This is a genomic window from Tenacibaculum sp. Bg11-29 (assembly GCF_002836595.1).
Taxonomy (GTDB): domain Bacteria; phylum Bacteroidota; class Bacteroidia; order Flavobacteriales; family Flavobacteriaceae; genus Polaribacter.
Genome location: NZ_PJBB01000003.1, coordinates 3,074,417 through 3,132,087, shown reverse-complemented (window position 1 = coordinate 3,132,087; position 57,671 = coordinate 3,074,417). Strand labels below are relative to the sequence as shown.

Below are 57,671 nucleotides of genomic sequence, written 5' to 3'. Positions count from 1 at the left end.
ATATATTAAATAATAGTGAGGGTTTAAATATAGTAAATTATACAAGTATACAGGTATTATAAACTCTTACACAATAATAAATAAGACTATTTGATAAAATAATTCCATGCTATACACATTACCTCTTCACTCCTATCATGGTTTTAGGTAAAGCGTATTACATTACATTTTTAAGAAGCTTGTAGAAAGAAAAAACAAATAACATTTATAGTATAATAGTACGCTTTTTTACAAAAAAAAAGTACAAATAAATTTCTATAGACTTACTTGAATTCTAATTTCAATAAAATATAATTTGCATATTTTAGCCATCAATATAGAAAGTATAAAAATATATGAAAATAACTTTAGAAATTGCTGGAACTATTTTTGGTTTTCTAGCCGTTTATTTAACGATTAAAGAAAACATTTGGTGTTGGTTTTTTGGTTTAATTCAAGTTGTTATTTTTGTGTTTATTTTTTATACAGCGAAGTTATATTCGGATATGATTTTACATATCATTTATGTTTTCTTGCAAATTTATGGCTGGTATCATTGGAAATATGGAGGTAAAAACGAAAATAATTTACAAATTACAAAAATCACCAATACAGTTTTATGGGTATTATTAACCTTAGTTTTGACCTTTGTTCTAGGATATTTAATGCAATTAAAAACAGATGCTTCCTTTCCTTATCCTGATGCTTTTACAACTACCGCTAGCTTAGTTGCGCAATACTTAATGATTAAGAAAAAATTAGGGTCTTGGTTATTTTGGATTGTTGTAGATATTGTGGCAATTGGAATTTATTTTAATAAAGAATTATATTATACAACTGGGTTATATGTTGCTTTTTTGATAATGGCTATTATTGGATATTTTCAATGGAAAAAAAGGTATAAGAAGGATCTAGACTATGCAAAATAACTTAAAAACAGGTCTCACTTTAGGTAAGTTTGCTCCTTTTCACAAGGGACATCAATTAATGATTGAAATGGCTATCCATGAAATGGATGAAGTTATTGTATTAATTTATGATGACCCTATTATCAATATTCCTTTAGCTGTTAGAGCTGGTTGGATTCGTAAAATATATCCAAGAATTACTGTTCTTGAAGGAGACAATTCTCCTAACGATACTGGTTATACATCTGAAATAATGAAAATTCAGGAAGATTATGTTTTAGAGATTCTAAATGGTAAACAAGTATCTCACTTTTATTCTAGTGAACCTTATGGCCAGCACATGAGCATTGCTTTAAATGCAATAGATAGGCAGGTTAATTTAAGTAGAAATAAAATTCCTATTTCTGCAACTAAAATTAGAGAAGACTCTTTCAAACATAAGAAATTTATTCACCCTGTTGTTTACAAAGATTTAATAACAAAAGTAGTATTACTCGGAGCTCCATCGACAGGTAAATCTACTTTGGCAGAAAAACTAGCAAAACATTTTAAGACGCAATGGATGCCAGAATACGGCAGAGAATATTGGGAGGAACATCAAGTTGATAATAGATTGACATTAGATGATTTGCTGGTAATTGCCGAAACTCATATCCAAAAAGAAGACGCATTTGTATTAGCATCTAATCAATACTTATTTTCAGATACGAATGCCATTACAACCTATTTATTCTCATTAGATTATCATGGAAAGGCTTTAAAAAAATTAGAGGATTTAGCAAAAAAAGCTGAAACTAGACATGATGTTATTTTCGTTTGCGATACAGATATTCCTTATGATGATACTTGGGATAGATCTGGTGATGTGAAAAGAAAAGAATTTCAACAACGAATTCTTGATGATTTAAAATTAAGAAACCTAAATTACCATATACTTCAAGGTTCAATTGAAGAAAGGGTTCTTAAAGTTGAGCAAACTTTAAAGAATTACAATAAATATTGATTTTCATTATATTAGAACTAAAATAAAAGGATGTCCGATTTAATAAATAAAACCATAGGATTTTTTAAGAAAGTCGCTGAATCTCCAACAAATCCTAAAGAGGATAATGGAATTGAAAAGTTTCAAATTGAAGATTTGTATGATAATGATGTTGAAGAAAACGAATCGACAGGTAATGCTTCTCTTGACGAAAAATTACGTCAGGCTTATTTTTGGATTACCAATACTGCTATTATCAGTCCATATTACGATATAGAATTTAATGATGGAGACCCTAAAAAATTCGTTTTCGGAGATAGTAAAGTCCCTTTACATTTACCTTCAGGACAAAGTTATTCAAGTTTCGTGTTAATGCCTTTGTTAAATTTAGCCGCAAAAGGTAAATGCTTAATTATTGGTGGTCCTGGACGTGGAAAAACAGCAACTTCTGTACTTATGGGCTTGTTAGCGGGCTACGATAAAAAGGATGTGATGAGAGCCATTCAACACGGGCAACCACAAATGACTATTTCTGATTTATTAGGGCATCCCCTACCTTCTGATATGATAAAAGCAGAAAAAACAGAAGATATTAGAATCGCATGGCGAAAATGGTTAGGCATGCGTGTGAAAATTATCGATGAGTATAATAGGATTCCTACCAGAACACAATCTGCCTTACTAACAGTTTTAGCCGATAATTATGCTGAAATTTTTGATCAAATTTATGAATGCCCAGATGCAGCATGGTACTTAACAGCTAACGATGATGCTGGTGGAGGAACTTATCAAGTTATTGATGCATTAAAAGATAGAATTGATATTGTAATTAGAGCGTTGCATTTTAACACACGCTTTATTGAAGATCTTTTAAAACGTATTGAACTTAATTTTAAGCCAGAAGCAATAATTCCCGAAGAGATTATTTTTACGGAAGATGAATTAAATACCATAAATAAACAAGTTAGAAAAATTCATATTGCACCAGAATTACGAAAACGTATTGAATTCTTTTGTCGTCAGTTTGAGTTTTTTGAACCTGCATCCAATCAATTAGAATACATGACTAAAGACACCGCAAAATTGTCGGGTATGGATATGCGTTCTCTTTTCAGAAAAGAAACAGGAAAAGACCCTATTAAAGATTTAGGTTCTCAATCGAATAACGGGTTATCAGTAAGAAAAATAATGACCTTATTGATGTTTTCAAAATCACTCGCCTATTTTAGAGGAAATAAAGAAGTAGAATTAGAAGATATTAGACAGATTTTACCTTTTGTACTACACGATAGTTTAACACCTCATTTAGAGTCTCCATTTTTCGATCAGGTAGGTAATAATGTTTACCGAGTGGATAAAATTGCATGGTTACGAAACTTATTTGATTTATCTTGTGATGAATATGTAAGTCAAGATTTAGATAGAAATGATCCGGTAGATCAATTTGAAGAAGAATTTAAAAAAGGACTTGAAAATGTATCTACAAAAGAAATTGATAAACGACTATTGAATATTGAAAAGCAATTACAGAAATGGTCTGAAGAGAAGAAATTATACGGTTACAGAGCTGATGATATTTTAACTTTAAAGTATCTACACCAACGTTACAACAATTATAAACGCTGGTTACAATGGAAAAAATAAGGTTTTTACCGCTTATTGAAGAGTTTAAACAAAACAGTGCATTGTACAACCAATGGTATAACGAAAGTGAAATGAAGTATGGCAATTTACCTGCACATTCTATTTATAGCTGGATGGTTGATGTTTTAGAACCTATTGTAAAATCTACCGTTGCACTAAATTCAACTCCAGAAAAAACCCATCAAATAGTTAAAAGATTATACATTGAATCTTTAAAATTAATTGGTAGTGGTTTGGCTATTAGTCATAAAAACGAGTATCAATCGGCTTGGTTGTTAATGGCTAAAAATCCTAATCTATTAATTAAATTTCCTACTAAAACTATTTCATTATTAAATGATGTTCTTAAAAGGCTTAATAAATACGCCCCTGAAAGAATACTTGATTGGTGTAATTTAATGGAAGCTACTAGTGGTAATTTTAAAACTATAGAAGACTTTAAAGTTGTAGGTCGTATTTATGCTTGGAAGTGCGGGTTAGCTCATTTAAGAGGGCTATTGAAATTAGATTTTGATTTGCTTTCAGAAGAATTACAATCCAAGGTTCTTTATAATTTAGAATTGGGTAATAATTCAGAAGAGGTTTATAATAAACCTTGGACAAATGGCATCACAAAATTTGAAGGTATTTATGGTGGTTTTGAAGGTTTTACTGGGTATTTTGAATACCCACCAAAATTGGCACTAGTAAACGGAACTATTTTAGTAACCGATACTAAAAAGAGTTACGCACTTTTTGCCGATCAATGTGGTAAAACACTATTACCTGCCAATATGATTACTGCTACTAATATTTTATCAAATTCTAAGAGAATAGTGTCTTTAGAAAAATGGATAGGACAAGAAAATTCGAAAATAGAACCAAATAACATTTCATCAATAGTTACAACTAAAGATACATTGGTTTACACCTTAAAGAACTCCTACTTTTTATATTTATACAGTCTTAAAAATGCATAATCCGTCTAACATAGAAAAAACACTTGGTTTATGGCAATCGTATTGGCATAAAGCAAAGTTAGTATGGAATCCTTTTCTTCGCTTACAAGAACCTATTTGGTGCCTTTCACATGAAGAGGCAAAAAAAGAAGGCCTCACAGGTAGTTTTGCTATGATTCGTTTAACAGATCATAGAATTATAATCAATCTTGAAGAAATTATTGAACGTAAAATTGATGACTATGCTCTTGAAATTTTAGCACATGAAATAGGACATCATATTTTTGTTCCAGCCAATTTGCACGATAATGCTATTTTATTAAATCGTATTCGTTTTGGATTGCCCAGTATAGAAAACAGAGCACCTATGGTTTCTAATTTATATTCTGATTTTTTAATTAATGATAAACTACAACGTGTTAATAAATTACGCATGTTAGATATTTATAAAGCTATTAATTCTGAGGATACTTTCACTGATTTATGGACGCTTATGATGCGTACCTATGAATATTTATGGCGATTAAACCGTGGAGAACTTGCTACAAATTTAGCTTTTCATAGTAAGAGAATAGATGCTGATGCTTCATTATTAGCTTCTTTAATAAGAAGTTATTCAAAAAACTGGATTCACGGTGGAGGTCGATTTGCAGTCTTATTGTATCCTTATTTAATGGATGACAAGGCTTATGAAGAAGCTCGAAAAAAAATACTTATTTTGTTAGATACCGAAAATGCTGGTGACGGAGCAGGTGACATTGCAGGAATGACTGCACTCGATTTAGAAGGCTTTGATGAGATTATAGATATGCGAAAAGAAGCATTAAGTATTGATGGTAATAAAGAAACAGAAAGCAGCAAAAGCAATCTTGGTATTGATGTAAATAAAATGGGTGGTCAAGGTCCTAGAAATGAATATATGGGGCCTGGTAATTATATTGATTTAATGAAACAAGTGAATCCAAAAGCGGATGAACAACAATTAATTAATGCGTATTATAAAGAAATTGCATTGCCACATTTAATTGATTTTCCAGTAGAAATTTCTAACAATATTTCCATGAACTTATTGGAAGGAGTCGAAACTTGGGATAGTAGTGATCCTATAGAAGAAATTGATTGGTTACAATCTGCTATTTCTTCACCTTTTATTTTACCTGGTTATACCACTAAAAAAAGAACTTATGGTTCAGATTCCGCTAATGATATCTCAGAAAAACCATTAGATGTTTATATTGGTATAGATTGCTCGGGGTCAATGGTAAACCCGAAGCAAAACTTTTCTTGGCCTGTATTGGCTGCAACTATTATTGGATTATCTGCTACAAGAGCTGGTGCATCTGTAATGGGATGTCTTTCTGGCGAACCTGGTAGCTATTTAGAAACAGATGGATTTATTAGAGATGAAACGGATTTATTAACCACATTAACGTCTTATTTAGGTACTGGTTATGCTTATGGTATAGAACGATTGAGGAAACCGTTCGAAGAAAAACCAAAAAAAAAATCACATATTGTAATTGTTACAGATAATGACATTTTTAGTATGTTGGAAGCTGAAACGAATACAAAACAAACACATTGGAAATTAGTTGATTTAGCATTAAAAAATGCTGGAGGACACGGTACAATGGTATTACATTCTCAACCTGACTACAATAAGGATCTCGTAATCCGATTAGAAAAATTGGGATGGAATGTTTATTATGTTAGAAACGAAGCAGAATTATTGAAATTTGCCTCAGAATTTTCACAACAAAACTATGCCTATGAAAAAATATGACGTTTTTGAATTGGTTACACACCTAAGAAAGTGTCCTGATGCTTTTTTAAAATCATCCATTTTTATAATTGAAAAAGGTATCAATTCTTCCGCTTTAATTTATGATACTTACCGACTTGTGAATAATGATTTTTTAAATAATGATTTCAATATTCCAGGTGATGGTGATTTAAAAGGTATAGATGATAATCATTGGAAAGCAATTCATATTTCAATTTGGTTGCTTAACCATCATTGTTTTGCCAATACCCCTAGTATTGTAGACAAATTATATGTTTTTTGGTTTGAAGAATTAAGTAATACTTCGGCTTATGTAAACTTCAAAAAATGGGTTAATGATGAAGAGCGTGCGGAAGAAATGGTTCGTTTATTATTGAAATGTTGTGAGGTTTTACCTAGTAATGAAAACTTAGAAGAAGCTGCTGATAAATTATCTTCACTAAGTAGCGTAGATCGTCATAAAGTTATAGAAGACTCTTATAATGCTCATGAAAGAGTTATGAAAATAAAAAAAGAAATGGCAGAAAAAAAAGCCCGTGAAGCGGCAAATGCTTATGGACGAGAATAGCAGCCCGCAAATAGCTTTAACTGATTTAGAGCGCTTTCCCTTACTCCATGATTTAAGTTTTCTTAATACACTTAGACAAGATGAATTTGCTCCCAAATTTAATTTTAAAAGTGGTGATAGATTAAATGAAAACGATCTTGAAAAGGTTACTAAATATAGTACAGAGCAATGTAAAGAAAAAATATTTTGGGAGGAAGGTAAAAAACCATTATGGTTAATGGAATATTTAACTTGGTGCTCCAAAACTGTACCTTTTTATAATAAAAAAGGCTGTAAATTAGAAGTATACCCTACAACATCTAGAGCAGATATTAGAGAATATCCACATTTTTTTGTGTCTAATGAAGCGGATCTAAATAAACTGTTAGTATACCATACTTCTGGTTCAACAGGACCAAAATTAGATGTACTTTTTGATGCTGTTTCTCAAGCCAATTGGATACCACAAATTGAATCTGTCTTAAAAGATTATAAAATTACAATAGATGCTGATAAAAACACCACCGCTATTGCATTAATATGTGCTCAAGCAAAAACATTAACTTTTGCTTCTTTATCGACCTATTTAAAAGGTGCGGGCATCTTAAAAATCAACTTAAATGCATCCGAATGGAATAAGCCCGAAGATTCAAATAAGTACTTGGAAAAATATAACCCTCAAATTCTTACGGGTGATCCTATTGCTTTTATGGCTTTATTAGATTTAAAACCAAATATAACACCACGAGCTTTAATTTCATCTGCAATGGAATTAACAGAAGGGACTAAAAAACAATTAGAAGATTATTTTAAATGTCCTGTTATAGATGTGTATTCTTTAACCGAATGTAGAAATATTGCCTATGCAACCAAAAGCGGTCATAAAGCGATTAGATCTGATTTATACTTAGAAATTTTTGATGCTAATAAAGATGAACTACTACCATACGGCCAAAGAGGAGAATTGGTGGTTACAGGAGGAAGTAATCCGTTTTTACCTTTAATTCGTTACAGAACGGGTGATTTTTGCAGTTTAAAAATTGAAAAAGGAGTTCCTTTTTTAGTAGACTTAGAAGCAAGGAATCCGATTGTTTTTTATTCAAAATCTGGTATAAAAATTAATACCATTGATATCTCAAATGGTGTGTCTCATTTACCTTTAGCAGGTTTCAAACTTCATCAAACTAAAGACAAAAGTATTACCTTAACCGGGTATTCTAATACTGAAATAACAAAAGAGATTACCAATGTATTAAATAGCATTTTTAATAATGATATCGAAATGAGTATTGCTATTAAAAAAATAGCTCAAAGTAATAACATTGGTAAATCTCAGTATTCCTCTGACTTTTTTTAGGTTATTAGCATTAACTATATGATTTTTCAATAAATAATCAGCTCGTTAAAACTATTAACCTGATTTTTTAATACCATTATTACTTAATAGGATCAATATTTATGGATTTCAGTAAACTATTAAAGATAATTAAGCATTCCATACACATATTACTGGGGGGGATTATAATTGGTGTTTTAGGCATTCATGAGAATTTAATATTCTGTACAATGGTTCATCATTTTTTAAATATGTAATTCTAAATAAATATTGTGACTTTAATATATTTTAGTTCATCAATCATATTTACTTAATTCAGGAATTGTGTTTGTAGATATTGTAATTTTTCAATTATATAAGCTTGGAACTAAACTCACTTTTTTATTTATAAAAATATTATTGTCTGATTGAGATAAGTCCTTAAATAAACTATGTTCTAGGAAAATAATTACTTCACTCCTAGATTGTTCAGTTCATGTGAAATAATTTTGTTTAATTATTAATCGAAAACGTTAAACATTTTATATATTTACATAAATCAATTGATATATACTTTTCTAAAATATACTATTATGTTTGGATTATTTAAAAAAAAATCACAAAAAGACAAGTTATACGACGAATATCAAAAGTTAACCAAAGAGGCACATAGTCTTTCTTCAACTAATAGAAAGTTAAGTGATCAAAAAGTTTATCAAGCTGAAGAAATTATGAAACAATTAGAGAAGCTAAAATAAAATGACAGAAGATAAGAAACCCGATAATGTTGTTTATAATACAGAGACTCAAAAGTATGATGCTTATTTAAAACCCTATGCAACAAGTGTTGGCGCTCCTGTTATTACTACTACAGATACTATTGCTTGGAAAAATAGAAGTGTTAATAAGCTAAACCATAAAGTTCAAACTAGGTTTAAAGAAATTAAAGAACAATATGACCTCTTGATACAAGAGTTTGAGGATAATAAATTAGTACACGATGCTAAATTATCTTTTGAGCCTATTATTGGTCAACATTATCATTTGTACGAACGTGAAAATGATGGTAATTTTTTGTCTATTATCGCACCAAACGAATGTAACTTTAATTCATTAGGAAGTTTTTATTTAAACGCAGATCAAATATGGGAAAAAGTAGTTTAGAAATTGTAGAAGAAAACAACTTTACATAAAGACAACTGACCGAATTATATAAATGGCTAGGAAAGATTGAATACTTTTTGAAGCCATAACATTTCAGTTTGGTATTCCCAAAAAAGAAGCTATTAAGTTAATGCATGGAAACCTTAAGTAGTCTAATTTTAAACGTTGGAGAAAACGTGTACATAGTGGTGTAAGCACAAAAATTTTAAAAAAAAGTCAAGATATAACTCGTTTTAAATGCACAAAGCAACGCGAAATTTTCGATAATAAAATTAGCAAACTTTAATACAAAATGACATAAAAACGTGTTTACCTTTAAAATAACAAGTGATAATGAAGTGAAAAGGGTATTTTCTATAAAAGACTACTCCCCTTCTTTTTCCTGTTAGGAAAAACTGTAAAAAAATTACATTTTTGAATATAAAACCCGTAAATATAGTTTGGTTAAAACGAGATCTTAGGCTACAAGATCACGAACCTTTGCATAAAGCAGAACAAAAAGGTATTCCCTATATTATAATTTACTTTTTTGAACCCAGTATTATTAAATATCCAGATACTAGCCCTAGACATTTACAGTTTGTATACCATTCCCTAAAATCACTTAATAAGGGTTTAGAAAACTATAATCGTAACGTGGATGTGTTTTATGGAGAAGCTATTGATATTTTTAATTTTCTTAATAAACATTACAGTATTCAACAACTTTTTAGTTATCAAGAAAGTGGTATAAGAAAAACTTGGCAACGTGATAAAAAAATCAACGAATTTTGTATTAAAAACAATATTTATTGGGAAGAAAGCCAACGTGATGGTATTATAAGAGGCCTTAAAAATAGAGACACTTGGAATAAGAGATGGCATGCTACAATGCACACACCTCTTCTAAAAAATAACTATTCAGTTTCAAAACTTAATAAATTAGAACATTCATATATATTACCTCAAAAATTAGTATCTAAGCTAGAAAATTATCCTAAACACTATCAACCTGCAGGCGAAGAAAACGCCTGGCGTTACCTTAAATCTTTCACTCAAAAAAGAGGATTTAATTACCATAGACATATATCTAAACCTACGGAAAGTAGAATAGCTTGTAGTCGATTATCTCCTTATTTCGCTTGGGGAAATATAAGCATCAAACAAGTCTTTCATTTTGTTGGTACGCACCCTAATGGAACAGCAAATAATCGTGCCTTTTCTGGAATGCTAACGCGTTTACATTGGCATTGTCATTTCATACAAAAATTTGAAGTAGAATGTACTTATGAAACACTTTGTGTAAACAAGGGCTATGAATTACTAGAACACAAAAAAAACGAGTTCTTTATTAAAGCTTGGAAAACAGGACAAACAGGATATCCACTTATAGATGCGTGTATGCGTGCTGTAGAACAAACAGGATGGATTAATTTTAGAATGCGCGCAATGGTCGTTTCTTTTTTAACCTTAAATTTAGATCAAGATTGGAGAGATGGTGTATACCATTTAGCTTGTCAATTTTTAGATTATGAACCAGGTATTCATTATCCTCAATTTCAAATGCAAGCAGGAACAACAGGTATTAATACAGTGCGCCTTTATAATCCTGTAAAAAATTCAGAAGAACATGATCCGAATGGTGTTTTTATAAAAAAATGGATTCCTGAATTAGCAAATGTTCCAGAAGCATATATACATGAACCTTGGACAATGAGCCTTATGGAGCAAACCTTTTGTGGTGTAACTATAGGAATAGATTACCCTGCTCCGATAGTAGATCTTAAAGCAAGTGCTAAGTTAGCAAGAGATAAAATTTGGGGGCATAAAAAACATCCAGCAGTTAGTGCTGAAAAAAATAGAATTTTAGCAACTCACGTAAATAAAAACCGATGAAGAAAGAGCATTTACCTCAAAAGATATGTTTGGTTTGCGGACGACCATTTACGTGGCGAAAAAAATGGAAAAAGAATTGGGAAGAAGTAAAGTATTGTAGTGAACGTTGTAGAAGAAATAAAGCATAAATGAAAACAATAAATATAATTTTCCCACATCAACTTTTTGAAATATCTCCTCTTTTAGAGAATGGTTATCCTATATATATTATTGAAGAATTTCTATTCTTCAAGCAAGTCAATTTTCATAAACAGAAAATTGCATATCATAGAGCCACAATGAAACATTATGAAGCTTTTTTAGCTTCTAAAACTATTGAAGTTAGTTATATAGAATCCATAGAGAATATTTCTGATGTTAGAAAATTAATTCCATTTTTAAAATCAAAAGGTATTACTAATCTTAACTATATAGACCCTGTAGATAATTGGCTTCAGAAACGAATTGAGAAAGGTTGTACTGTAAACACTATTGAAAGAACCGTTTTTGATTCTCCTTTATTTCTTAATAAGAAAGATGATTTACAACCTTTTTTTAGAAGTGATAAAAAGAAATACTATCAAACATCTTTCTATACAGACCAAAGGAATAAAAGAAATATTCTTATAGAACCTGACGGAAAGCCTACTGGAGGAAAATGGACTTTTGATACTGAAAATAGAAAAAAATATCCAGCAAAAAAAATACCACCCGCTATTCAGTTTCCAGACGTAGATTCATTTTTTAAAGAAGCACTGAGCTACGTAGCTAAGAACTTCACAGATAATATAGGGAAACTTTCAGAAAATTCTTTATACCCAACAAATTTTGAAACCAGCAAACAATGGTTTCAACAATTTTTAGAACAACGCTTCTTAGAGTTTGGTACTTATGAAGATGCCATTGTTGTAGAGAATTCTATATTAAATCATAGTGTTTTAACACCTATGCTAAACGTGGGTTTAATTACTCCAAAAAATATTATTGAACAAAGCATTACTTTCGCGAAAACTAATAATATTCCTATCAATTCACTGGAAGGTTTTATTCGTCAAATAATAGGTTGGCGAGAATTTATACGTGGTGTGTATGAAAGTCGAGGTAGTGATGAACGTACACGTAATTTTTGGGGATTTACTAAAAAAATTCCTAAATCATTTTATGATGGAACAACAGGAATTTATCCAATAGATGAAACCATTAAAAAAATACTAGAAACAGGATACTGTCATCACATAGAACGTTTAATGGTTTTAGGCAACTTTATGATGCTTTGCGAATTTGATCCAGACGAAGTATACCGATGGTTTATGGAACTCTTTATAGATAGTTACGATTGGGTTATGGTACCAAATGTATATGGAATGAGCCAGTTTGCTGATGGTGGATTAATGGCTACAAAGCCATATATAAGCGGTAGTAACTACTTAATGAAAATGAGTAATTATAAAAAAGGGGAATGGCAAGCAGTTTGGGATGGTCTTTTTTGGCGATTTATGGATACGCATCGCGGTTTCTTCAAGAAAAACCCTAGGTTAGGAATGTTGGTTTCTATGTTTGATAAAATGCCACAAGAAAAAAGGCAACAGCATATTAAAAATGCAGAAGATTATTTAATTAAACTTTAATAATTATCATTGTTTATTTTTTTATTAGAGTATAGAATTTTGATTAAATAGAATACCATTGCATACACATTGCCACTTCACTCCTATCGTCGTCTCGGGTAAAGCGTGTTTCATTACATTTTTAAAGAAATTTTAGGAAAGAAAATTTGAGAGTTTATAATTTCGCTTTTACCAAAGAAAATTACATAACGCAGAACATTATAGTACAAATAATATCATATTCAGTTTTACTATTGAAATCTAGCTTGTAAACTATAATTCTATATTATGTTAAACATCCCAGAATATTCTTATTTATATACAAACTCTATATTACTTGGGTTATTAAACTTGGCATTTGTGAGAATATTATATTCTGTACAATGGGTTCATCATTTTTTTAATAAACGATTGTTAATAAGTATTGTAACTATATATTTGTAGTCATATTATTAGACATTATGTAAAATTTCCTCTTGCCAAAATCATTCATATTGTATTTAAAAACGTTTGCAACCTCAAGTATGATGTCTTATTTAAACACCAATGTTAATTAAGTTATAATACTGAAAGACTCTAAAGTCTAAAAAACTATATTTAACTTAATCATTCATCGGGAATAAGAGTTTAATCCTCTTTGTCATCTCCCCTTCTAAAAACTTTATGTATTGAATCAAATCTTGATTGGTCAAAGAATAAAAAATTTAGGACTGGGTGTGAAGTATCTCTTAAAAAAAACTTTAATGCCAATGCATTAGATATATGATATGCCATATAATTTGAACCGCTTCCTATTTCCCAAAGAAAACCTTCTCTTTTATTGCCTAAAAAACTTAAGAGTTAAATTTATGATGTCTAGTTCTACTGGGGTATTTACAGCTTTCTTCTTTTAAATATTTTCGAATAGCGTTCTATTGATGATTGTTGTTCTTCTCCTAGAAGAATATCTTGATACATAATATTATTCTAAAAAAACTTGTAAACTTTCTAACTCTTGCTCATAAGTAGATTTTTGTTTTTTGTTTACAATTTTTAAAAGCATATCTCCAAAAGAATTGACTTCTAACACATAAACTTTTCCTTTTTTACTTAATAGAATATCGATACCAGCATAATGTAAACCAGGAAAACAAGTCATTGTTTTTATTGCTGCTTGTTCTATTTTATTTATAATTTCTTCCGAAAGGTTTAAATCTTCAATTTTAAGTTTTTGATTTCCTAAATGCAAATTTGTAATAGCTTGACGACTTCCTCTTGGTACAATAAATTCTACTTTTTTATTAATAACTAACACTCGAAAATCGACATTCATTTTATTGAACTGCCATTTAGGAATCCATCTTTCTATTTGCAGTGGATTGGTATTCATTTTATTGAAAAGTTCTCTAATTTCATTTGGTTTATTATAAACTTGAATTTTAAGGCTGTTATAATGCTTGTTGTTATTTTTTTTAATTGTACTATAAGCTATTTGTTTTTTTGTACCATTGCTACGCAAAGCTATAATTCCAGATGCCGAAGAACCTGCGCTTGGTTTTATAAATACTTGATGTATTTTTTTGGTTTTCATTTCTGCCAAAAGTTCATCATAATTAGAAGAATTTAAAACTTCTGGACAATTTATGTTATTTGCTATTAGTAAATTTTGAGTTAATTTTTTATCAAAAGTTAATGCAATGTCTTCAGGATTATTAATAAAATTTAAATGGAAATCATTTTCAAAACTTTTAATTTTCATTAAAAGTTTTTCCCAACCGATATGCCAATTTTTAAAATTTGAAATCAAACCAAAATCTTCTTCTATTAGTTTGAACTTTTCTTTAGTACTTGAAAACGACAATATAGCTTTGTAAGTTTCAAAATCTTCACCTGCAGATTCTAACCTTACAACATAATTTATTTCGCTATCTAAAGTGAAATTGTCTTGAATAATATCTAAATAAGAAATATGAAGGTATCTTAAATTATTTTGCTCCAAAACTTTCTTCCAGAACATAGCTCTACGTGAAAGTTTTGGAGCAATTATAAGGTGAATAATATCCATAAAATTATTCTCCTACTTCTACATAATAATATCTATCTTCCTCGTCTTCATCTTCATCGTGCTCTGCCCAAGATCTATCAAAATCTCCATTTTTAAATTTAACAGTCAATTTTTCTATCATTTCATCAGTCATAAAATTAAACACACATCTTAAAGATTTTAATGTTGAAAGCTTATCATTTGCCAATAAAGATTCGCCACCTTTATTCGTTAAAACACCCATAGAAAAATCTAATGTTTCTATTTTATCAATAATTGGATGATTTTTAAATAATTTTACTATTTGATCTTGAATATCAGAATTCATTAAGCCTAAGAACTTTAATTTAGGCAAATCCATTCCTGAGATTAATTTTTCTACAGTTTCTGCTTTTACAGTCCCTTCATAATCTTCAGTACCTAACCATAATTCTAAATGCGTTAAGTTTGGTGAATTTTGTACTGAAGCAATTATTTCTTCTAATAACTCATTACTCATACCACCAGTTTCAATTCTTAATTGCTTCAAATTAGGTAAATTAAATTTACCTAATTCTAAACCATTTCCACCTCTAAGTTCAAGCGTTTCAATATTAGAAAATTCCTTTAAAAATTTTTCATAACCTGTTTGGATTATCCAAGACATTTCATTTTCTTCCGATTCTATGTCTCCTATATAAAAATGCTTTACCGCTTTAAATTTTTCTTTATTGGCAATAATAAAATCTAATGCATTATCTGGACCAGAATCATGCTCTCCCCACATTCCGATAACTATTTTAGTAACTTTATCACAGTTTTCTTGTGTTATAAAACTTGCTAATTGCTCTAAAACTGTTCCATCGGTTACATCATAATCTTGAAAAAATTTATACCCTTTTGAAGCATTTACCTTAGCACCAACTTTATATTCTGTAGCTGAAGGTTCTAACTTTCTTTGATAACCTTTATTAATTTTCTGGACAACTAATTTTTGAGCTTCTTTTAAAGCTTTTTCTTCGCTATCAAAGGTCTTTACCTGTTCTCTTCCATCAGTTCCTATTTTACCGTATAGCACAGTAAATTGATTTCCGACAACTTGAATTTGCCAAAATTTTTGCGATTCATAATCTTTGTATTCTAAATACTCTTTCATATATTTTTGTTTTTAATGTTTTTTATTTTTGGAATGCGCACCATCAAATTTTCAGTATATATCTCTTCTAATTTTAATTCATTAAAATTAATATAACCTATATAACACCTACATCCTGTATTCGTACAGTTTTCTTCTTTTTTTATATCATTTAAATCATCTTCATAGATGTTTCCAATTTTATTTTTTATAAAGTGACATCTAAAGACGTCTCCATTTCCGTTTATAGAAAAGCTGGAATAACCTGCTTTACATTTCTTTCCTAAGGTGTCATATACTTTATTATTAATAGGAAACAGATGATCTTTATCTGTTAACCATTTTTTTTCTGATGCTGTATAATAATTTTTTTCTCTTTTGTAAGCATTTACCCAAATATACCTTTCTGAAACAGCTTTTTTCAAATTTTCTATGGCTTCAAAATGATCTTTTACGCCTACTACACCTATACTAAAATCTATATTCATAGCAATCAATTTTTTACATTTTGCTACAAATTTTTCAAAGGAAACTTCATTTGGATGATAGGTAATCCATAAAGCAAATTTTTCTTTATTTACGTTTTCTACCCATTTCAAATTGCAAGCCAAATTGGTTTGAATAGCTATTTTTTCTACATTTTCAATATGACTTAAAGCTACCATAGTTTCTTGGTAGTATTTTCTAATTAAGCCTTCGCCCCAAGGTGTAATAAGTATAGAAAGTTTCTCTTTCCTTTTAGAAACCCAATTTGTAAATTTTTCTAAAGCAATTTTATCTTTCAGTAATTCTTCTTTAGTGTTTTTCTTTTTGGCAAACGGACAGTAAGGGCAATCATAGTTGCAACTATCTAAAAAACCTCTGTATAGAATATTCCATTTTACTTCCATGAATACTGGTTAATTAAATTTATCGTTTTTGAAGAATACAAAGCAGGACCTATTACATCTTCATAACACATTCCTTTTAAAGTCAGGCGAAAAATGTTGTTTTTTACTTCCTTCATCAATTCATTTTCTATTAAATAATTCAGAATTTCAAACTCATTAAAAGCATTAGACTTAAAGGTTTTTTCATAAATACTTACATCAAAAATTCCACCATCTGTAATAGATTTTATTAAGAACCTTCTTTTCTGTTCATCTTCATCTAAATTGATTCCATGTACTATTTTTTCATAACTTTCTTTTTGGCTATAGGTATCTATAATGGTTTTAATTTCTTTTTTTGCTACGGCATAATCTGTGCTATAATGAAAATCAGAAGTATAAGAACGTGCACCTGCTCCAATACCTATCATTCCATCTAAAATATTGTTATATCCTTCATTATTTTTGGTATAATCTGTTCCTGTCTTTCTAAAACATCTCATGCTTGTTTGCTCATAGCCTGAAGACAAAAGTTTATCTCGAGCTGCCAAATATAGTTGCTGTCTGTTTGTATTATCTTTTACACCTTTTTTTCCTAAGCCTGTTAGCTGACGCAAATAAAGTGGATATAAAAATATTTCAGTTGGTGCAAAACTGATTGTTTTTTCTACTGAATACAGAAAACTTTCAACCGTTTGCTCTTTTACACCATAAATTAAATCTAAATTAAATTCAGGAATTTTAGATTGAGCCAATAAATTTACGGCCTTTTCGGTGTCTATAATATTTTGTGGTCTTCCCAAAGCTTTTACTTCTTCTTCTTTCCAAGATTGAATTCCCAAACTTAGTCTTGCGACACCAAAACTTTCTATGAGTTCTATTTTTTCTTGATTCAATGTTTTTGGGGAAGCTTCTATAGAACCATAATATTTTGAAGTATTTACACCAAACTTGTTCATTCCATCTAATAGAAAATTTAATTCTTCTACATTCAAAAAAGTAGGTGTACCACCGCCAATAGCAAAATTTTTAAAATTTAAACTGGGTACTTCATTTCTATAAGTTTGCATTTCTTTATGAATACTTTCTAAATATAATTTCACACCTTCTTTTGGATTGGCAACAGTAAATAAGTTACAAAAACCACAACGCATTTCACAAAAAGGGATATGCACATAATAAAACAAACTATCTTGTTTTTGAGTTGACCATATTTCAGATAAACTTTTTTCTACAACTGTCCTATAAGCCAGTTTGTGAGGATATGAATACGTATATCCTTGGTAAAAGTCTTCTGTTTCAAATATTTCTTTAATTTTCATTTCCTTTTATTAATTCTAAATATGGTACTTTCATTACATTTTGATGTCCGTTTCTATGTCCCCAGTGTTCATCTTCTCCATAGGAAGTACCATGGTCGCTACAAACGATTATTATAGTTTCTCGTTTTCTATTTTGCAGTGCTTTTTGTAAAATTTCTAACTGAGAATCTACATATTCTAATGCTGCTTTTTGAGAACAAAGATCATCTTCTTTGCTTGGATCTAAATAAATATTGGTAGGCTGATGTGTAGCAGATACATTTACAAATAAAAAAACTAGTTTATCAGTTTTTAAATGTTTTACTGCTGCATTTAGTTGATTTTCTGTTGAATTTTGCTCTGTAACGCTAAATGATCTATTCCACTCACTAAATTCGAACATGGAAGGAAAAACATTACTAATAGCTGATTGCTTATTGAAAAAACCTACACCACCAATACAAACTGTATTATAATTTCGGTTTTTTAATGCTTCTACAATCGTAGCTTCATCAAAAACAAAAGTATTTTCTACCGTAGATTCACTTCCATGAAAAGCCGCAGAAAATAATCTTGGAGTAATTTTTTGTTTGATTTTGGTTGGTAAAAACCCAGCAAAAAATGCTTGATGCGCTGGAAAAGTAAAACTTGCAGGACTATATCTTTCTTCCCATCCGTTTTTTGGTAACCATTTAGCAAAATTCGGCAATTTACCTTCTAAAAATAATTGTTGCGCGACATCATACCTTAACGAATCAAGGGTAATAAATACTATATCAGTATTTGGTATGGCGGTTTTTACATTCATCTTTTAAATATAAACAAATATTGTAATTTTAGGTTTTTAAATATATATATTTACAATTATAGCCATATAATTTATATATATAACAGACTTTCTAATTCATTTATATTTTGAATTTCAAAATCTGTATTTACTTCTAATTCTCTGTTGAATTTCAACCAAATAGTTTCCCAATTATTTTGTTTAGCTCCTAAAACATCATTAATTGGATCATCTCCTATCATTACTGTTTTTTGAGTATTTGAAATACATTTTTCAATCATGTCAAAAAATTGTTTGTTTGGTTTTTTACATTTCATTTTTTCAGAAATAAATATATTTTTACTATTAATTATTTCCAATAAACCACTTTTTTTAAGCTTATTCATTTGATTTTTTTCTCCACCATTGGTAGCAATAAATAACTGATGGTTTTTTGACAATTTTTTAAGTAGCTGAATTGTTTTAGGGTCTTTATCTATATGAAAATGTAACTCATTTGCACATTTATTTATTAATAAATCAGGCGTGAAATCTAAAGAAAAATTATTGATTAACCATTTATAAAAAAATTCTCTTGGTGTATAACCCCAATTATCTTTTTCTAAAATAATTTTCCAATCAAAAAAATTATCATTTTCAATTTTTAAAAATGAAGCCAACCATTTTTGATATGCTTTATTTCTATTTATTAAGGTATTATCTAAATCAAAAACTAAATTCATAGGTGTAAATATAGCCCATTCCATACACATTGCCACTTCACTTCTATCGTCGTTTCGGGCAAAAAATATTCCATTACATTTTTAAATAAAATTTTTGAGAAGAAAAAAGTAGTAGTTGATAACTTAGCTTTTACCTAAGTAAAGTTATATAACGCAGAACATTATAGTACAATTATATAATATTTAGTTTTGCTATTGAAATCAAGTTTGTAAGCTGTAATATTAGGTTAAATTCCCTATAGTATTTACGTTTCTATAAAATCTTTATTACTGGAATTATTTAACAATGGTTTTAGGTATTCGTGAGGATTAATATTCTTACAATTATTCATGATTAGAATAATTAGATTGTTTTATAAAGCCAAATGGTTCTAATATTTTTTTTACACACAATTATCCATCACTTACCCAACGCTAAAAATAATTATAACTCTCAACAATAGAATCATAATTCTATTGTTGAGAGTTATTCGAATAAATTAAGATTATTTTTTTTTGATAATTACTATTTATTATCATCTAAAAGAAACTCCATTTACAATTGGTTTAAATCTAAATATATAAAACGGTTTTGTAGATAAATCTTTGCCATTATTAAAAATGGCGCCTTTGTTTACTTGTGCTGCAGAAACGTACATATAACCATCTACATGATTATAACTTACACCATCTGGCCAAACCATATTTTTATCTTTAGTCACAGTTTTCACTCTTTTATCTTTTGCTAAAATTACGACTACACTTTTAGTTTCTAAAGCAGTGAGGTAAATGTTTCCTGCTGTATCTATACTCATTCCACCATTGTTTGGTTTTTCAGAATAGGTTTCAATTTTACTATCTAATTCAGCTTCAGTAAAAACTTCGTTTACTAAATCTACTGTTTTAATTCTGTAAATTTTTGTTCCGTTTAGTGGGCCATAATAAATGTATTCAAAATTAGCATCGGCAGTAATACCATCATTACCAACTAATAAATCTTTACCATTTACCGCTAAATGCTTTCCTTCAATTATTGTAGGTGCGTGTTCTGGTAATGTACTACGTGTACCTTCTAACAAACGACGCGTTTTGCCAGTTTTCATATCTACAATAATAAAAGCAGCATTAGTACCATCTCCTCCATTACCAATACCTTCATCAGCTATAATAAAATAACCATTTTTGGTATCTACAACCATATCGTTTGGTTGTGATTCCTTTGGTACTGATGATTTTGGTAAATAATAGATGCGTTCCAATGTATTGGTATGTGTATTCCAACCCACAATTTTTGGTGTTACATTATTGCGTTGTGCCATATCTAACATCCATACAATTCCGTTTTTATCATTTCTAATTCCGAGAACATTACTTAAATAATTATCGTCTGTATCTCTTGGTGTATTCCATGCTTTATTAGGAAACGGTTTGCTTTCCTTGGTTTTAGCATCCATAATCATTACTCTATTTTCTGGTGCAAAAAAAGGATGATGACTATATACTAAATTACCAGAGTTTGTAAATGTAATATTACCAACTGCCTGATTTGTTGTCGCAAATATTTCAGCTTCAGTTATATAAGTTTGTGCATTTGTATTATTTATATAAAATAACACAATGGTTACAGCTACGAATACTTTTTGTATGCTCATTATATACGTGTTAAGATTAGAATAAAATAACTGTTTTACCTATAGATTTACTTGACTCTTGTAGCTCATGCGCCTTTTTCAAATTTTCAACAGAAAACCCTTCAAGAGTTGTTGATAAAGTAGATTTTAAAGTACCATTGTCTAATAAATTTGCAACATTATTTAAAATTTCATGTTGTCTATCCATATCATCGGTGTTAAACATAGAACGTGTGTACATTAATTCCCAAGAAAAAGTAACACTCTTAGATTTCATAATATTTAAATCTAAAGGCTTAATACTACCTGTAATAGAAACAATATGTCCTTGTGGTTTGATAATTTCTGCAGCTGTTTCCCAATAGCCTTCTAAATCTACAAAATCTAAAATGTAATTAACCTGAGGATGCCCTATTTTTTCTAATTCTTCTTTTAAATGATGATGATTCACTACAAAATCAGCACCTAAATCTTTACACCACTGTATAGAATCTGGTCTAGAAGCTGTTGCTATTACTGTTAGATTTCCAAGCTTTTTGGCTAATTGAATAGCAATTGAACCTACTCCACCTGCACCAGCTAATACTAATATAGATTTTCTTTGGTCATTTTCTGGATTAACTCTTATTCTATCAAATATCGCTTCGTAAGCAGTTAAGCTTGTTAATGGCATTGCAGCTGCTTCTGCTATTGTTAGATTTTTGGGTTTATGACCAACAATGCGTTCGTCAACTAATTGAAATTCTGCATTACTACCACTTCTAGTAATATCACCAGCATAATATACAGCGTCTCCTACTTTAAATCTAGAGGTTTTTTCTCCTACTGCTTCCACAATTCCAACAGCATCCCATCCAATAACCTTTGGCGTGTCTAATACTTTATCTTTAGCAGCAGTTTGTCTTATTTTAAAATCTACTGGGTTAATAGAGTTCGCTTGTACTTTTACTAATAAATCAAATCCTTTAGGAGTTGGTTTTTCAGTTTCAAATACTATAAAACTGTTTTGTTCTTTTATTGGTAATGATTGTTTAAATCCTATTGCTTTCATTGTATTCTATATTTTTAATTGCGGTTATTTAACCATTTTTTTGTTACTTCATCTATATTTTTACCTTCACGAGACACTTTGTAATCTAATTCTGCTATGATATCGTTGGTAAATTGTAAACTATTCAATTTTTCTAACTGTGCTATTGTAAATAAATTTTCTTTGTCTTTACGTAATAATAAAACCGCCTTATCTACAATGCCTAAAAGTTCTTTTGGTTCTTTAAGTTCTCTAATGTTATATTTATAATGTAAAAATTGAGGTTTCCAAAGCGGAACAATCACCCATTCTTTATTTGCAACAGCATTCTCAAAAGCACTAAAACAATTTTCTTCTGTACCTATATGAAATCTATAGCCTGCATGACTAAGTTTGTAATCGTTCATCATCTGAATAGAAAAACGAGTGATTCCTGCTCCTTGATTTATCCCTTGAATATTTTTATTCATTTTGGAAATTACACTTGGTTTTAGTAAATCTACAATTTCTGAAACCTCTTCTTCTGGTACATAATCTGGAACGCCCCAAAGCGCATAGGGTTTGTAATGCAAGCCCAACTCTAACAAAGGAACTTTTTCCTCAACATTACTTTTATATATTCCGTGACTAGAAGGCAACCAAGCGGAAGCTAGCATAACTATTTCACCTGTATTTAAACGCTCAAAATTTTCTTGGTGTGGTGCATAAGAACGTTCTACCTCAAAACCCATTTTTACTAATGTATAAGCAACTAAAGACGCTGCAACACGATGAAAAGATAAATTAGTTACACCAAGAGTGATTTTTTTATTTGATTTCATGACTATTTATTATTGAAAAGAATAGCGTATTCAAAAATGAATGTACTATTCCAGTTATTAACCAATTACAGTCATTTCGTTTAATACAAATTCTTCAACAGCTCCATCAGTAACTTTTAAGTATTCTGCTAAATGCACGTTATTCATGTGTACTTGCCACAACTCTTTACTTTCCCAGTTTTCATGGAATAAAAAAAGATTAGGGTTTTTATTATCTTGGTGTAAATCGTAGTTAATACACCCTTTTTCTGCTCGAGTAATAGGAATTAATTTTAGTAATTCGGCTTTTACAAATTCTCTTTTTTCTTCTTTTGCTACTATTTTCGCTACTATTGTTAATCTGTTCATATATTATTTATTTTTAAAATTTTGTTTTTATAACTAAATAAAGTTCTATAACTACATTTTCACTTTCTTTGTTTAATTCAAAAACTTTAATAATAGCTAAAAACAAGGATTCATTGTAATAAATAGAGTTGTTTTTTAATTACACTACAAAGTTACAAGTACAATACAGTACTTGTTAGGTATAAAAAAAGGATAGTCATGTACATTTAAAGGTTTATGGTAGAATATTTGCTAAAACAATTCATTTTTATCTAAATTTGTATTGTTATATTTATAAAAAACACAATAATGCAAGTATTAGAAGCCTATAAACCTTTTAAAATACAAGAAATAGAATTAACAGAATGGAAGCAACGACCTGTTAAGAATAATTTTTTTGAATTGGTTCTAATTAAAAGTGGTGAAGGTACACAGTGTATAAATTATAATGATTATACCTATGACAAAGACAGTATGTTCTTATTACCTCCATTAAAATGTCATTCGTTTAATCTAAAAAAGCCTACAAAATTTGTGTTTTTAAAGTTTACAGATTCGTTTTTTAAAAACATAAATAATGTTTCAATAGATAGAAACGAATGGTTTAAAGAAGCTTCTTATATTTTATCCAACTACAATCAATTACCGGGAGATATTATTAAGAATGATATAGATCGAAATTATCTTAAGAGTCTAATAGAGATGATCTTACAAGAATCTAGAAATTACGGAAATGAATCTATTTCCTTAATCACTAGCTTAATGACAAGTATTTTAGAACTATTAATTAGAAATATTAAAAAAGGAGCTTATTTTGAAGTCCCTAAAAATAATTCAGATGATAGAATTACAAGAATCCTAACATACATTAATGAAAATATCAATAAAACTGAATTACTGAAGATTGAAAACTTAGCTGATGTTTTTATGATGTCACCAACTTATGTAAGTGAGTTTTTTAAGAAGCAAATTAGTATGTCATTACGTGAATATATTATTAAAGCAAAGTTGAAATTGGTAGAAATACGTTTGTTAAATTCTGATTATACATTAACACAAATTGCAGACGATTTAGGTTTTACAGATGTGAGTCACCTTTCAAAAACCTTTAAACGTTATACAGGAGTAACTATACGTGAGTTTAAAAATAATGGAGAGTATATGCTTTTAAAACGTAGTGTATGTGTAGGCTAATTAAAATTCACACTCCTATCTTATCATCTTAATCTAATAATTAAAATATATACAAATTATACTTCATCATTATATTAATAAAGTCTTATTTTAGTAATACAATCTAAAATCAAGTAGTTTACATATTTTGTAATATTTTTGATGTAACTCTTCTACAACTTCTAACATATTTTCATCTTCTTTAAATAAGTTAAAGAAAGCGATATCTAAATTTGAACTAGTAACTCCATTAAACTCATTACCATAGCCAGAAATAGCCTTTGCACCCGTAATATCCAAAAAATACTGCGCTTCTTCTTCGTCTAAATCTAAAACTTTTGCATTTGAAAAATGTAAAATCTTTCCACTTAATCTTCCTTCAAAAATTTCTGCAATTTCTTGTAAACTATAATAGTAGTCATTTAAACAAATACTGTTTGCTTCACCTGTTATAACCATGTATATTATTTCATAATCATTAAAATTATGATCATCTAAAAGCAATGCATTTAAGCTAGTTTCTAGACCTTCAATAGTGTCGCATGTTTTATAAATACTGGCTACCCCATATTGCATGGTCAATTGTTCTAATTTTTTTTGTGTTTCGGTAACATCGTCCGTTTCTATATCATGAACCGCTTCTAAACAGTAGATAAAATAATCTGTATCTATAAATTGTTCTTGGGGTAATTGCTGTCTTTTTTTAAACAAATTTCAGGATTTATGTAAAATATATAAATCACAAAAATAAGATAAGTCTTTTATTATTTAACAAATAATATATTTATTAGTGCTTCACTCCTATTGTTCTTATGAAACAATTATAAACTTAAATTGGGACCCGAAGGTCCCAATTATTTATACTAAAATTAATAGATTACTATTCCACTTCAGATAACATATGCTTAAGTACAGTTTGTTCCCATTCTAAAAAATAATCTGAAGGAATCCAACTAGGACGTTGTAAATTATAACGATGAAGCATTACTTTTTCTGCTTCACAAAAAGCTCCTTCAACCCAACCTTGTTGATCTGAATAAGCTTCTCCTACAATAAAAACACGTTCATTGGCTTGTGGTTGTCTTATTTCAGGCATTTTATCTGCTACTACAAATCCTGATTTCCAAGCATGATATCCACCTCCATAAGGGTCGTGGCTCCAATCTTTATAAGCTGAAGTATAAGGTGCTGGTATGTTTTCATTTCCATGCATTTCTTTTACTTCTTTCATTACTTCTGCAACCATACTTTGTGTTGCAGCTGGCACTTCTTTTTCTAAATATTCTTGAAGTCGTTTTCTTCGTGTAGCAGTAGCTAATAAATAACCAGTAGGTTTCGTTTCAAACAACGCATCATTTTCCATTGCTTTCCAAAAAGAAACAGTTCTCATATCATTATAGCTCGCTAAGAATAAAGAATGATTATTAGCGTCTGTTCCGAAATAGTAACATTGCCTCATTGGTAAATCTGTTACTGATGGCGATTGATATTCAGCTGGATCTATTGGCCACCAAGGATTTTCGAAACCTAATAGTATTTTCAAAGCAGGTTCATTCATTACCGATTTAACATTATGATGTAATGCCTTACTTTCAGTTTCATAAGGATTAAACAAAAAGTTACTTTGGTCTAGTAATTCTAATGACCTACGTGGCATTCCTAAAATAATATCATCTGCGTACGCAACCCATTGATTGGCTTCATTACGTACTTGATAATTATGTTTTTCTCCTGTTGCTACATTCTCAAAAATAAGCTTGTATTTTCTGGTTGTAGGATCACTTGCTGTCGTTTTTTCGAAATTCACCAATACATTATTTGGTTTTATAGTTCCACCAGCATTTACAAAGTTACTAGCGGTAACTTTTAACACTTTATCAAAACCACCTTCAATGGTATTATAAGTTACATCATCATCTGAAAAATCACCTACCATATACGGAAAAGCTTCAGCAGCATTCCAGTTTATAGTATTCGAATAATATCCTCCAGCATTTGCTAAAAACTCATAACATTCTTGAGAACTTCTATCTTTTAATAAGTTCCAAAAACCTATTTCATAAACATGTTTATTAAAAAAAGGCCCCTCAAATTTATAAATTAAATCTCGTTTTACACGTCTCCATTCCGCTTGTGGATCTGGACTAGCTTGTATTGCAGCAATACTTTCTCCATCGGCTATTAAAACGCTATCTATAATATCATTAAATATATCATTGGCAGATTTACCTGTGTACTTCGGATCTACATCATACCTTGTTTCAAACCCTGGAACATCGTAATCTTTTGCATGATAACGTTGTTTTCTTAAATAAATCAACTGATTTCCAGAATCTCCCATTTCAAAAGGAATAGCATTTAATAACCCTTCTGTTTGGTATTTATCTATAAGTCCTGTGATAATTTTTTGAGTATCCATATAACGCATTCCACCTAATTCTGCGGTAACTTCCATTCCTGGTAATTCTACAGAATCTAAACGGCCACAAATTCGATCACTAGCTTCAAAAATATTTACCTTTAAGTTTAAAGGATCTCCATTTGAATCTACGCCAGTTCTTAATCGATAACCTGAATACAATCCTGAAGCTCCTGCTCCAACAATTGCTACGTCTAAATCTAATCCTGGTTCTGGAGTGCTTGTAAACTTTTTATGCCCCTTACGGATTGGTTTTGTAGTTTTTGCTGCTGAATTTTTTAGTAATTGTTTTTTAAGGTTTTTTTTATGCAAATGTGGAGCATAAGTATCAAAAGGAAACTTCCAATCAATTGTCATGTATTCTAAAAAATAACGATCTTCTTCAGAAACAGTACCCAATAACATTTTAGAAATTAAGTCTCCAAGTGTAGGGATAAATTTGGCAGCCCACCCAGCAGTATATACTACTATATTTTTATTATTACTGATGGTATTTGGCAAGTAATCTAATAATATTTCATTTTTAGATTGTGATATCGCAACCATACAAGTTGAAAGTAGTGAAGGTTTTGGCTCAAGACCTGGCATATGATTCTTCACCCAATCTGTAGTATATCCAATATTCTTTAAATCTGGTTCATGTGTACTTTCAGATGGGTGATCTATAATTTCATCGGCTACAGCATTTGCCACACGCACATATCCTGGGTTCGACCAAGGAACTTCATTAAAACCATAGTACAATCCTGTTTCATTATTTTCATACACATAATAGGTCGTTCCTATTTCTGCGACTACTGGATCTAAGATTTTATAGTATGCTGAAGACATCGTCCAAATATCGATTCCTACTTTTAATCCAAAATGGCTTACCAAGTCATTTACGTACGGTCCAGGAGTTAACGCTAATTTTTCAGCCTTATAACTAATTATTTCATCAGGATTCTGTGTGCTGTTAGTGGTAACAATAATGTCGTCATTTGGTAAAGATTCAATATCTGTTACCGCTGTAAATTCTTTTAAGACTACATTATTGTTTTTTCTTAATTCAGCTAGCATAAACTCTTGCGTCGCATCAATATCTAAGATTCCGCCATCTGCTTGAAAGAATCCCTCATAATCACTTGGTAGATCCTTAAAGTTAAAACGATCCATAATCTGCTCTCCACTAGTAAATTGATCGTATGGAATACCCAATTCATCCATTACTTTTATCGCATCATTAATACCTCCTTCTGAAGAGTTTAATTCTGGATCACCAAACCATAGCGCCCCTATTTGTTCTAACAATTCTTTGTTAGCTGCATCATTAAAAGCCAACCATTGGTCTTTTGCCCTTAATGCTAGTTGTGCCATAGGAACAGTATCGTACTGTACTCTAAATTGGCGCGATTTTCCTGAAGAACTAACTTCTTCGTTTACAAATTTAAACTGTTCTAGTACAAGTATACGTTTTGTATTGTCTTGTTTACTTATGTGATAGGCTGAAGATAATCCTATTGGACCTCCACCAACTACGATAACATCAAATAATTGTTCTTTTGTTTGGTTTTTCATTTGTTTTTGGTTGTTTATAAATATATTATGTGCCGTAACACCTAGAGTTTAGTTATTTCTCTATTCTTAAATTTAATACTTCAAAATTCATTTTTTTATTAATTATCTCTCTCTTTTATGGGCTCATTAGTTTTTAAATTGAGTTAATATTTTTAAAGGGTATTACCAGGTTTGATAGCTGTAAAATAGGTAGCTGAGTTTCTGTTAAACCTGAGAATATTGATAAATCAAACGAGAAATATGCTTCCGTTGTAATTGGCATATTTTCACTGTACCAAAGCTCCATTGCAGCCGCCATCTGGCAAACAAAAGGTGTTGTCTCTGTAACTACTACTGGGCAGCCACCTTCTTCAATGGTATAATCCGTAGGTATTTCAAAAGAAAATGGTGTATATAACAGAATTGGTAATTGTATTGAAGGCAATATATCACCTGCATTGGCTATTAATTTATAATTCCAAGAAGCACTTATTTTAATTGTTTGTTGCGGTAAATGATCATCAAAAAACAATGTATTAAATAGGTTTGCTAAATGATTTACGAGTGTTGTATCAACTCCAGATTCATTTTCTAGTTTTGCAATATCTATTGCTACATCAGTATTCAATAAAGGAATTAATTTATTAGAGAATCTAATTAATGGTGTACGGTAAATAAAGTCGCTACTCGTTTGGTTGCCATCCACAAGGTCTTCATTTCTTATTATTGAAATTCCTGCCCAAGCATCCTGATATTCTAGCACATTAAGTCCGTTTACCTTTATTAATCTTTCCACTATATCAAAAGAGCAAGCATATGCTAAATAGGTAGGTTTTTTAGCCGTTGGGTCTGGTGAATACCAATATGAATTCGGAATTATACTACCATCAAGTTCTGTTGCTTCTACACGTGTATAGCCGCTTATTTCAACAACAGGTGTTTCAGGTAATACGGCATCCGTTAAGGTGTTCGTATTAAATAAAAATAAATCAAAAGTCGAAATATTTGCAGGAGGTACAATAGTTAAAATTAAGCGTCCGCAAGGTGTTTCATCTGTACAAGTATCACATTCAGCAAGGAAGTTAAGATCATTGTTTTGTTCAATCACAAAATCATAAGAATTTGTTGTTTCAACCATACTCTTAGCTTGTACGCCTGATCCATTATAACCTTCCCAGGCCAATGCTAAATTATTGGTTGTTTCTACCAAGGTTTGCATAGCAAAATATGCTGGGTTTACGTTAGGGTCATTGACATCAGAAGAAGGCTTAATTTTAGTTAAATAAGTGGTTAAATCACTTAATACTTGTGGCCAAACAGCAATCATTTGTGCCATATCATTAAATAAGTTTCTTTGAACGCTAAATAATGAAATATCACTTGCCTGCAAAGCGGCATTAAATGAAATATTCGAGAAAATTTTATCCTGTGCTACCTGAGATTCATTGTAATTATAATCATAACCCCATTCTGTAGATTGTTCAAGAATTTTCTTTGTTGTTTCACCTTCCATAGGTGTTACAGCAACAGCTTCTTGTTTTGTTAGCGTAGGTGGTTCTGGGTAATTTCTTAATACAATTGGAATATCCACTTGTCCTAATTGCTGTACTAATGCAGATTCTTGGGCTGTATCTTCTAAATTCGCTGGAATAATAAACGTTAACCATTTTGAAGCTTGATACCCTTCAACATTTGGAACATTCTCAATCTCAAACTCAACATGTGTAATTTGAAATGACATATTCAATGAAACGGTTTTGGTGGTATCTGCATTCTTTGTCGAAAATATAAATGAAATTTCAGAAGAATCATTTTGTGCATCTTCAAAATTCAATTGCACCTTTGCATTCGAAATTGAATATAGTTTTTCTTCTAAATTTTCTTCAGATTCTTCTACTACAGTTGGTGTACCATATAATCTTGGTGCAATAGAATTATCATTTGTCTTTGGCATATTAGATTCGCCAGTAGCCTTCATTTGTACAATCGCATTAATTGAATATGTATTACCCAATTTCATTAAAAGTTGTTGTTTAAACTTTTCTTGCGCATTTAATAAATTACCAGTGCTTTGTACAGGGTTTTGAAGTATTGGTTCCACCGTAAGTGAAATAGTATTAGCCAAACTACTTTTTGCGTTGGTAATGGCTTCTAAGAATGAATCAGCTTCAATATTATTAGCATTTAAATATGTTTTTTCGTCAGCATTTTTAAGCTCATCTACTAAGAATGCAGGGACTGAATATTCTGAACCTAAAAATTGATCAATTGCCTCTAAGCATTGTTTTCCCCAAATATCAAGGTCAATACCTGTGTAGTTTTTTGTATTATTAGCACTACAATCAAGTCCACCACCTGTTGTATAAGGGCAAATTGGAACATTTGATTTAGATTGTAAACTTGTTGATGTTGGTGTTGGTGCGTAAAACGAAGGATTTAAATTACCACTTAAAGCCGCTTCATAAACAGACCAATAAATACCGTTTTCTTCTTTGAAGCCCATTCGTACAACGTAAATAGCTTGACTCTTCTTACCTCCTGCTACTGCTTCATTTACACCAGTTGCTATTTTTAATACATATTGGTCAGCCGTATAAAAAGTATTTTCGAAATTCTCTGAAAATTCTGTTAATGAATGATTTTCATTCGTATTAACGCTATCCGTATTATCTTTACTACCGGCAATTAATTGCGTATTCGGTTCTACGATTGTATCTGCATTTGTAACCGATGGGCTATCTTTAAAATCATTGTTTACAAAAGATAAGTCTCTTTCAATATTTAAATTAACGGTTAACATAAATATTGGATCTAATGTAATGTCAGCATCGTTAATTGGTTGACTTATTGGTTCCATTCCTGGAGCCATAGGAACCTTTTTACAGTGTGCAATCGTATACAAGTACTGGTACACGTCTTGAACATATTGTTTAATTTTCCTATATTGTGTAGCACTCAATTTCGTATTAACACCGGGAATTAAAGAAGAAACCAACATAAACGTTACCGTGTTTTCTCCATTTTCAGGATTCAGTTGGGTTATCTGATTATAAATAGTAGTGTAATTGGTTAAATCATGCAATGCATTTTTTTGCCAATCCCCCATGTTATCAGTATCATTTATGTCTGCAATGCAAGCTTCATCATTTGTGTTTTCATAACGTGTAATGTTAAAAATAAAATTAAGAAGTAATTCAGGGCTTTCCTTTCCTCCCGAAATATCGTAGGTAATAAAAGTACTTGGCCATTGAGATAATCCTTTTAACTCATCCATATACCCCACTTGAATTGGTGGATTATTTAATGGAGAGGAAGCGTTAAGACTAGGATCACTTAATGGAGTAATTGTTTGATTACCGTAATAATCTACCCAGTTAAAATGAACCTGAAGCGTGTTTCCTATTCCTCTATATGCGTTATCAATAGCGCTTGGTCTTAAAGCATCATCTGTCTCTTCAGGTACAGGCAATGCAAACTGAGCAACATTAATTACTTGATTATATTGCCAAATAGCAAGGTCGGTACCAGTGGATTCATTTACTGTTTCAGTATCTTCATTTGAGCTTGTAGGACCAGATGGCAATCCAACAACACTTTTACTAAAGAATTTATTTTCAACCACTTGATAATTTAGTAAATTAAATAAATTATTTAAATATTGATCTGCATATCCTGGGTCATTTGGACTTAATACTCCTGAAACATCGGGATCTTTACGAGTTACATCGAATCCTGCAGAACCTTGTGACACTGATGATATTTTTTGGACAATTTGATCTATAATTTCAAAAGTTGTATTACTTGCAAATAATGGATTATCTTTAATTAAGAACGACAGTGTAGATATATCAATAAAATAATAATTTGCAATGGTTTCAAATGTATTTCCCTGAACTCCAATAGGTGATTCAATTTCATAGGATACATTTGGAATAATTACCAATTGCCAAACATCAAGATTGTCCCATGCGGTAATGTTTTTATTTAGTTCTTTAATATTATCAGCCAACACATTGTAGTATGCTGCAATCGCTGTTAAATTATTAGAAGGAGTTGCTGTTGAAAGACCTACTTCAAAAACCAATCCTGTAAGAATAATTGGATTATCAAAAGTTGTTGTTAACGCAACCGAAGTTTTATTTAGTTCAGCCAATTCACTTAATAAAATATTATACTGTTCTGCTATAGTTGTTAAGGTTTCTGTTGTCGTTTTTGTAGCATAAGTTAAGCTTGTTTGTGCTTTTGATTCGGCATAAACAATTGATGAATTTGTATCAATTTTATCACCTGTTACAGCACAATTCATGTAACTTTTTAAAACATTAGGATTACTACCTTCTTTATAAGTTGTGAATAATCTAATAGAAGCAATTCCCGAATTATCAAAAATTGAATCTGGGAAACCTGTATCACCTTCAATTTCGTTATACAATAGATAATAACCACCAGAACGCGTAATACTACATTCCCATAGTAATTTAACAAAATTATACAAGCTATTCATAATACCATTAGGTGCAACCGCAACCGCTGTATTAAAACTAAGTAAGCTTACATCTGCTACATCAGGATTCGTTTCAGTAGAAAGATTAGACTGAATAATGTATGATTTCATATTAATATTACCAACCGACAGTAAGCCATTATCTCCCATGTACAACCATTGCATATCATCAATAAAACTCTGATTATTATCACTTGAATTCGGATCAAGTGCTAAAAGTAAACGTTCTAATATTTGAGTTCCTGCTTCATCTGCGCCAATTAATTCATAAGTAAATGCACTTGTACCCACTGCATTATTGTTAGCTATTTTCTTAATGTCTATAGTTAATTGAGTTGACCACCCATAATAATCAGAAGGCTTGTACTCCATTGTTCCTTTAGCCGAATCGTATGTACCAATTTGTATATCAAAAGCAGAACCATTAATTTTAGGTTTTGCAATTTGCGTTAGTAAATTTGTTGGAAACTCCCATATTACTAATGATGGATCATTCTGACTGCCCAAACTACCGTATGGTAAATTGGTGATACCCGAAGTACTCCATAAAGTCATTGACTTAAATGAATATTGTACAGGCATAAGCTCATAAGGTAAAATTGCACCTAGTGTATAAACATCTGGTTGAAGACCTGTATTTGTTGCGTAATCGGTAATTTCATTAATCTGTTTAATATCATCCTCAACTAGCACTATGCTTAACGTAGCTGTTTTGTCATCATCAGATTCTCCAACAGAAGGTAGTTTACCATTAAACTCAATCCAATCTAATGTATTATTAATAAGGTTAATATTAAACTCAACTGCCACATCTGATGGTACTTCAAATTGCTGCCCTGTAAGACGATACAATGCGCAATCTGAATAATTAGTTTCACTATCATCAACTTGTGGTGTAACCACACAAGGAGAATCAGTATTTAATGTTAAACCAGGTAATGATGTTGGTAACCTCATACCATAAAGAGAATACCTCGAAGCCATTCCTGCTAATTGAGTATAAGAATCTTTTGAGGTAAAATAATTTAATACAGCAGCTACATCTATACAATTAAGATCAGGAATATTGGCAGTGTTTGTATTTTCTGGATCATAAAATAAGTCAGACAATATTTGATTTTCATAATTAGTTCCAAGTATTTCAGCAGTCGTGCTATATTTTTGTGCGATTGCGCCAAAAGTATCGGTGTTATCGGACGTCTTATGAATAAAAGGTTGAATAAGTACAACAGCCAATGGTTGTACCTTTAAACTTTGTACTTCTGTATCATTCGCTAAGTCAGATACACTAACTACCGAATTAGTTGTTTCACTTAAACTTACTGCTATTGATTGTAAGGTGTCTCCTGAAAGAATTACATACGTTTCTCCAAAATAAACGAAAGAGTTTCCAACAATAAAAATCCCTGGTGTTAATTGATTTTGAATCAATACATTTGAAACATCAATTCCTTCGTAAGTTACTGTTGCTATTGAAGTAAATGTATCTTCACTTTTTGCAGTGTATTTAGCTGCTACAATACTAAGATTTTCATTAACAGTTAGTATCGAAGTTGTTTGAAATACAATGTTATTAGCTAGTTCATTTAAAGTTACTGCTGCTCCTGCTTCAACCAAACCTGCTACCACCAAATTAATCGTATCATTGGTTTTAACGATATACTCAGTTGTATCGTAAGTAATAGTTTGACCTACTACTAAAATTGAAGGTGTTGTTGCGTTTTGAATTATCAATACCCCCGTATTCATGGCATATACTCTTGCAATCGATTCAAAATTATCATTATCTATAATAGTATAATTTATACCTGAAATAGTAATGGCAAGTCCTTTATTTAAAGCTAATGATTGATTTGCCTTAGCTATAGAACCAGAATTGGCTTCATTCTTCGTAGTACCAACAGATATACTGTTTGCCCAAGTAACCATAGCTAACAGGCTATTACCACTGCTAAGTGAATACGTGTAATTTTTTAAAGCGTCTTGTGCATAACCAATAAGCTGTTTACCTATTAAAACAAAATAATCTTCAAAAACAAAGGTAGATAATGAATGTTCTACCGGGGTTACACTTCTTGCCGTACTATTGGTGCTTGTATCATCTGAAACTTTTACGGCTAATTGAGCAAACCATTCTTTTACTTCTTTTAGATATTCATCTGTTGCCATGTTGTAAGTGCTGAAATTTCTATCAACTCCTGTACCTGATTTCGGAACCGATAATTCAAAATCATAGAACATTGGAAAAATTGCTGCGGTTTCTAAACCACCAACTGGAGGTTCTGATTGAATATTAATGGTTTCAAACGTATTTTGTAAAAATGCCATAAGATCTTCCAAAGCAATTGGAAATGGTGTGTCTGGGTCTGATAATTTTAAATAAATAGCATCTAATTCTATTAATGAAATTGCAAATGTATCAGCTTCTGAGCGAGTAGATTCACCACCAGGCTCATTCATATATGATTGTACTAACCACCTGAAAAAATCTTTATTTAAAGTTTCAAAAGAACTTAGTTCATTCGGATTTTCAGGGTTTGGAGAATCAATCCATAAATTAGTAACATATTGTGCTGTTTGTGTATTAAGGTTATTTGATTCAGCTCCTGAAATGGTTAAATGTGGTATTAAATAAATATTTAATGTAGGCGCCGTTTCTGTTTGTGTTGTTATAAGTTTGGTGTTAAAATTAACTTCACGTGTAGTAGGAATAGCCATACGAGGCGAAGTCATACTAAATGTGCTTACATTGGCTGCTGCTGATAAATCGTGATTCCAAGGTGCAAGTGCTGTATCGTCAGTTCCAATAGTAAGATCGGTTCTAATATCTGCATTAAAACTAAAGTGAATCTTAATAGAGAATAGGCCAAGATTTAATTTTGCTGTTACCCTTACATCAACCGATGCTACTATAGCAAGCGGAATTTTGTTATAGGCTTCAAAAGTTGCTTGCGCGTATACTTTAACGGTTATATTTACATCTGCTGATATTATTCCAAAATCAAGGGAACCATATAATTTACCAATAATACCAAATGTACCTTGTAAAAAGTAGTAATATGAAGTTTCTACTACTGTTGTATTGCTTTGGTCTACAACTCCTGTATACGGATGATACGTTGCAATGATTCCTTCAATGATTCCAAAAACAGTAATACTAAATCCTGCCTTTAATACACCATATTGAATATCATACCCTACTCCTACTTGCATTCCTAGACCAAATGCTAATACTGGATTAAAGTTACCGTAATTGGTTTGAGGCACACTCGTAGATGTTGCTCCGCTTAATTTACCAAAGTAAAAACCACCCGATCCCATTGCTGGAATTCCAGGAGGTACAATGGCATAAAGAGAAAATGAACGTGAAAAATCTAAATCATAAGGAAATCCTATATCAATCATAAAATCACCATTTGTGTATATTTCTACACCAATGTTTGGTAATGTTACGCTTACAGCTCCAAATTGTAAATACCTTAAAGAATCAGGCAAGGTTAATGCCATTTGGTAAACACCTACTGAATCTGATATTTTTTTATACATGATTTCAAACTCCAAACCAGCAAAAACTTTTGCTTTAACACCTGCCATGGCTATTTTAATACCATATAAACTAGGATCATTAAAAACTGCTTGAAGATCTACAGTCCATTCTGGTGAATCTTTTGTTCCTGTATTTAGAATTCCAAAATCAGCGGCAAAAAGCCAATTAGAGTTTTCATTAAAAGAAATTAGTCCGTCTGGTGTAATTGGTATTGTACCTGGTTCCGGTTCGGTAAAGGCTTTTTTCATAGCGTCCGTAGCTTCTTGAATCGATTTAAAGTCTTCAAACCCATTGATGGTAACATGTTGTCCCATCGCCAATAGTCGTAAATCGAAATATTCAGAACCTTGACCTGGAACACTAGGCATATCGTTAACGTCCTGTCCGTTTTCCTTATCAAACAAACTACTATCATTTATAGAAGGTACCAATGAACTTCCATCAAACGAAATCTGAACTTTTTTATTAACTCTCTTAAGTATTAAACTCTCAATTTTTATAAAAATAAGGTCTAGCGTTTTTGGTAATTTGTACTCAACAATAATTTCTTTAGTTTCAAGATTGTAAGTAACCTTAAAACCATTTAAACTTATTTCGTTAAGAACATTCCAAGGAGAAACTAATTCGAAATTAGGTTGTCCGAGCATTTTCATGAAAGACTCAACTAAGCTTCCAACACTCCAATTCGCTATTTCAAATGTAATTGTTGAACTTTCACCATCAGTAGCATATTTGGCCGTAAATCCCTCCCACTCAATATACATTTCTTTTTTACCTGTATCATCAAAGGAATAGCCTAGATTAACTTCTGCACCAAATGGTTCAAGTTTAAATGTTCCAGAAATACCAGCTGAAAAAACATCTTTATCAGGAGTTTCTCCTGCTTTCATTTCAATTGCCAAATTGGCGCTAATATCTACATTTTGCTCAATGAAAGGGAATGTAAATTTCCAATCAACACTTGTTTTAACTTTATAAGACCCTGATTTATCTCCATTAGGAATGTTTGATGAAAGTGAAAATGCCGATATAACTAGATTATCAGGAATAAATACTTTTATTAGGTTAAAGTCAACTTCACCAAAAAGATCATCCATCAATTCTTTGATATTTAATGATTTATTAGATGGCATTACTAATGATAAATCCCAACCACCGTCATCAACGGAACTGTAATTAACTTCGGTTTGTAATTGTAGTATACTAATGGTAAATAACCCTGATATATTGGCTGTATAAACACTTTTATCTGAACCGTCATTCGCTGTAGACGACGTCATCGTCATACTAGCATTGGTTAGTGAAATATTAGTAATTATATTGAAGCTTACATCTCCGTTTGAAAAAAAAGAATAATATTTTTGGTTGATATCCATGTCAATACCAAACCCAGTAAGATTGATTTCTGCTAAACTTTTTGGGACTGCTATCACATTATTAGTAACTGCGGCAATTAGATTATTTATATTAACATTTCCATCAAAAGCAGCTGATAGGGTTAAATCTGAAGTTATTTCAACATCAAATCCACCAACAAAAATGGTAGGAAAAAAATTTACTGTGGCTGAAAAATAAAGAGTTTGGCTAACCTTTGCTGTGTCTAATGGTTGCATAACAACCCAAACAACATCGAATTCTTCTATTTCAAAATTAGCAAACAGCGTCCAAGGTGACGTAGATCCAGCACTTGCAGAAACACTATGTATTGTTGGAATTTTATCTTCTATAATTAAGGATGTTTGAAATCCTTCAAACTTAATTTTATTGATATATTGTTGAAGCGTTGAAGGCACTTTATCATACCAATTCTTCCCAGCCATTAAGGAGAATAAATTAAGTGGTGTTATAGTAACATTTTCTGGCGGAGTGGCTGAAATATTAAATAAAGAACCGTTAGTATTAATGTTTGTTCTAAAATCTAATTCTACACCAGACCCAGCGTTAAGTTGTAATTGAAAAAACAAAAATGGCGTTTGTACAACTGATTCTTCTTCATCTCCTTCAGCAGTATCAATAAATGATTCTATTGAGAAACCTAATGCAGGGCTACTAACATCTAAGAATAATAACGATATAGGTGCTACATTTATAGGTACAAATAAATCCATTTCTGGATAAATGTATTGTTCATTATCAACTTTCGAAGGATCAAGACTACCTACAAAAGTTAGTTTTGTTGAAGCTACCCACGATGAAAGAAATTCTATTACAGGTTTAAGAATTCCAGTTAATGTTATTAATGAAGCAAAATTCTGACCAGCTTTTAAAGTAATTGCTTCTTTTTCCCAAACAAATCCATCCGTATCTTCTGAACTAAAAATAAAAGCAGGAGTACTATAAGGTAATGAATCAAATACGCCTCCAGTCATGTATTGCCAACTGGTTGAAAATGACCAATCTTTTAAACTAATAACAATAGAAATCTGTATGTTATTACCTGTTGCAGTAATAGTTAATAAAACTGAAGTATTTGGTTTGTCTACATTTAATATTGCAGTATTTCCATTTGAAATTGTTAATATATCTTCTACAGGATCTGGAATTGTTGTATAGGAAGTATCAATCAACAGACTTACACCCTCTTCAAGGCTGTATCCTTTGGTTAATAATACATCTAAATCCACTGGAGACATTAACCCTGCATCGGTAAATGTTTTTTCATTAATAGTGATATTTCCTGAATTGTCAGCTGCTTGTTTCTTAAATACTTCTGTAAGATTCGATAAACTCATTTTAATCTGCTTGAATTTTAAATATCTATTATTAATGCTAAATGATCACTTGTACTGCGAATATGACCGTAATTACTCCAACCTTTAAAACTACTTAAACCGCCGACGGTACCAGGAGCAATTCCACCAACGCCTGTTGGTCCATTTGGTGGTAACGGAAGTGCTGACGGAAGTCCCGCTAAAGCACCGCCTACAATTTGGGTCATACCAGTAGGGTAAACATAATTTCCAGTAGGTACTCCTGCTGGGATGGGTGCTATATTATATGGTGAACCAGTTACTCTATTTACAATGGTAATATTGGTGGCAGGTCCTCCTGCCGCTCCACCTCCGTAACGGGTTAAAATATTATCAATGCTATCGTAACCAGCAAAGTTTGCACTACTTCCTGCATATTCATAGCCTGGATATCCGTTGGTATACCAAGGCTTTGCTTGGTTACCACGTTTAATATGAGTTGCTATATATCCTTTTTCTGGCCATGTATTTACTGTTGGGTTAATTTGACGAGTATAATCTGCACCACCAACGTTTATCAGATTAGCATAGGCTGGTGTAGCTGCCGCTGGATTTAGAAGATTTACATTAAAATCTCCAACAATAACCCCAACTTCATTTGCCCCTAGGTTTACGGTCATTTCTTGAATATTTGATATTTGATCTGTTCCATCAATTGCCGCTTGGTAATGTGGGGAAGCATGAAATGACAGTAGTTTAATATGTCTTGCATTAGCAGCATCCCAAAATGTAGTTAGAAACGGTGAACGGTTTCCTACACCTGGGAAATTAATTCTATTTGGTGCAGCTGGCAATGCTGGTACTGTATACATCCATTGCCCAGAAAGCACATTACTTGCCACTCCTGCGTTTGGTGCTCCTAGAGGAACTAAAGTTGCAGGTAAACAACCTGCCCAGGTACCACCATAAGCAATACCTGCAATTGCGGCGGCAGAAGGAAGTGCAGCACCTTGGTTTCCCCAAGGTCCTGTAAAATTTAGATTAGCACTATTATAGTAAACAGATATTCCTTCTTGCACTCCTCCTGCTCCTAATCGCAGTGCTGGTACTAACATCCAGTTAGCACCTAATGCTGTTCGAATTTTAACCAATAAATCTTGCGATCCTGATTCGCCGCCAGCAGTAATTAATGCACCTTCGGCACCAGCACCAGTAGAAGTTTCTACTACTACAAAAATGTCTGGAACCTGTGTGGTTAGGGTATCAATAATATATTGGGCTCTTTCTGCCGAAGCCTGGGCTAAATTAATTGAACTTCCTCTTTGTCGCTTACGGCTTGGATTATTAATCTTATTAAGTCCAAATTGCTGAATATTCCAATACAGTACTCGTGCCATTTATGTTGTTTTATTATATGATGCATACCAACCCAAACTTTTTGATGTTGCGCCTTTCTTCGGATTTCCGAAGAGTAAAAAATTAGTAGAACCTCCTGGCGGAAGTTGTGCTATTCCTAAGAATTTTAAGGCGATATTACCCAAGGTCATCATAAAAGACCCCAATTCTGGAGTAGCATTATCTTCAGGAATAAATTCCATTTTTAATGTATCTATTGATAATTTTAAGATCCCTTGTAAGCTTAGTAGTTTTGCATCACTACTTGTTCCTGGAAGCTTAATTCCAAAGAAAACATTATAACTATCATCAACTGATGTTGCTCCAGGACTCCATGCCATTAATAAACTAGCATTAAAATCCATTGAAGCAGCCAATTCACCTGGAGACCCCATGTTTAAAGTCATTTCTAAACCATACCAATTATTGGAAACTCCTGATATATCTAAAGCTGGAACGGATAAGTTTAAATAACCAAAACTAGCTGGTAATACATCTGCATTACCACTTACAAGATTGTTTATTTGAAGCGCAAAATTTGGATATAAACTTCCCGAACGAGAAATACTTGAATTGGAATTAAAGACAATTTGAGTTGCATCAAAACCATAGGTAACTACCGAAGGAATTGTTATATCGAAAGACATGGAAATAAACAAATTGTTATAATTTAAGCCTTTTTGAATATTAGTTTCATTATCTACCCCACCATCACTGTTTCCGAATGAAAAGGCATCAAAATAAGATGTCATAGGATCATCACCGCTATCATCATCAGGATAAATTAAGCCAGTCATTACAGCATAATTTAAATATCCCCACATTGTAAATCGAGAATCAATTATAACAGCATCGGGGTCTGTAGTGAGTGTATTAAACTGAATTTTTGTTATTTCTACATTTTTCAACAAGTTACTATCAAAATAGTATAAATTATCATCGGTGTTTTCAAATATATAAACTGGTGTACCATCATGGTCTTGATAGGTACCGTTTAAAACTACAGAATTATTTCCTGTTGTAGCGTACGGGTTATTTGTACCAACAACAGTGTCTGAAAACAGCTTGTTCATTGTTAATTGAACTTTACTTTGAAAAAACTTAATTGCCGTATTCTCAAACAACACTTGAAGCTGTAATACTTTAAATTCATAGTCTACACCAGGTGTAGACATAATAGGCGCATCTACATTTAATCCCTGTGTTATCTGCTGTGTATATGCAGGATCTAAATAGTTAATTAAAGAAAATATTGAACTATTTTTTTCCATTTCAATTTCTCCACTTGCATTTACTTTATTTACTTCTATACCAATATGATGTCCGTAAAAATTATCTAAATTAATTCCTGAAATTAAACCTTTTAATTGTTGTGGAAATTCTTGTAAATCAATATCAACTTTAAGCGCAAGAATTCCATTCCAATTGGGGTTATTTATTGTATCAATAAACTTTTGATATAAGACTACTTGATTGGATTCGGGATATTTTTCTCCGTAAGCATATGCAGCTTCTGCTTCAGCAATATAATTTTGTATCCAAGAAGAAATAGCCACTGTTTGTTGATAAGCTTCTGCAGGATCAGATATTCCTTCAGTATTAAAAGTATTTGGTTGTGTCCATATTTTAGGATCTTGTGCCCAGTCTTTTAATGTTCCTTTACAGAATTTAAAAATTAAAATATTATTATAGTCTGCAAAAGTATTCGTTGTGCCAACATTCACATTAAAAGGCCAATCTTCTATTGACATTTTATTGTTAAAATACGCCTCAATAGTTCCTGTTATGGGTACATTACCCTTAAATTCAGAGAATAGTTTACCTAAATAATTATTTTGAGTGACTACCAAAAATTGTTGGTTGGTCATAAACCCTTGTTGTAATGTATCCGATAAGTTAATAAAACTCATCTGATATTGTGAAGGATCTGTAGGTACTTGACCTTCTGGAGAGATATATTGTGTATGTGCTGGTGGTTGTGCTAAATTATTTTGTGCAAGATTTAACAATCCCCAAGATCCACTATTATTTACGTGAGCAATTACCCCTTGTGGTGTTGTAGAACTCGTAAAACTAGTTTCTCCTTCACTTAACATTGTGTTTAGTTTACGTGTACTTTTTGAAGCCCTTGCAGTTGGTTTTACTTTGGTTATTTGTTCTTTTCTTTCTTTACTTAATACTTCTGATTCGAATTTAGAGTATTGTTTTACTGGAATATTTTCATCTAATATAGATATACCTAAATAAGGAACCATTGGAACATGAATAGTTGATGGCATGTCTACACTCGGTTCATAAAAGCCAAGTAAATTTGGTTTTCCATAAATTTTATTTGTTATTCCATGCCCTTTAGCAAACAGCGCCGCCCCCTCTGCTTGTGCACAATATTGTACTGCTTCACCTGTAATAGAAATTAAATTTGCCCAAAATGTACAGTATTCAGGACTAAGGGTTAATGCATAACTACCCGGATTATCTAATGTGGTAGATGTTGATGGGAAATTTGCAGCAAATGCAGGTTGAAGACTTTTAAATTGAAGGATATCTCCCATATTATTCTCTAAAGAATAAGGGGTAAATAATAATGTTTCTGTTCCCGACAATCCTAGAAGAAAATCGAACTTCCCATTTTCATCGGCATCTCCACCTTGTGGTGTTAGAAAAAAATTTCCGTCGATTTGCATAAAATATCTAAGACTTCCATCCTTGTCTTGGGGAGCAATTACAAACCTAGGTGTAATGTCTGAGGGGATTAAGTTATTTTGATCATTATCATCCTTCCAGCTTGCTGATGGCAATAAATTTATTGGATATCCAGCATTCGTAGCGTAATAACTTGAAACGTTTGTTTGTGTGTTTAATTTTGATGTATTATTAAATGTTACCCCTGTTAAAGCAAAATAAGTATTAATTCCCTTTGAATTAGTAATATCTAAAGGATCAATAGCTGTTTGACTCATTAGATATTCATTAGGGACTTCAGAAGGTTGTAAAATGGGATATACATTACTTAAAATAGCATCGCTTTCGGTGTCTTTGTAATAGAATGTATTTTGAAGCATAAAAGCCTCGTAAAATGTTTCTGAATTAAGTCCTAATTTAAACTTAAGTGCTCCGTTGCCCTCTGTAGAGAAAGGAAGAAATATATCTTGGTTAAATAGACTTTGTGTACCAATTTCTGTTGAGGTGAAAAAGAAATTTGAAATACTTGAATCGTAGGCAAACTTCATTTGTGTTGGTGCATCTTCTGGTACAAATGAAATTACAGTATTATTAGCAATACTTAATTGAGCAAAATCATTTCCAACTTTATATGTAAACGGCTGCATTACGATCAATCCTGGTTCCTTGTTAAATAAGTCCATTTTAATGACGTTTGAAATACTGAAATTTGATTCAATTTCTAATATCCATATCAAAGTCAAATTTTCACCAATATAAGTACGTATTTTACGAATAAAATTAGATGGATCGATTGGTGCTCCGTTAGCGAATATATAATAGCCATTTTGAGTTGAAACTTCTGATAAAGAAATTATTTCGTTATCGAAAGAGGATGTTGAAGGTAACAACACAGCCGACCATGCTTCTATTTTTTGTGTGGTGTTCGTATAAAGATTTTTACACTCTTCAGAAGAATCTTTATTGCTAAAGGTTGTGCCTTCAAAAGTTTCACTAATCTGTTCTTGCATCTTGTGTTCAGCTTTTAATCAATAATATGGTATAGTAATAGTTAGTAGGCCTAAGCGAAAATCAAATAAATAATGGCTTCTTTTTTTTAACAACTTATTCTGTACAATAGAAATAGATAAGAATACGAATAGCATATTGCGTTAAATTTGCAATAGTCAATTTTTGCCCTTTAAAATCGTTCAGTGCTATTATTTGTTCCTTAACAGCCAAAGTATGAATACCGTTAAATAGCGAGTTATTATCAAATAGAACGCCTTCAGGAGCACCCATAGCAGTAATAATTGCATTTTGTGCACTACTTGGGTTATTTATTAAGCAAATACAATCACTACCGTTGTTAGTTTGTAAAACTACATTCTCGAATCGGTTAAGTGACAAGGTGTCAACCTTAATAGATTTTAATTCTTGACTGTATAAGCAATTAACAACCAGAAAAAGGATAAAAAAAAGGGTGGCACACTTTAAAACATGCAACCCTCTTGTTTTTTTTAACCTTGTACTACGCATACAATTTGTGCAGTGGTATCAGTTCCTCCATCAGATCCAGTTGGCGTAAGATTCTGAATACTTACCGTTTGACCTTTAAAATCACCAAATCCAATCACTGTATATGTTGGTGTATTTGGTGGAATAAAAAATAGTGAATTTAAATTATCTACAGGTTGACCTTGAACAAAGGTTTGAATACCATCAGGAGCTCCTGCAATAGTTAATTGCAATGTATTTGAACCCGTGTTACTAATAGTTATTGTTGAAGATGAACCATTTTTCGTATTCCATGAGCATACTCCTCCTCCAGTAATGTTCGCGGTACCTGATTGGCTAATAACTGGATTTTGTGTTGTTGTTGCTGTTAATGTAGCTGTTGCTGTTGACATAATTGGTTAGTTTAAAATGTGTCTACTCTATTTAGGCTTTTCGACTTCCACCTTGTGATTGTTAATTAATCACTAATTGGTATTACCAATTTAAGTAGATAAAAATCAATATGTTAAAAAAAAACCATAAAAAAAGTAGGGTAAAACCATACTTTTAAATATGTAACTTTTTGTATACCAATTACTTAATTCTAGTGCGAAATTACTCTAATTTATACAGTAGAATGATCATTAAATAGTAATAATAAATTTTAAAATAGTGAATTAAAGAAGCAAATAACTTATTTCTTATGCTACATTTAGTTAGTTATTCAATATAGCGTTTGTATTAGTTGTGTTTGCTTACTATTAGCAGTTTTGTTCTTGTTTATAAAAAAAATACTATTGAAAAACACCCTATGCCCTATTAATGTTTTTTTTATGAGAGTAAAATTTATATAAATGAATATATTACACCGATAAGAAAAATGTATGAAATAATTACTCAAATAACTCAAATTTATTTTTTCACTTGGTATTACTTCTTTAATAACTATTTAACTTTTCTATGATTATATTCTATGTTAGATGCAATCATAATGCAAAATCTTAGGAGTACATTTGCACAATGCGAAAAAAGAATTCAAAATTAGAATTTATAGCTTTAATGGCAGCTTTAATGTCGTTAGTAGCTTTATCTATAGATGCACTATTACCAGCTATAAAACAAATTGGTATCAGTCTTAATATTCAACAAAGTTCGAGCGATAGTCAATTATTAATAACAATGATTTTTTTAGGTTTGGGCTTTGGTCAGCTTATTTCTGGACCAATCTCTGATAGTTTAGGTAGAAAACCTGTGATTTACTTTGGTTTTATTGTTTTTATTATCGCTAGTTTTATATGTATCAATGCAACTAGTATAGAAATGATGGTTTTTGGTAGAATATTACAAGGAATTGGTTTGTCTGCTCCAAGAACTATAAGTATTGCCATGGTAAGAGATAGTTTTGAGGGGAATTATATGGCAAAAATAATGTCTTTTATTGTTGTTATTTTCATATTAGTTCCTGTTGTAGCACCAGCTATAGGTAAATTAATGTTAGATGCCTATGGATGGAAATTTATATTTTACAGTCAGCTAATATTTGGGGTTTTTGTGATGCTATGGTTATGGAAACGTCAACCAGAAACTTTAAAAAAAGAAAAGAGAACAAAACTATCTATCCGTCTTTTTGTAGAAGGAACAAAAGAATTTATAAAACATAAACAAGCTGTTATATTTACATTGATATCTGGTTTTATTACAGGCTCTTTTATGGTATATTTAAGTGCGTCTCAACAGATTTTTCAGGTACAGTATGATTTAGTAGAAGAATTTCCTTACATTTTTGCAGGTTTAGCAATTTCAGTTGGGTTTGCTACTTTTTTAAATGGAACATTTGTTATGAAATATGGAATGTTAAAATTAATTTCTACTTTTTTAATTGTCTTTACCATTATTCCTCTTGTATACATTGTTTTATTTTATGGAAAAGAAAATCCAGGTATAAACATACTTTTATTATTTTTTGGTTTACAATTTTTTGCAATCGGTTTTCTATTCGGAAACTTACGAGCTTTAGCAATGCAACCAGTTGGTCATATTGCCGGGGTTGGAGCTGCAATAAATGGTTTTGTATCTACAATTATGGCAGTTCCTATTGCTACATTTATAGGTAAATATGTTGTTACCACTACGCTACCACTTTTTGTTGGATTTTTAGTTTGTGGAATATTATCTTTAATATTACTTAATTTCACTAAAGTTAAAGTAGTTAAAAATTAAATTATATGAGCCTTACTATCCTTTTTGAAGATGAATATATAATTTGTGTCTCTAAACCCAATAATGTTGTTGTACACCATGCACACCATTCACGAAATGTTTCAGATGAAGACTCATTATTGCAGTTATTATTTAAACAATTTGAGCATAAATTTTATCCAATACATCGTTTAGATAGAAAAACATCTGGAATTATGCTGTTAGCTAAAGAAACCAAGCATGTATCTAAGTTTCAAGAATTATTTACTAATAATGAGATTCAAAAAACATATTATGGAATTGTAAGAGGGCATTCTCCAGAAGCTGAAATTATAAACTCTCCTGTAAAAGGAAGAGATGCTAATGTTTACAAAGAGGCTGAAACTCATTTAAAAACAGTTCATAAGGTTATTTTAGATATTCCAGTAAAGCCTTACGAAACATCTAGATATAGTTTAGTAGAAATGAAACCGACAACAGGAAGGTTACATCAGCTACGTATTCATATGAACAAAATAAGTCATCCTCTTATAGGTGACCCAAAATATGGTGATAAAAACCATAATATAATGTTTCAAGAAAACTTTAATTGTGAAAATATGTTTTTACATGCGCATTCACTTGATTTTACACATCCGTTTTCAAATGAAAAATTATTAATAAAAAGCAATTTTACAGATGATTGGAATACTGTTTTTAAGAAATTTGAATGGAATATTTAAAATAAGCACAAAAAAAGAGGTTGACATTGTCAACCTCTTTTTTTTGTAATAAAATATATTAATTATATTTCTTTAAAAATAGCATGCATTAAACGTTTCTTATCGTTAATACTTTCTTCTAAAGAAATCATCGTTTCAGTACGATTAACACCATTAATATCATCAATTAAATAAATAATATCTTTTGCATCATTAGTGCTCTTTGCTCTTACCTTACAAAATATATTATATTTACCCGCAGTTACATAGGCCACAGTTACATTTGGTATTAGTCGTAAACTATCTAAAACGTGTTGGGTCATAGATGTTTTCTCTAAATACACACCAATATGGGCTATAAAAGTATATCCCATTTTATCATAATTCAACGTTAATGTTGAACCTTGAATTATACCTTCATCTTCCATTTTTTTAACACGAACATGTATAGTACCAGCAGATACTAACAGTTTTTTTGCAATGTCTGTAAATGGGGTACGCGCATTTTCAATTAAAATGTCTAAAATTTGATGATCAATCTCATCTAGTACAAACTTCTTCATTCTTTTATTTTCTTCAAGTAATATTGCTAAAATATGATTTTTTTCTAATTTCTGAAGGGTTTTATTAATAAATATTCAGTTTTTCGGATTATTTGTTAAATTCTTTATGAGCTAAGTATTCAGATAAATCGCCTTCTTTTTCCTTAGTTAAAATCAGTGCAAATTTACTATTTTCTAATTTCTCAACATACTGATATGCGACATCTTTTTCATTATTTTTTGCTCTATAAATAACATCATAGAAGTTCTTGATATTGTTTGGAATAGATAAATAATCTGAGTAATTTTTAAAACTTTTTGATGCCGATATATGATAAATTCCTTGTAAAAGCGCGTAGAAATTATATTTCCTTACCATCTCACGATCGTAATCATTCGGATAATGACCTGCTTCTATTAAAACTGTATTGTATCCTAACTTCTGAAAGTTATCTCCTGTAGCTGTTGGATAAAATTCATCGGTATAACGACCAATATAATTTGGTATTATTTGTTGCAATAATTCGTTCATTGAAATAATTACATTCATCGTTTCTTTACGACCATTTGTAATATTACGCGTTTCTTCTTCTGAAGGTGCTAAAAACGAAATAGTCGCAGGATTTTCAGTACCTTCTACTCCAAAAATAGTTCTTTGGTCATGTAGGTTAAAACAGAAATCTGGCTTAAATTCATCTAATATTTCTCGTAATAATTTACTCTCTTTAGCACTCAAATCAACAGCATCCCTATTCAAATCAACTCCATTTGCATTAATTCGAGTGTAGGCCTCTGCCCCATCAGGATTTAACATCGGAATAATTGTAATAGCACAATTATTTAAAATTGAGCTAACAATATCATTCTTTGCGTAAAGTTTAAGAAAGTTTAAGAAATCAAATACAGCTTTGGTTCCGGTACTTTCATTACCGTGCATTTGACTCCAAATAAGTATTTTCTTTTTTCCGTTACCTAACTTAAGACGATAAATTTCTCTATCTTCTTCAGATAAACCTATTACTTCAGAATTAACATTTGATTCTAAATCAGCATAAAGAGGCTTAATATCTTTTAAAGTAATATACCTACCTGTTATTTTTTCTTCTTTTATTTTAGAATAACTATTTTCTAAAAAAACGGTATTTAATAAACTCATATTTATAAGGTAAACCAATCAGCAATTAATTTCTTTTCTATGGGCTCTGAATTAATATGAGAATAATCATTCTTAATTACATCATATTTATAATCTTTTGACCATTCTTCAATATTTTTAGTTAAAGTTTTTAATGAATTACATATAAACTCTACTTCTTTATTTGTAATTGTTGGATGTACAGATAAACGAACCCATCCAGGTTTTTCAGTATTACATCCTTCCGAAATTTGATCTTTTATTTTGTTTGAGGTGCTAAAATCTACATTTAATAAAAAATGACCGTAAGTTCCAGCACAAGAACAACCACCTCTAGTTTGAATTCCGAAACGATCATTCAATAATTTAACAACTAAATTAAAATGATACTTTTCATAATAAAAAGAGAAAATACTTAACCTATCTTTATGGTTTGGGGCTAATATTTTTACGCCTTCAAGATTTTCTAAACAATTAAAAATAGTTGGATTAATTTCATCTTCACGTTGTTTCATCTTATCAGTACCCATTTGGTTTTTTAACTGAATAGATAATGCAATTTTTATAGTTTGTAAAAATGCAGGTGTACCTCCATCTTCACGTGTTTCAACATCGTCAAAATAATCATGGCCTCCCCAAGGGTTTGTATAACTTACAGTACCTCCTCCTGGGTTATCAGGAACCATATTCTTATATAATTTTTTATTAAAAATTAAAACACCTGAACTTCCTGGACCGCCTAAAAATTTATGTGGAGAAAAGAAAATCGCATCTAAATATTCACCTTCTTTTTCTGGATGCATGTTCATATCAACATAAGGTGCTGAACAAGCGAAATCTACAAAACATAAGCCTCCATATTTATGAATTAATGAGGCTACTTTATGATAATCCGTTTTTATACCTGTTACATTAGAGCCTGCAACGATTGAAGCTATTTTTATAGGTCTGTCTAAATATTTTTTTATAGTTTCTTCAAACATTTCTAAACAAACTAATCCAGCTTCATTACATGGTACCACAGCAACATCAGCAATAGTTTCTATCCATGAAGTTTGATTAGAGTGATGCTCCATATGACTAACAAAAACAATAGGTCGTTTTTCTTCTGGAATTTGTGTATGTTCTTTTAAATTTTCAGAAACTTTTAACCCTAAAATTCGTTGAAATTTATTTACAACTCCTGTCATTCCAGAGCCTTCAGTTATTAATATATCATCTTTTGATGCATTAACGTGCTGCTTAATAATATTTCTAGCTTCATGATATGCTAATGTCATAGCTGCTCCTGATGTTGAAGTTTCAGTATGTGTATTAGCTACGAATGGTCCAAACTTATTTAATAACTGATTTTCAATTGGCATGTATAATCTACCACTTGCGGTCCAATCGGTATATATCATTTTTTGCTCACCATATGGTGATTGATATGTTTGATTAACTCCAACAATGTTTTTTTTAAACGTATCAAAATACTGTTCTAAATTTATCATCTGGTATTGTTTATGTAGTCTAAAATTAAAGTTATACAAAGAGGCATGCTAAATATTTGTAATATAAACTTATTTCTAATTGCTGTTTATTAAAGCCTAAATTTACCTCCTATTAAAATAGTATTCTCAAAAAAGTAAAAACTTTGCGAAGCACTATCTACAGGGCTAACAGATGTTTTAATATCTGGCATATATATATACCCTCCTTTAAGATCTGCTTGTATAAAAAAGTGTTTCAAAAAAGTAATATTTACCCCAGCTCCAATAGATGCGCCATAACCTGATAAATGAAAGTTATCATGCCTTTCTTTACCTAGTAGCGTTGTATCTGTTCTTGGATATAAAACTCCAACTCCAAATCCTTCAGTTAAGTTAATTTGTAAGTTTTCTAAATCTAGTCCAAACCAACGACTAACATCATCAAAACGTTTTAATTCAATATTTACATAATTTAATCCATCGGTATGTTCAAAACGTAAAAAATCTTCAGCTAGCTTTATACTTTCACCATTATATGTACCATCATATTTAGAATTACCTATATTAATATTTCCTTTAACAGCTACGTCTTGATCATTTATCATTACATATTTCATATGATCGACACCAATAGAAATAGTATAATTTTCTTTAAAGAAATAACCAATTCTATAATTATTTTGAGGAATAGTTACTCTACCTGGATTAAAATAATCATTAAATGAAAATTTTGTTTGTCTATCTTGTGCTTTTACATTAGATAACGTAAAATCATAATTTTCTCCTTTAAAATGGATATCAGAATCAGTATAACTAGCCCAATTCCATCCCCAATACACGAAAAACTTTCCTTTATTGGTAACTTTCTTTTTTTGAACTTCGTTTTCTAGTTCCTGTCCTACCATTATTGATGTTGCTAACAACAACATTAATAAACTGATTGCTCTTACTTTCAATTTTCTTATTTTATTATTTGTTCAATTTCTGTTATAAATCGTTCTGCAAGTGTATCTGCATTTTCTTGACTTGTACTTTCTGTATAAATTCTAATAATTGGTTCGGTATTAGATTTACGTAAATGTACCCACTCATTTTCAAAATCAATTTTTACACCGTCAATTACATTAACATCTTCGTCTTTATATTTAGAAGCCATTGTTTCTAAAATTTCATCAACATTAATTTGCGGTGTTAATTGTATTTTATTTTTACTCATAAAGTAACTCGGATATGAATCTCTTAATGCTTTACAAGACATTTTTTTATGCGCTAAATGAGATAAAAATAAAGCAACACCTACTAATGAATCACGACCATAATGAGATTCTGGATAAATAATACCTCCATTTCCTTCACCACCAATAACAGTATCAGTGTCTTTCATCATTTGTACAACGTTTACTTCACCAACAGCAGAAGCTGTATAAGTTCCTCCATGTTTTTCTGTTACATCACGTAATGCTCTTGAAGATGATAAGTTAGAAACTGTATTTCCGCCTCCTAGTCTTCCTAAAACATAATCAGCACAAGCAACTAAGGTGTATTCTTCACCAAACATAGAGCCATCTTCAGATATTAACGCTAAACGATCAACATCAGGATCAACAACAATACCTAAATCAGCTTTTTTCTTTACTACTAATTTAGAAATATCAGTTAAATTTTCCTTTAAAGGTTCAGGGTTGTGAGGAAATTGACCATTTGGTTCACAATACAACTCAACACATTTAACACCTAATTCTTTTAACAACGCAGGAATAAAAATTCCTCCTGTAGAATTAACACCATCAACAACTACTTTAAACTTTGCTTTTTTAATAGCTTTTACATCTACTAAATCTAACTTTAAAACTTCTTTAATGTGTTTTTTTAAATATTTTTTATTTTTTCTATAACTTCCTAAATCGTCAACTTCTGCAAACTCAAAATTTTCATTGTCTGCTAATTTTAAAATTTCTTCACCATCAGCACCATTTAAAAACTCTCCTTTTTCATTCAATAATTTTAAAGCATTCCATTCTTTAGGATTATGAGAAGCTGTTAAAATAATTCCACCATCTGCTTTTTCTAGCGGTACTGCAACTTCAACTGTAGGTGTTGTAGATAAACCTAAATCAATTACATTAATACCTAAACCAACTAAAGTATTTGCTACCAAATTACTTATCATTTTACCAGAAATACGAGCATCTCTACCAATAACTACTTTTATCTTCTTAGCTTCTGGATTTCTTTTTATTATGAATGCTCCGTAGGCTGCTGCAAATTTAACTGCATCAACAGGTGTAAGGTTTTCACCTGTGTTACCTCCTATTGTTCCTCTAATTCCTGAAATAGATTTTATAAGTGTCATAGTATGTTCTAAATTTTAATACAAATATAATGGTAATAAAGAAATTAATGGTGGATCACCATAATTTTAACTGTAACATTAGTTACATAAAAAACATAAAAAAACCGCTACTTGAGTAGCGGTTTTAAAAGTATATGATTTCAGGAAATTATTTCCCTTCCATTTTTCTTTTTAATTCAGCTAATCCACCAATATCTCCTAAAGTAGTTTTTTCTACATCAGCAGCTTTTTTAGCAGCAACTTTAATGTTTCTCTTTTCTTCTTCTCTAAAGATAGAAGTATGAGAAGCAACAATTCTACGGTATTCTTTACTAAATTCAGTAACGATGAACTGTACAGTATCACCTTTTTCTAATTTAGTACCGTCTTCTTTCTCTAAGAAACGAGTTGGAGCAAATGCTTCGATTTCATCAGTAAAAGTTACTGTTGCACCTTTATCATTTTTCTCTTTGATCGTACCTTCATGAGTAGAACCGATTGCATACGTAGCTTCATGAGCATCCCAAGGGTTATCTTGAGTTTGCTTGTGACCTAAGTTTAACTTTCTGTTCTCAACATCTAATTCTAATACTTGAACATCTAATTTATCACCAACAGTTACGAAATCTGATGGGTGCTTAATTTTCTTAGTCCAAGATAAATCAGAGATATACACTAATCCGTCAATTCCTTCTTCTAACTCTACGAATACACCAAAGTTAGTGTAGTTACGTACAGTACCAGAATGAGTTGAACCTACAGGGTACTTAGTAGTAATATCTGTCCAAGGATCAGGATGTAATTGCTTCATACCTAATGACATTTTACGATCTTCACGATCTAATGTTAAGATTTGAGCTTCTACTTCGTCACCAACTTTTACGAAATCTTGAGCAGAACGTAAATGAGTAGACCAAGACATTTCAGAAACGTGAATTAATCCTTCAACACCTTCTTCAACTTCTACGAATGCACCATAATCAGCTAAAACAACAACTTTTCCTTTTACTTTATCTCCAACTTTTAAGTCAGTATTTAAAGCTTCCCAAGGATGAGCAGATAATTGTTTTAAACCTAATTGGATTCTAGATTTGTTATCATCAAAGTCTAAAATTACAACGTTTAATTTCTGATCTAATTCAACAACCTCATTTGGATGGTTGATACGAGACCAAGATAAATCAGTAATGTGTACTAATCCGTCAACACCACCTAAATCAACAAAGACACCATAAGAAGTAATGTTTTTAACAACACCTTCTAATACTTGTCCTTTTTCTAATTGACCGATAATTTCACGTTTTTGATCTTCTAAATCAGCTTCAATTAACGCTTTATGAGATACTACTACGTTTTTAAATTCGTGGTTGATTTTCACAACTTTGAATTCCATAGTTTTTTCTACATACTGATCGTAATCTCTAATAGGCTTCACATCAATTTGAGAACCTGGTAAGAATGCTTCAATACCAAATACATCAACGATCATACCTCCACGAGTTCTACACTTAACAAAACCGTTAACGATTTCACCAGTTTCATGTGCATTGTTAACACGTTCCCATGCTTTAATTACACGCGCTTTTTTGTGAGATAATACTAATTGACCAGAAGCATCTTCTCTTTTGTCAACTAATACTTCTACTGTATCACCAACAGTTAAACCTGGGTTATAACGAAATTCGTTTAAAGAAATTACTCCTTCTGATTTAGAGTTGATATCAATAATCGCATCTCTTTCAGTAATTCTTGTTACTAAACCTTCGATTACATCACGTTCGTTAACGAAACCTACTGTACCTTCTAAAGCTTGTTCGAATTCTTTTAATTTAGATTCATCAACTTCATCAATACCTTCTTCGTATTTATGCCAATTAAATGTTGCTAAAAATTCTGCTGGGTTTACTGTTACTGCCTCAGCAGCTGTGTTTTTTTCTTCAGACATGTCTGAACTAGTTTTTGTATCTTTTTGTTAGCCAGATTATTAACAACACTAACGCAAAGAGAAATTAAACTTATATAAATTTGTTTTTCACCTTTTATAAATCTGTTCTCGTAAAAAGGCGTGCAAATTTACGCTTTTTTATTTAAATAACCTATAAAGGTTATGATTTTAAGTAAGTTGAATATTTAAAAACAGTTAGTTTTCTACAAAATTATCCCAGCGCTTTAAATACTTTATAAACTTTTCACTTAAACCTTCTTTCTTAAGTAGCGTTTCAGAAACAGGTGTTTTAATTGGGGTGAAATTGGGATTATCTATAACTAACTTAGGAAAGTTATGATGTAATATTGCCGAAGTACCTATAGAAACAAAATCTACTCCAGCATCTAAAATTTTTTGAACCTCTACCCCATTGCTAATTTTTCCAGCAACAGTCCATTTTACATTTTTAAAATCTAAGTTTTTAAAATGCTCTAATAGTGTACTATTTTGATATTTTTCATCATGTGGTAACTTAAAACAATCCCATAAAGAGATATCTAAAAAATCTATATTTCCTTTATCTATTAGCTGTTTACAAACCCATTTAACTTCTTTAATATCCATTCCGAATCTTTCTGGAGATAACCGCACTCCAAGTAAGAATGATTTACCACAAGCTATTCTAATTGCGTCTACAATTTCAAATAACAAACGAGCTCTATTTTCTAGCGAGCCACCATATTCATCAGTTCTTTTATTTATTTCTGAACTTAAAAATTGCGTTAAAATATAGCCATGAGCTCCGTGAACTTCTACCCCATCATAACCACATTTTTTAGCACGAACAGCCGCAGCTATAAAATCATCTCTCAGCTGTTTTACTTCAGTTATAGAAAGAGCACGAGCATTATTTTCACTATTATCAGAAGGGCAAACAGGTCTTTCATCTAATAATTCTGAAGGAGAACGCATTCCTGCATGATGTAATTGAATTACAGCTAAGCTTCCTTCTTTTTTAATATTTGTTGTTAATCTTGTATGTCCTTGATTTAAACTATCATTAAAAATACCTAATTGCCCTGAAAATCCTTTTCCTATTTTCTGAACATGAGACGCGCAAGTCATAACTAAACCAAAACCTCCTTCAGCTCTCATTGTTAACCATTTAAATTCTTCTTCAGATAGTTCTCCATTCTCATGGCTTTGCCTATTAGTTAATGGAGCTAGCATAAATCTATTTTTCATAATAGATCCGCAAGAGAAAGTTATTTTTGAATTTGATTTTGTCATAGTATAATATTTAACAGAAAAACAGATGATAATTTAAAAAAGCAATATTTTTAATCTTTAATAAAATAGATTTATTTTTATTGGTTTTTCTCTAAACAAAACTAATTGAATAAAATTTAGATAGTGCTATTTCTATCATAAATATAGAGGTATAAACAGTATAATCTACTGTCCGTTTTTTATAAACTGAAATACAGGTTTTAAACTTTCAGTAGGATTTTCTTCCATTGGTGTATGTCCTGTATTTTTTAATATCGTTAAGGTGTTATTAGATAAGTCTTTCTGAAATTTATATGCATTTGATACTGGAATTAATAAATCATTTGCTCCCCAAAGGATAAGTGTTGGCTGCTTAATAAGGTTAATTTTAGTATATGAATTTGCTTTTATAAACATATTAAATCGATCTATAAAAGCCTGACGGTTACCTTTTCGCAATGTTAATTCAAAATATCTATCTATTAATTTATCTGTTACTTTTGCAGTATCAAAATAAACGTTTTTAATACTCGATTTCACTAAAAAACGTGGTGTAACAAAGGTAAATAGTTTGTTAACAATAGGTGCTTTTGCTAATTTAAAAGCTATCGGAACACTTTTAGATTTTAAAGGATATCCAGCAGCATCTATTAAAATTAATTTCTCTACCATTTTTGGTTGTTCTAAGCAGAAGTTCCAAGCTATTTGTCCTCCTAAAGAATTACCTGCTAATATGCATTTCTTAACACCTATCTTTTTTAAAAAACTATTTAAAAAATTTGTGTAATTTTTCATTGAATAATTACGATTAGGAAATGCACCGGTTAAACCATAAGCAGGAAGATCCATTCTGATAACTCTATTTGTTTTTTTAAACTATTGGTCCATGCATCAAAAGTATGTAAGCTCGACCCGGTTCCGTGAATAAGCACCAAAGGAATAGAATCGTTTATAGTACCTTCATCTCGATAATGCACGTCCATACCATTTATTGAAATGAATATTGAAGCTGCGTTGGTGTATTTTGTTTTCAATTCATTTAACGGAATATCACTATACCCAAAGAAGAGTATCACACTAATGATAATTAGTATTGAAACAATGAAAATAACCTTCATTATTTTTATCAGGTATTTCATTAGTTTATTATTTTTAAATGATAAATTTTATTAAAATAAAAATAAAGCAATGTGATTAACATTATAATTCGTTTTTAGCAGGTATTTGATCCATTGCTCGTTCTGCAATTGCTGTTATTGATAAAGAAGGGTTTACTCCAGGGTTTGCTGAAATCATAGAACCATCAATAACATACATGTTTTGATATCCGAAAACTTTATTGTTTTT

43 protein-coding genes and 2 pseudogenes (2 of these 45 running past the window's edge) are annotated in these 57,671 nt (G+C 30.9%); 16 read left to right on the top strand and 29 right to left on the bottom strand.

Annotated elements, in window-relative coordinates; translation table 11 throughout:
* Positions 1 to 2, bottom strand: a 2-nt sliver of a protein-coding gene (locus CXF68_RS14285) for a TonB-dependent receptor (protein WP_101045783.1). It extends 1,996 nt beyond the left edge of the window; a 2-nt sliver of its 1,998-nt coding sequence is all that appears in the window; only part of the start codon is in view: it crosses the left edge, with 2 bases visible at positions 1 to 2; its stop codon lies beyond the left edge, outside the window.
* Between the two features lie 333 nt (positions 3 to 335).
* On the opposite strand from CXF68_RS14285, the gene pnuC reads away from it, so the two are divergent.
* From pnuC to CXF68_RS14225, 13 genes and pseudogenes are all read left to right on the top strand, one after another.
* Positions 336 to 908, top strand: coding sequence for a nicotinamide riboside transporter PnuC (gene pnuC / locus CXF68_RS14280; RefSeq protein ID WP_101045781.1), 573 nt, complete (start codon positions 336 to 338; stop codon positions 906 to 908).
* Positions 898 to 1,890 carry an AAA family ATPase gene (locus CXF68_RS14275; RefSeq protein ID WP_101045779.1) on the top strand — a complete coding sequence of 331 codons (993 nt, stop codon included), beginning with the start codon at positions 898 to 900 and terminating at the stop codon, positions 1,888 to 1,890. The genes pnuC and CXF68_RS14275 overlap by 11 nt, the downstream gene beginning before the upstream one ends.
* 30 nt (positions 1,891 to 1,920) lie before the next feature.
* Positions 1,921 to 3,513 (top strand): AAA family ATPase, encoded by a 1,593-nt coding sequence (locus CXF68_RS14270; RefSeq protein WP_101045777.1) that lies wholly within the window; start codon positions 1,921 to 1,923, stop codon positions 3,511 to 3,513.
* Positions 3,501 to 4,472, top strand: coding sequence for a hypothetical protein (locus CXF68_RS14265; RefSeq protein ID WP_101045775.1), 972 nt, complete (start codon positions 3,501 to 3,503; stop codon positions 4,470 to 4,472). Before CXF68_RS14270 ends, CXF68_RS14265 begins: the two co-directional genes overlap by 13 nt.
* Positions 4,465 to 6,234: a hypothetical protein gene (locus CXF68_RS14260; RefSeq protein ID WP_101045773.1), complete on the top strand. Its 1,770-nt coding sequence runs from the start codon at positions 4,465 to 4,467 to the stop codon at positions 6,232 to 6,234. The genes CXF68_RS14265 and CXF68_RS14260 overlap by 8 nt, the downstream gene beginning before the upstream one ends.
* Positions 6,221 to 6,802, top strand: coding sequence for a hypothetical protein (locus CXF68_RS14255; RefSeq protein WP_101045772.1), 582 nt, complete (start codon positions 6,221 to 6,223; stop codon positions 6,800 to 6,802). The genes CXF68_RS14260 and CXF68_RS14255 overlap by 14 nt, the downstream gene beginning before the upstream one ends.
* Positions 6,789 to 8,138: an AMP-binding protein gene (locus tag CXF68_RS14250; protein WP_101045770.1), complete on the top strand. Its 1,350-nt coding sequence runs from the start codon at positions 6,789 to 6,791 to the stop codon at positions 8,136 to 8,138. The genes CXF68_RS14255 and CXF68_RS14250 overlap by 14 nt, the downstream gene beginning before the upstream one ends.
* A 551-nt stretch (positions 8,139 to 8,689) precedes the next feature.
* A complete protein-coding gene (locus CXF68_RS20625) occupies positions 8,690 to 8,854 on the top strand; it encodes a Lacal_2735 family protein (RefSeq protein ID WP_157821941.1) in 165 nt (54 codons plus the stop codon).
* Position 8,855: 1 nt separating this feature from the next.
* Positions 8,856 to 9,260 (top strand): DUF2452 domain-containing protein, encoded by a 405-nt coding sequence (locus CXF68_RS14245; RefSeq protein ID WP_101045768.1) that lies wholly within the window; start codon positions 8,856 to 8,858, stop codon positions 9,258 to 9,260.
* 130 nt (positions 9,261 to 9,390) lie between these two features.
* Positions 9,391 to 9,546 (top strand): annotated as a pseudogene (locus CXF68_RS14240) (DUF2805 domain-containing protein).
* Between the two features lie 128 nt (positions 9,547 to 9,674).
* Positions 9,675 to 11,135, top strand: coding sequence for a cryptochrome/deoxyribodipyrimidine photo-lyase family protein (locus tag CXF68_RS14235; protein WP_101045766.1), 1,461 nt, complete (start codon positions 9,675 to 9,677; stop codon positions 11,133 to 11,135).
* A complete protein-coding gene (locus CXF68_RS14230) occupies positions 11,132 to 11,263 on the top strand; it encodes a DUF2256 domain-containing protein (RefSeq protein ID WP_101045764.1) in 132 nt (43 codons plus the stop codon). Before CXF68_RS14235 ends, CXF68_RS14230 begins: the two co-directional genes overlap by 4 nt.
* Positions 11,264 to 12,742, top strand: a complete 1,479-nt coding sequence (locus tag CXF68_RS14225; RefSeq protein ID WP_101045762.1) for a cryptochrome/photolyase family protein — start codon at positions 11,264 to 11,266, stop codon at positions 12,740 to 12,742.
* Between the two features lie 606 nt (positions 12,743 to 13,348).
* Here CXF68_RS14225 and CXF68_RS21215 read toward each other — a convergent pair.
* The 11 genes and pseudogenes from CXF68_RS21215 to CXF68_RS14170 form a co-directional block, all read right to left on the bottom strand.
* Positions 13,349 to 13,537 (bottom strand): annotated as a pseudogene (locus CXF68_RS21215) (DUF3732 domain-containing protein); the annotation flags it as partial.
* Positions 13,538 to 13,682: 145 nt separating this feature from the next.
* Positions 13,683 to 14,765 (bottom strand): STM4014 family protein, encoded by a 1,083-nt coding sequence (locus tag CXF68_RS14215; protein ID WP_101045758.1) that lies wholly within the window; start codon positions 14,763 to 14,765, stop codon positions 13,683 to 13,685.
* Positions 14,766 to 14,769: 4 nt separating this feature from the next.
* Complete coding sequence (locus tag CXF68_RS14210) at positions 14,770 to 15,879, bottom strand: WGR domain-containing protein (protein ID WP_101045757.1); 1,110 nt, start codon at positions 15,877 to 15,879, stop codon at positions 14,770 to 14,772.
* Positions 15,876 to 16,748 carry an STM4011 family radical SAM protein gene (locus CXF68_RS14205; RefSeq protein ID WP_101045755.1) on the bottom strand — a complete coding sequence of 291 codons (873 nt, stop codon included), beginning with the start codon at positions 16,746 to 16,748 and terminating at the stop codon, positions 15,876 to 15,878. Before CXF68_RS14205 ends, CXF68_RS14210 begins: the two co-directional genes overlap by 4 nt.
* On the bottom strand, positions 16,739 to 18,049 hold the full coding sequence (locus tag CXF68_RS14200; RefSeq protein ID WP_101045753.1) for an STM4012 family radical SAM protein: 1,311 nt from the start codon (positions 18,047 to 18,049) through the stop codon (positions 16,739 to 16,741). Before CXF68_RS14200 ends, CXF68_RS14205 begins: the two co-directional genes overlap by 10 nt.
* Positions 18,039 to 18,836, bottom strand: a complete 798-nt coding sequence (locus CXF68_RS14195; protein ID WP_101045751.1) for an STM4013/SEN3800 family hydrolase — start codon at positions 18,834 to 18,836, stop codon at positions 18,039 to 18,041. The genes CXF68_RS14200 and CXF68_RS14195 overlap by 11 nt, the downstream gene beginning before the upstream one ends.
* Before the next feature lie 71 nt (positions 18,837 to 18,907).
* On the bottom strand, positions 18,908 to 19,537 hold the full coding sequence (locus CXF68_RS14190; protein ID WP_198553825.1) for an HAD family hydrolase: 630 nt from the start codon (positions 19,535 to 19,537) through the stop codon (positions 18,908 to 18,910).
* Positions 19,538 to 20,052: 515 nt separating this feature from the next.
* Positions 20,053 to 21,168 (bottom strand): L-dopachrome tautomerase-related protein, encoded by a 1,116-nt coding sequence (locus CXF68_RS14185; RefSeq protein WP_101045747.1) that lies wholly within the window; start codon positions 21,166 to 21,168, stop codon positions 20,053 to 20,055.
* 16 nt (positions 21,169 to 21,184) lie between these two features.
* Positions 21,185 to 22,198, bottom strand: coding sequence for a zinc-binding alcohol dehydrogenase family protein (locus tag CXF68_RS14180; RefSeq protein WP_101045745.1), 1,014 nt, complete (start codon positions 22,196 to 22,198; stop codon positions 21,185 to 21,187).
* Positions 22,199 to 22,212: 14 nt separating this feature from the next.
* Entirely contained in the window at positions 22,213 to 22,998 is a 786-nt protein-coding gene (locus CXF68_RS14175) for a glycine betaine ABC transporter substrate-binding protein (protein ID WP_101045743.1), read from the bottom strand.
* A 57-nt stretch (positions 22,999 to 23,055) separates the two neighbouring features.
* Complete coding sequence (locus CXF68_RS14170; RefSeq protein ID WP_101045741.1) at positions 23,056 to 23,346, bottom strand: putative quinol monooxygenase; 291 nt, start codon at positions 23,344 to 23,346, stop codon at positions 23,056 to 23,058.
* A 288-nt stretch (positions 23,347 to 23,634) separates the two neighbouring features.
* On the opposite strand from CXF68_RS14170, the gene CXF68_RS14165 reads away from it, so the two are divergent.
* A complete protein-coding gene (locus CXF68_RS14165) occupies positions 23,635 to 24,519 on the top strand; it encodes an AraC family transcriptional regulator (RefSeq protein WP_101045740.1) in 885 nt (294 codons plus the stop codon).
* 90 nt (positions 24,520 to 24,609) lie between these two features.
* Here the strand turns inward: CXF68_RS14165 and CXF68_RS14160 are convergent, their stop codons facing one another.
* From CXF68_RS14160 to CXF68_RS14130, 7 genes are all read right to left on the bottom strand, one after another.
* Entirely contained in the window at positions 24,610 to 25,209 is a 600-nt protein-coding gene (locus CXF68_RS14160; RefSeq protein ID WP_101045738.1) for a DUF6642 family protein, read from the bottom strand.
* A 169-nt stretch (positions 25,210 to 25,378) separates the two neighbouring features.
* Positions 25,379 to 28,474 carry an FAD-dependent oxidoreductase gene (locus CXF68_RS14155; protein WP_101045736.1) on the bottom strand — a complete coding sequence of 1,032 codons (3,096 nt, stop codon included), beginning with the start codon at positions 28,472 to 28,474 and terminating at the stop codon, positions 25,379 to 25,381.
* Positions 28,475 to 28,607: 133 nt separating this feature from the next.
* Positions 28,608 to 39,236 carry a LysM peptidoglycan-binding domain-containing protein gene (locus tag CXF68_RS14150; protein ID WP_101045734.1) on the bottom strand — a complete coding sequence of 3,543 codons (10,629 nt, stop codon included), beginning with the start codon at positions 39,234 to 39,236 and terminating at the stop codon, positions 28,608 to 28,610.
* A 17-nt stretch (positions 39,237 to 39,253) separates the two neighbouring features.
* Complete coding sequence (locus CXF68_RS14145) at positions 39,254 to 40,591, bottom strand: hypothetical protein (RefSeq protein ID WP_101045732.1); 1,338 nt, start codon at positions 40,589 to 40,591, stop codon at positions 39,254 to 39,256.
* The gene (locus CXF68_RS14140; RefSeq protein WP_101045730.1) at positions 40,592 to 44,281 is read right to left on the bottom strand and encodes a hypothetical protein; all 3,690 of its coding nucleotides are present in this window, start codon (positions 44,279 to 44,281) and stop codon (positions 40,592 to 40,594) included. It abuts the gene before it with no gap.
* A gap of 94 nt (positions 44,282 to 44,375) precedes the next feature.
* Positions 44,376 to 44,660 carry a hypothetical protein gene (locus CXF68_RS14135; RefSeq protein ID WP_157821939.1) on the bottom strand — a complete coding sequence of 95 codons (285 nt, stop codon included), beginning with the start codon at positions 44,658 to 44,660 and terminating at the stop codon, positions 44,376 to 44,378.
* Between the two features lie 110 nt (positions 44,661 to 44,770).
* Positions 44,771 to 45,160, bottom strand: a complete 390-nt coding sequence (locus CXF68_RS14130) for a hypothetical protein (RefSeq protein WP_101045726.1) — start codon at positions 45,158 to 45,160, stop codon at positions 44,771 to 44,773.
* Positions 45,161 to 45,767: 607 nt separating this feature from the next.
* Here CXF68_RS14130 and CXF68_RS14125 point away from each other — a divergent pair.
* Together CXF68_RS14125 and CXF68_RS14120 are read left to right on the top strand one after the other, a co-directional pair.
* Positions 45,768 to 46,967 (top strand): multidrug effflux MFS transporter, encoded by a 1,200-nt coding sequence (locus CXF68_RS14125; RefSeq protein ID WP_101045724.1) that lies wholly within the window; start codon positions 45,768 to 45,770, stop codon positions 46,965 to 46,967.
* Between the two features lie 5 nt (positions 46,968 to 46,972).
* A complete protein-coding gene (locus tag CXF68_RS14120; protein ID WP_101045722.1) occupies positions 46,973 to 47,668 on the top strand; it encodes a pseudouridine synthase in 696 nt (231 codons plus the stop codon).
* 62 nt (positions 47,669 to 47,730) lie between these two features.
* Here CXF68_RS14120 and CXF68_RS14115 read toward each other — a convergent pair whose 3' ends face one another.
* From CXF68_RS14115 to CXF68_RS14075, 10 genes are all read right to left on the bottom strand, one after another.
* On the bottom strand, positions 47,731 to 48,210 hold the full coding sequence (locus CXF68_RS14115) for an Lrp/AsnC family transcriptional regulator (protein ID WP_028889083.1): 480 nt from the start codon (positions 48,208 to 48,210) through the stop codon (positions 47,731 to 47,733).
* Between the two features lie 88 nt (positions 48,211 to 48,298).
* On the bottom strand, positions 48,299 to 49,345 hold the full coding sequence (locus CXF68_RS14110; RefSeq protein ID WP_101045720.1) for a M14 metallopeptidase family protein: 1,047 nt from the start codon (positions 49,343 to 49,345) through the stop codon (positions 48,299 to 48,301).
* Positions 49,346 to 49,347: 2 nt separating this feature from the next.
* Positions 49,348 to 50,817, bottom strand: coding sequence for an aminotransferase class V-fold PLP-dependent enzyme (locus CXF68_RS14105; RefSeq protein WP_101045718.1), 1,470 nt, complete (start codon positions 50,815 to 50,817; stop codon positions 49,348 to 49,350).
* 89 nt (positions 50,818 to 50,906) lie between these two features.
* Positions 50,907 to 51,725, bottom strand: a complete 819-nt coding sequence (locus tag CXF68_RS14100) for a hypothetical protein (protein ID WP_369800552.1) — start codon at positions 51,723 to 51,725, stop codon at positions 50,907 to 50,909.
* 32 nt (positions 51,726 to 51,757) lie between these two features.
* Entirely contained in the window at positions 51,758 to 53,149 is a 1,392-nt protein-coding gene (gene glmM, locus CXF68_RS14095) for a phosphoglucosamine mutase (protein ID WP_101045715.1), read from the bottom strand.
* Between the two features lie 148 nt (positions 53,150 to 53,297).
* Positions 53,298 to 55,073, bottom strand: a complete 1,776-nt coding sequence (rpsA, locus tag CXF68_RS14090; RefSeq protein ID WP_101045713.1) for a 30S ribosomal protein S1 — start codon at positions 55,071 to 55,073, stop codon at positions 53,298 to 53,300.
* A 195-nt stretch (positions 55,074 to 55,268) separates the two neighbouring features.
* Positions 55,269 to 56,345, bottom strand: a complete 1,077-nt coding sequence (locus CXF68_RS14085) for an NADH:flavin oxidoreductase (RefSeq protein WP_101045711.1) — start codon at positions 56,343 to 56,345, stop codon at positions 55,269 to 55,271.
* A 165-nt stretch (positions 56,346 to 56,510) separates the two neighbouring features.
* Positions 56,511 to 57,173 carry an alpha/beta fold hydrolase gene (locus CXF68_RS14080; protein WP_232771663.1) on the bottom strand — a complete coding sequence of 221 codons (663 nt, stop codon included), beginning with the start codon at positions 57,171 to 57,173 and terminating at the stop codon, positions 56,511 to 56,513.
* Positions 57,149 to 57,463, bottom strand: coding sequence for an alpha/beta fold hydrolase (locus tag CXF68_RS21035; RefSeq protein ID WP_232771662.1), 315 nt, complete (start codon positions 57,461 to 57,463; stop codon positions 57,149 to 57,151). The genes CXF68_RS14080 and CXF68_RS21035 overlap by 25 nt, the downstream gene beginning before the upstream one ends.
* Before the next feature lie 61 nt (positions 57,464 to 57,524).
* A protein-coding gene (locus CXF68_RS14075; RefSeq protein ID WP_101045709.1) for a GMC family oxidoreductase crosses the window boundary here: on the bottom strand, positions 57,525 to 57,671 show its 3' portion. It continues 1,431 nt past the right edge of the window; 147 of the gene's 1,578 nt are visible here — the last part of the coding sequence; its start codon lies beyond the right edge, outside the window; its stop codon occupies positions 57,525 to 57,527.

Excerpts from the sequence above, each read along its gene's own strand:
- pnuC (WP_101045781.1), top strand. The coding sequence starts at position 336 with ATGAAAATAACTTTAGAAATTGCTGGAACTATTTTTGGTTTTCTAGCC.
- CXF68_RS14275 (WP_101045779.1), top strand. The coding sequence starts at position 898 with ATGCAAAATAACTTAAAAACAGGTCTCACTTTAGGTAAGTTTGCTCCT.
- CXF68_RS14270 (WP_101045777.1), top strand. The coding sequence starts at position 1,921 with ATGTCCGATTTAATAAATAAAACCATAGGATTTTTTAAGAAAGTCGCT.
- CXF68_RS14265 (WP_101045775.1), top strand. The coding sequence starts at position 3,501 with ATGGAAAAAATAAGGTTTTTACCGCTTATTGAAGAGTTTAAACAAAAC.
- CXF68_RS14260 (WP_101045773.1), top strand. The coding sequence starts at position 4,465 with ATGCATAATCCGTCTAACATAGAAAAAACACTTGGTTTATGGCAATCG.
- CXF68_RS14255 (WP_101045772.1), top strand. The coding sequence starts at position 6,221 with ATGAAAAAATATGACGTTTTTGAATTGGTTACACACCTAAGAAAGTGT.
- CXF68_RS14250 (WP_101045770.1), top strand. The coding sequence starts at position 6,789 with ATGGACGAGAATAGCAGCCCGCAAATAGCTTTAACTGATTTAGAGCGC.
- CXF68_RS20625 (WP_157821941.1), top strand. The coding sequence starts at position 8,690 with ATGTTTGGATTATTTAAAAAAAAATCACAAAAAGACAAGTTATACGAC.
- CXF68_RS14245 (WP_101045768.1), top strand. The coding sequence starts at position 8,856 with ATGACAGAAGATAAGAAACCCGATAATGTTGTTTATAATACAGAGACT.
- CXF68_RS14230 (WP_101045764.1), top strand. The coding sequence starts at position 11,132 with ATGAAGAAAGAGCATTTACCTCAAAAGATATGTTTGGTTTGCGGACGA.
- CXF68_RS14225 (WP_101045762.1), top strand. The coding sequence starts at position 11,264 with ATGAAAACAATAAATATAATTTTCCCACATCAACTTTTTGAAATATCT.
- CXF68_RS14215 (WP_101045758.1), bottom strand. The coding sequence starts at position 14,765 with ATGGATATTATTCACCTTATAATTGCTCCAAAACTTTCACGTAGAGCT.
- CXF68_RS14210 (WP_101045757.1), bottom strand. The coding sequence starts at position 15,879 with ATGAAAGAGTATTTAGAATACAAAGATTATGAATCGCAAAAATTTTGG.
- CXF68_RS14205 (WP_101045755.1), bottom strand. The coding sequence starts at position 16,748 with ATGGAAGTAAAATGGAATATTCTATACAGAGGTTTTTTAGATAGTTGC.
- CXF68_RS14200 (WP_101045753.1), bottom strand. The coding sequence starts at position 18,049 with ATGAAAATTAAAGAAATATTTGAAACAGAAGACTTTTACCAAGGATAT.
- CXF68_RS14195 (WP_101045751.1), bottom strand. The coding sequence starts at position 18,836 with ATGAATGTAAAAACCGCCATACCAAATACTGATATAGTATTTATTACC.
- CXF68_RS14190 (WP_198553825.1), bottom strand. The coding sequence starts at position 19,537 with ATGAATTTAGTTTTTGATTTAGATAATACCTTAATAAATAGAAATAAA.
- CXF68_RS14185 (WP_101045747.1), bottom strand. The coding sequence starts at position 21,168 with ATGAGCATACAAAAAGTATTCGTAGCTGTAACCATTGTGTTATTTTAT.
- CXF68_RS14180 (WP_101045745.1), bottom strand. The coding sequence starts at position 22,198 with ATGAAAGCAATAGGATTTAAACAATCATTACCAATAAAAGAACAAAAC.
- CXF68_RS14175 (WP_101045743.1), bottom strand. The coding sequence starts at position 22,998 with ATGAAATCAAATAAAAAAATCACTCTTGGTGTAACTAATTTATCTTTT.
- CXF68_RS14170 (WP_101045741.1), bottom strand. The coding sequence starts at position 23,346 with ATGAACAGATTAACAATAGTAGCGAAAATAGTAGCAAAAGAAGAAAAA.
- CXF68_RS14165 (WP_101045740.1), top strand. The coding sequence starts at position 23,635 with ATGCAAGTATTAGAAGCCTATAAACCTTTTAAAATACAAGAAATAGAA.
- CXF68_RS14155 (WP_101045736.1), bottom strand. The coding sequence starts at position 28,474 with ATGAAAAACCAAACAAAAGAACAATTATTTGATGTTATCGTAGTTGGT.
- CXF68_RS14150 (WP_101045734.1), bottom strand. The coding sequence starts at position 39,236 with ATGAGTTTATCGAATCTTACAGAAGTATTTAAGAAACAAGCAGCTGAC.
- CXF68_RS14145 (WP_101045732.1), bottom strand. The coding sequence starts at position 40,591 with ATGGCACGAGTACTGTATTGGAATATTCAGCAATTTGGACTTAATAAG.
- CXF68_RS14140 (WP_101045730.1), bottom strand. The coding sequence starts at position 44,281 with ATGCAAGAACAGATTAGTGAAACTTTTGAAGGCACAACCTTTAGCAAT.
- CXF68_RS14130 (WP_101045726.1), bottom strand. The coding sequence starts at position 45,160 with ATGTCAACAGCAACAGCTACATTAACAGCAACAACAACACAAAATCCA.
- CXF68_RS14125 (WP_101045724.1), top strand. The coding sequence starts at position 45,768 with ATGCGAAAAAAGAATTCAAAATTAGAATTTATAGCTTTAATGGCAGCT.
- CXF68_RS14120 (WP_101045722.1), top strand. The coding sequence starts at position 46,973 with ATGAGCCTTACTATCCTTTTTGAAGATGAATATATAATTTGTGTCTCT.
- CXF68_RS14115 (WP_028889083.1), bottom strand. The coding sequence starts at position 48,210 with ATGAAGAAGTTTGTACTAGATGAGATTGATCATCAAATTTTAGACATT.
- CXF68_RS14110 (WP_101045720.1), bottom strand. The coding sequence starts at position 49,345 with ATGAGTTTATTAAATACCGTTTTTTTAGAAAATAGTTATTCTAAAATA.
- CXF68_RS14105 (WP_101045718.1), bottom strand. The coding sequence starts at position 50,817 with ATGATAAATTTAGAACAGTATTTTGATACGTTTAAAAAAAACATTGTT.
- CXF68_RS14100 (WP_369800552.1), bottom strand. The coding sequence starts at position 51,725 with ATGTTGTTGTTAGCAACATCAATAATGGTAGGACAGGAACTAGAAAAC.
- glmM (WP_101045715.1), bottom strand. The coding sequence starts at position 53,149 with ATGACACTTATAAAATCTATTTCAGGAATTAGAGGAACAATAGGAGGT.
- rpsA (WP_101045713.1), bottom strand. The coding sequence starts at position 55,073 with ATGTCTGAAGAAAAAAACACAGCTGCTGAGGCAGTAACAGTAAACCCA.
- CXF68_RS14085 (WP_101045711.1), bottom strand. The coding sequence starts at position 56,345 with ATGACAAAATCAAATTCAAAAATAACTTTCTCTTGCGGATCTATTATG.
- CXF68_RS14080 (WP_232771663.1), bottom strand. The coding sequence starts at position 57,173 with ATGGATCTTCCTGCTTATGGTTTAACCGGTGCATTTCCTAATCGTAAT.
- CXF68_RS21035 (WP_232771662.1), bottom strand. The coding sequence starts at position 57,463 with ATGAAATACCTGATAAAAATAATGAAGGTTATTTTCATTGTTTCAATA.